A 49,562-nucleotide genomic window follows, 5' to 3' on the forward strand; every position below is an offset into this window, starting at 1 on the left:
CCTGCGGCCACGATGCGCACACCACCATCCTGCTCGGCACCGCGCTCGCGCTGGCCGAGTTGGACCTGCCCGTCGGTGTGCGGTTCGTCTTCCAGCCCGCCGAAGAAGTGATGCCGGGCGGCGCGATCGATATGGTCGCCGCGGGCGCCATGGAGGGTGTCGACCGGATCTTCGCCCTGCACTGTGATCCGCGACTCGAGGTCGGCCGGGTCGGTATCCGGGTCGGGGCGATCACCTCGGCCGCCGACACCGTCGAACTGGTACTGGACTCGCCGGGCGGGCATACCTCGCGCCCGCACCTGACCAGCGATCTGGTCTATGCCATCGGCACCGTGATCACCGGGCTGCCCGGACTGCTGAGCCGTCGCATCGATCCACGCACCAGCACGGTGATGGTGTGGGGTGCGGTCTCCGCGGGTAAAGCACCCAACGCGATTCCGCAGACCGGCATGCTCACCGGCACGGTCCGCACCGGCGACCACGCCACCTGGTCGCTGCTGGAGCCGATGGTGCACGAGATCGTCGACGGTCTGCTCGCCCCGACCGGGGTGCGCTACCAACTGAATTACCGCCGCGGCGTGCCGCCGGTGGTGAACGACGAACACTCCACCCGGATGTTCGAGGACGCCATCCGCGCACTGGGTCCGGACGCGCTCGCCGACACCATGCAGTCCGGCGGGGGCGAGGATTTCTCCTGGTACCTGGAGGAGGTGCCCGGCGCCATGGCGCGCCTCGGCGTCTGGTCCGGGCACGGCGAGCAGTTGGATCTGCACCAGCCCACCTTCGACATCGACGAGCGGGCGCTCGCGGTGGGCGTGCGGGTGCTGAGCAACATCATTCTGGGCACGCCCTGAGCCGGAGTTCTTCCGAAACCGCGTGGCCGACCTTCGGGTCGGCCACTGCGTTCGTTTGTCAGCCGAAGTTTCCGGGGCCTACGTTGCGACTGTTCCTGGTGCGCAGCGCGTGCACGTAGTCCTCCGGGGCGCCCGCCTTCTCGGCGGCGTCGGCCATGACGCCGATATAGCGCGCCGACGGCAGGCCACCCTCGTAGGCGTCCAGCACATACAGCCACGCCAGGCGTGGTTCGGTGCCGCTGCCGGGGCTCGGGGTGACGCGCAGCCGGATCTTCTTGTGGATGCCGAAGTCCGAGCCCTCCCAGCGGTCCAGGCGTTGCTCGTCCTCCGGGGAGACGTCGTAGAGCACGACGAAAACCCGGGAACCAGGCTCCTCCACGACCGTCGCCAGCGGTCCTTCCCACCCGATGTCGTCGCCGGCGAAGGTGAGTCGCCAGCCCTCCAACCAGCCCGTCCCGGACATGGGGGAGTGCGGACAGCGCTCGAGCATCTGGGACGAGTCCATGTTCGACCCGTAGGCGGCGTAGATCGGCACGAGGAAAGGGTAGCCAATAACCCGGCCGGATCCCCCATATCCCGGCAGTGTCGACCGGCCGCGCCTTCGGCGCGGCGTGTTCGCGGCCTGTATGTCTCGCGTCCGAGGGGACGAGATTCGCGACTTCGTCACATGTGCGGGTGGGACGGGGTGTTGCGTTCGCGTTAGCGGTATGTAGGCAATGGGGGTTGCCGGAGACTCGCCCGATAACGTTGTAGCCAGTGCCGGAGATCCCGGTCGACAGCTCGAGCGGAGGTATCCATGACCCGCATTGCCATCATCGGTGGCGGCCCGGCCGGTTACGAAGCGGCACTGGTGGGCGCCCAGCACGGCGCGGAAGTGACCCTGGTCGACCGCGACGGCATCGGCGGTGCGTGTGTGTTGTGGGACTGTGTGCCCTCGAAGACCTTTATCGCCTCGACCGGCGTGCGGACCGATCTGCGTCGCGCCAAGGATCTCGGGATCACGCTGGATCCGAGCCAGGCCGCCGTCGCGCTGCCCGAGGTGAACGCGCGCGTCAAGGCGCTGGCGCTGGCGCAGTCCTCCGATATCCGGTCGAAGTTGCAGTCCGCGGGGGTGACGGTGCTTTCCGGTTGTGCGGAACTGACCGAGCCCGCTGTCGGGTTGTCGACCACGCACCGGGTGCTGGTCAAGCTCGACGGTGGCGCCGAGCGCCGGAAGATCCTCGAGGCCGAGGTGGTGCTGATCGCCACCGGCGCCAGCCCGCGGGTGCTGCCCGGCGCCGAGCCGGACGGTGAGCGCATCCTGAACTGGCGTCAGCTCTACGACCTGCGCGAACTGCCGGAGACCCTGGTGGTGGTCGGCTCGGGTGTCACGGGCGCCGAATTCGTTTCCGCCTATACCGAATTGGGTGTGCGGGTGAAGCTGGTCTCCAGCCGCGACCGGGTGCTGCCCGGCGAGGACGCGGACGCGGCGCTCGTCCTGGAGGAGGCGCTGGCCGAGCGCGGGGTCGAACTGGTCAAGCACGCCAGAGCGGACGCGGTGGAGCGCACCGCCGAGGGCATCGTGGTGAAACTCTCCGACGGGCGCACCGTCGCGGGCACCCACGCGCTGATGACGGTGGGGTCCACGCCCAATACCGAGAGCCTGGGACTGGCACAGGTCGGCATCGAACTCGACCGTGGCGGCTACCTGCGGGTGGACCGGGTTTCGCGCACCTCGGTGCCCGGCATCTACGCCGCGGGCGACTGCACCGGCCTGCTGCCGCTGGCCTCGGTGGCCGCCATGCAGGGCCGCATCGCGATGTACCACGCGCTGGGCGAGGGTGTGAGTCCGATTCGCCTGAAGACGGTCGCCTCCGCGGTCTTCACCCGCCCCGAGATCGCCACCGTCGGCGTGAGTCAGACCGCGATCGACAATGGCGACATCCCGGCCCGCACGGTGATGCTGCCGCTGAACACCAATCCGCGCGCCAAGATGTCGGGGCTGCGCCGCGGTTTCGTCAAGATCTTCTGCCGTCCCGCCACCGGCGTGGTGATCGGCGGCGTGGTGGTGGCGCCGATCGCCTCCGAATTGATCCTGCCGATAGCCCTTGCGGTGCAGAACAATCTGACCGTCAACGACCTGGCCCAGACCTTCTCGGTCTACCCGTCGCTGACCGGTTCGGTGACCGAAGCGGCCCGTCTGCTGATGCGCCACGACGATCTGGACTGATTCACAAGATCGCCGCAGGTCGGCACCCCGACCCGGCTTTCGCGCGCTGTCACCCGAGTGTTCTTGCCACCGGGTGGAATTCACCGCATTGCCACTGCGCCGAACATGTGGTTGACTCCCCGCAGAGATGCGATCGGCGGGCGGTCGCTTGGTTCTGTTGTGGGGGGAAGAGTCCTTTCCAAACGGGAACGGCGAACGGCGCGCAGGTCGTTCGACGACCGAGCGTCTCACCAGGGACAAAACTGGGTGCGACCGCTTCGGTCACACCCGGGAAAGGGAATTGCGAAAAGTGAAACATCGTAAGCCGAGTCGGGCGCAGCGAGCGATGGCGAGCACATCGTTGCCGTTGGCCGCCGCGGCCGCCGTGGCAACTCTTCTCGCGGCGCCGGCGGGGGCTGTTCCGAACGATCCGACCACACCCTCCACCCCGGCCCCGGCACAGCCGGGCACCGAGGCGCCTGCCGAGAACACCCCGGAGACGACCAAGCCGGATCCGAACAAGCCGGAACCCGCGAAGCCGGAGAGCAAGCCGACGCCGAGCCAGCCGGGCGTCACCACTCCGGATCCGAATCAGGTCATGCCGGATCCCAACAAGGATCCGAAGTTGGCCGCGCCGATGCAGCCGGGTGTCACCACCCCGCGTGTCGCGCCGCTGCCGGTGCCGGGTCAGCCCGCGCCCGCGCAGCCCGCTACGGCGCCGGATCCGGCTGCGCCGGGCGATCCGAAGCCCGCCCAGCCGGGTGTCCAGCAGCCGGGCACGCCGGGTGCCGCGACCCCGGGTTCGGATGCGAACACTCGTGCCGCGCAACCGGAGTCGGAGACCCTGGTGCAGCAGCCGCCGCGCTGGGAGGCGCCGCGCCTGCAGGCCGCGCCCGCCGCGCCGGTCGTCGAGATGAACGGTCCGCGTACCGAAATCGGCGCGAACGTCGACGGTGGCGGGCTGCTCCCCGGTTTCGTGGCCAACACCCACCACTTCAGCAATGCGGCGGGTTACGTCGGCACCATCGGTTACCGCACCCCGACCGGTGCGGGCGAGGCCGGTGTGTCGGTCGAGTTCGTCGACATCAACACCGTCAAGGTCACCAGCTACACCGGTGGTGAAGGGCTGGCGGACAACAAGAACACCATGATCCTCGACACCACCCAGGTGAACCTGGCGAAGGCGTCCGTGGAGCAGTGGATCGCGGCGCAGCCGGGCGGCGCGGCTGCCCTCGAAGCGGCTGCGCAGGTTAAACTGCCGCCGATTGTTCCGCCGGGTGAAGTGATTCCGCAGACGGTCAACGTGGCTGGTATCACCACCCAGTGGGGTGGTTCGGTCCAGTACTGACACAAGCTGTTTCGACGGGTGGGGCGGTCGTACGCGACCGCCCCACACGTGTGTCCTGGGAAAGGATTGGGTGTGGGTTCCGAAGGTGATGCGAAGGACAACGAATCCGACCAGTCCGGGTCGGGATTCGGTCCGCCGCTGGGTGAATTCGGCCCACCGGTGGGCGACTTCGGTCCATCGGTAGGTGAGTTCGGCCCGCCGACGGGTGAATTCGGTCCGCCTGTCGGAGACTTCGGCGGTCCGCCGATGGCCGAGTCCGGCCCGCAGTGGACGGTGCCGGAGCCGCCCGGCGATCATCCGGAACTCGGGTGGCGTCCGGCGGACGAGCCCGCCGTGCCACCGCCTCCGCCGCAGTACCGGGCACCCGATACGACGGTCTTCCCCGACCCACCGCGCTCGCCGGTGCCGCCCTCGGACTTCGACGCCACCGTGCGGCATCACACGCCGCCCGCGGGCAGTGACCGCTGGTGGAGCCCGACCGATACCGGCGAGGTGCCGAAGCCGCCGCCGGAACCGCGCCGGTCCGAGCCCGGGCTGTCATGGGCGGATGATCCGATCGCCAAGCGGTTGGCGCCGAGCGCCCCGGTGGCGGCGCCCTCCGGTTCCCGATCCGGAACCGGCCGCCGCTGGATCGTGCTCGGTGTCGTCGCGGCGCTGGTGGTGGTCGCGGCGATCGGGCTGGTGATCGTGCTCGCCGCTCGGGACTCCGGTGGCGATACGGAGCAGGTGGCCTCCGCCGCCCCGACCTCCGCGGTCTCCAGTTGCCCGTCCAGCGTCGAGGGCAGCGTCACCACCGGCAATGGTCCGGGCGACACCTCCAGCGGCGAGAAGGCAATCCTCGGCTTCCAGCATGCGTACTACACCGATCGCAATGGCGCACTGGCGCGCAGCTTTGTGGCGCCGGATGCGAATGTCGAGCCATCCGAGGATCTGCAGCGGACGATCGACCAGCAGATCCCGAAGGGCACGACCTACTGTCTGCGGATCACGTTGCTGGCACCCGATCGCTTCAATGTCGTGGTCAACGAGCAGCGTCCCGGTGGCACCACGTTCACCTACTTCCAGCTGATCCAGACCGTGAACCTGGATGGGCGGTATCTGGTTCAGGTGATCGGGTCCTTCTGAATTCGCGACCTGCTGAAGCCGACCGCCCGCGGTGCCGTCCCCGGTGTCGCGGGCGGTCGGCGCGTTTGTTGACCGCTAGGCGTGCGCACTGGGTGAATGCCGAACTGTCGCACTGTTTTTCGATGAGCGATGGTTGGTTTTCGCCTTGATTACCGTGCGATTGCTCGGTAGTGTGCGTCATGTCAATCAAGGAGGGGAGATCCTTTATGTTCACGAAATTCCTTGCCAGCGCTGTGATTGCGGTCGGCTTGGTCGCGATCGTTCCGAGCGTCGCTACCGCGGGACCTTGTCAGCCGGGCGTATCGACCGATTGCACCAACACCCCGCCACCCCCGAAGTGCCAGCCGGGTGTGTCGACGAATTGCCCGAGGCGCTGACGGTCAGCTCCCGGTAGGTCATATCGGCCGATGCCAGCGGTGGTCTATTACGCCGCTGGCATCGGCCGTTCTGCTATCGGCGGACGAGTGTCGTCTGATCCGCCGGTTGCCGGTTGACCACCGCGATCGAGCTCATCGGCGCGTCTGCGACCGTGCGTGCGGCGTGCCGGGCACATCGCTCCTAACTGGGAGGAAGCCTGGCCTATCTCATAATTTGAGAATACAATTTCACATTCTGGTCAAATTTGTGGGACAGTGGGTATTCGCGCACCTGGCGTCTCCCGGAGGTTTCCATGTCGTCGACCAATCCGCCGTTGGCAAGCAAGCTGAGCGGGCTGCAGAGTTCGGCGATTCGTGACCTGCTCAAGCTGACCACGCGGGCGGAGATCATCAGCCTGGCGGGCGGCCTGCCCGATGCCGAGCTCATGCCGCGCGAGCGGATCGCGAAGGCGGCCGAGGGCGCCCTGAGCGGGACCGGTGCGCTCCAGTACACCGAATCGCCCGGTTGGGCGCCGTTACGCGCGGTGCTCGCCGAGCGCGAGTCGGCCCGGCTCGGCAGGGTCGTCCCGGTCGACGAGGTGTTCGTGACGCACGGTTCGCAGCAGGCGCTGTCGCTGTTGTCGGAGGTGCTGCTCGATCCCGGTGCGCTGGTGGTCGTCGAGGATCCCGCCTATGTCGGAGCGCTGCAGGTGTTCCGGGCCGCCGGGGCGCGAATCGTCGCGGTGCCGTTGGATGCCGAGGGTATGCGCATCGATGCGTTGCGGGAGTTGCTGGCCCGTGGCGAACGCCCGGCCGTGGTGCACACGGTGAGCAACTTCCACAATCCCGGCGGGGTCACCATGAGTCCGCGGCGTCGCGGCGAACTCGCGGAACTCGCCGAAGCGCACGGCTTCTGGGTGATCGAGGACGACCCGTACGGCGAGCTGTGGTTCGACAGCCCCGCGCCCGCGCCGGTGGCGACGTACTCCCGCAACGTGATTCGCCTATCGAGCGCCTCCAAGATCATCGCACCGACTCTTCGCGTCGGCTGGATGGTCGCCCCCGACCGTGTCTGCCGGGCCGTCGAACTCCTCAAACAGGGTGCGGACCTGTGTGGTTCGGCCCTCACCCAGCAGATCGCGGCCGATCTCCTCGCCGACGAAACCTGGCTCACCGCCCACGTCGATACCGTCCGCACCACCTACAGCACCCGTGCCAAGGCTCTCGTGCACGCCGTCCGCACCGCCTTCGGTGACCGCATCACCTGCACCGACGCCACCGGCGGCATGTTCGTCTGGGCGGACTTCGCCGACGGCACCGACACCGGAGCCCTGCTCCCGCACGCACTGAACGAGGGCGTCGCCTATGTCCCCGGCTCCGCCTTCGCCGTCGACGGCGCGTACCGCGAATCCATGCGCATGTGCTTCACCACATCCGATGCTTCCACCCTGGAGCAGGCCATCGACCGCCTCGCCCGGGCACACGCCCGGGCGGCCGGATAGGAGCGGCGGCAACGGCATTCGAGCCGATCGGCCGGGTTCGGGTCAGTCGACCCAGTTGTAGGTGCGCTCGACCGCCTTGTTCCAGGCGGCGAGGTGTTCCTCGCGGTCGGCGGCGGACATGGTGGGTTCCCAGGTTTTGTCGGCGGACCAGTTGGCGCGGATATCGTCGGTGTCGGGCCAGTAGCCGACGGCCAGACCAGCCGCGTACGCGGCGCCGAGTGCCGTTGTTTCATTGACGACGGGGCGGACCACGGGGGCGTCGAGGATGTCGGATTGGAATTGCATGAGCAGGTCGTTGCCGACCATGCCCCCGTCCACCTTGAGGGTGGTGAGTTCCAGATCCAGCTTCTGGGAGTCGGCGTCGGCGCGCATCGCGTCGACCACCTCGCGGGTTTGGAAGGCGGTGGATTCCAGGACGGCCCTGGCCAGATGGGCGCGGTTCACGAAGCGGGTCAGACCTGCGATGACGCCGCGGGCGTCGGGCCGCCACCGGGGCGCGAACAGGCCCGAGAAGGCGGGGACGATATAGGCGCCGCCGTTGTCCTCGACGCTGCGCGCGAGGGGTTCGATCTCGTCGGCGGAGGAGATGATGCCGAGGTTGTCCCGGAACCATTGCACCAGTGAGCCGGTCACCGCGATGGAGCCCTCCAGCGCGTATACGGCGGGCTGGTCGCCGAGGCGGTAGCACACCGTGGTCAGCAGGCCGTGCTTGCTGAACACCGGGGTGGTTCCGGTATTGAGCAGCATGAAATTGCCGGTGCCGTAGGTGTTTTTGGCCTCGCCGGGGGACAGGCACGCCTGGCCGAAGGTGGCGGCTTGCTGGTCGCCGAGGATGCCCGCGACCGGAATACCCGCCAGCGGTCCCGAGGTGATCTCGCCGTACACCTCCGAGGAACTGCGAATCTCGGGCAGCATTCCCTGCGGCACACCGAATTCCGCGCAGATCCGCGAATCCCATTGCAGCGTGCGCAGGTCCATCAGCATGGTGCGCGACGCATTGGTGACATCGGTGACGTGCAGACCCGTGAGGTTCCACAGCACCCAGCTGTCGATGGTGCCGAAACACAGTTCGCCCGCTTCGGCGCGCTCCCTGGCGCCCTCGACATGGTCCAGGATCCAGCGCAGCTTCGGCCCGGCGAAGTAGGTGGACAGCGGCAGCCCGGTGCGATCCTGGTAGCGGGTCGGCCCGGATTCGCCGCCCAGTTCGGTGACGAGCCGGTCGGTGCGGGTGTCCTGCCAGACGATGGCGTTGTGGATCGGCTCGCCGGTGGCGCGGTCCCACACCACGGTTGTCTCGCGCTGGTTGGTCACACCGACCGCGGCGATATCCTCGGTGCTCAGATCGAGCTGCTCCAGCACTTCGCCGAGCACGAGTTCGGTATTGCGCCAGATGCTGCGCGGATCGTGCTCGACCCAGCCCGGCCGCGGGAAGATCTGTTCGTGCTCTCGCTGGGCCACCCCGACGACGCGGCCCTGCCGGTCGAAGACGATGCACCTACTGGAGGTCGTGCCCTGATCGATGGCGGCCACATAGCGACGCATTGGTGCAGGTTACTAAACACGGTGAGTGCTGTGTCCGTTTGCGGCGCGTCGATTCGCATAGCCTGGTAGCTGAACAGCTCGATCTTGTGCCCGTGCCCAACATCGCCTACACCTGAGGCCGCCGTCGGCTGGAGGAGTCGAGCATGACCATGAAACAGGATTCGCAGTTCCTCGGCCCCGAGCAGCGCCGCACCGCGTGGGAGCGGTTCGGCAAGGACCATTTCGACGTGGTGGTGGTCGGGGGCGGCGTGGTGGGCGCCGGGATCGCGTTGGACGCGGCCACCCGGGGCTTGCGGGTCGCGCTGGTCGAGGCCCGCGATCTCGGGTCCGGCACCTCGAGCCGTTCGTCGAAAATGTTCCACGGCGGCCTTCGCTATCTGGAGCAGTTGGAGCTCGGCCTGGTGCGTGAGGCGCTGCGCGAGCGTGAACTCTCCCTCGCCACGCTGGCCCCGCACCTGGTGAAACCGTTGCGCTTCCTCTACCCGCTGACGCATCGGGTGTGGGAGCGGCCGTATGTGGCCTCCGGCCTGGTCCTCTACGACACCATGGGCGGCGCCAAATCCGTACCGGGGCAGCATCATCTGTCGCGCAACCGCGCACTCAGGCTGGCGCCCGGGCTCAAGCGCGACGCGCTGATCGGCGGTGTCACCTACTACGACACCGTCGTCGACGACGCCCGCCACACCATGACCGTGGCCCGCACCGCCGCACACTACGGCGCGGTGATCCGCACCTCCACCCAGGTGGTCGGCTTCCTGCGCGAGGCGGACCGGGTGGTCGGGGTGAAGGTGCGCGACAGCGAGGACGGCCGTAACGCCGAGGTCCGCGCGCACGTGGTGATCAATGCGACCGGTGTCTGGACCGACGAGGTGCAGGCGCTCTCGCGCAACCGCGGCCGCTTCCATGTGCGCGCGTCGAAGGGTGTGCACATCGTGGTGCCGCGTGACCGGATCGTCAGCGATGCCGCGATCATCCTGCGCACCTCCACCTCGGTGCTGTTCGTCATCCCGTGGGGTGCGCACTGGATCATCGGCACCACCGATACCGACTGGAATCTCGACCTGGCGCATCCGGCGGCGACCAAGGCCGATATCGACTATCTGCTCGCGCGGGTGAACGAGGTGCTGGTCACCCCGCTCACGCCCGCCGATATAGATGGCGTGTACGCCGGTCTGCGTCCCCTCCTAGCGGGCGAAAGCGATTCCACTTCCAAGCTTTCCCGCGAACACGCGGTCGCCCGCATCGCCCCGGGACTTGTCGCCATCGCGGGCGGCAAGTACACCACCTACCGGGTGATGGCCTACGACGCGGTAGACGAAGCGGCGCAGGATATTCCGGCCCGGGTATCGCCGTCCATCACCGAGAAGGTGCCGCTGCTGGGCGCCGACGGGTACTTCGCGCTGGTGAATCAGACGGTGCATTTGGCCGAGTCCTACGGCGTGCATCCGTATCGGGTCAAGCATCTGCTCGACCGCTACGGCTCGCTCGTCGACGAGGTGATGGCCATGGCCGAGGATAAACCCGAACTCCTGCAACCGATTACCGACGCACCCTCCTACCTCCAAGTGGAGATCGTCTACGCGGCGGCCGCGGAGGCTGCGCTGCATCTCGACGATATCCTGGCCCGCCGGACCCGGATCTCCATCGAATACTCGCACCGCGGCGCCAACTGCGCCGAGCAGGTGGCCCATCTGGTCGCGCCGGTGCTCGGCTGGGACGACGCCGAAATCGACCGGGAGATCACGACATACCGGGCCAGGGTCGACGCCGAGATCCGCTCGCAGACCCAGCCCGACGACGCTTCCGCCGATGCCCTGCGCATCGCCGCCCCCGAACCACGGCCCGAAATCCTGGAGCCGGTCCCGTTGGACAGCTGAATCACGACTGTCCGAGTACGGGCGGCGGCAGCGCGATCGTGGCGAGGGTGCCACCGCCCGCCGCGGGCTCCATTGTCGCGGTGCCGCCGTGCAATTCGGCGATCCACGCCACCAGAGCCAGCCCGATGCCGCTGCCGCGACCGCCGGTCACCCCGCGCTGGAACGGATTGCTCGCCACCTGCGGGTTCAGCCCGGGGCCGTGGTCGCGCACGCTGACCCGCCCCTCGGTCACATACACCTCGACGGGTGCGCCGCGATTCATCGCGCCGTGCGTGACGGCGTTCTCGAGCAGGTTGCGCACCGCGAGGCTCAGCAGGCCGGGATCCCCCACGACTACCGAGGGCTGGGTCCGCACGACGATGCCCGCATTCGGGAACTCCTCGATCACCGCCTCGGTGAGCTGGTCGAGCAGCAGTTGCACCCGCTCCATCTTGGTGACGCCCGCCTGCATCCGTGCCCGCGCGAGCAGTCCCGCCACAATCCGCTCCATCCGGGAACCGAGGGCCCGCGCATCGTCCAGCGCGCGCTCCACCTCGTGCGGGTTGCGCCTGCGCGGCGCGGTGACCAATCCGAGCGTGGTCAGTGGGGTGCGTAGTTCGTGGGCGGCGTCGCCGAGGAAGCGTTCCTGTTCCTCGAGCATGACCGTGACCTGGCGCATGCTGCGCCCGGAGAGCCAGTGCGCGGCCATACCCGACAGGATGACAAGGGTGAACCCGCCCACCACCAGTCCCCATAGCAGCAGCGCGCGTTCCCGGTCGAAGACACCCGGATTGGCGCCCGCGATGACGACCGCCTCGATCGGGGAGTCGTCCCAGATCATGTGCTGGGCGACCAATCGCACCGGCCTGCCCTGACTGTCGGTGCCGTCGCGAAAGATGGTGTCGGTGGCCACGGTGGCGTCGTCGACCACGCCCTGGACGATCTCCTCCTTCGGCAGCCAGGAGCGCAGGTGCGAATAGCGTTCCTGCCACTGGCCCGCGCCGTCGTTGGACAGCACCAGTACCGCGGTCTCGCCATTGGCGAGGTCGTAGTTCTCGACCTGGCTGATATCGAAGGTGTCGTCCTCGAGCAGGCCGATACTGCGATTGACGCCGGTGGCTACCCGGTCGATCGCGTCGTCCATGGCCTTATCCCGCGAGCGGGCGTCGATGGTGGTGGCCACCAACCCGAGGATGATCAGGCAGGTCGCGGTGACGGCGGTGATCAGCGTGGTCAGCTGCCACCGGGTGCGGCGCAGCCGCCGGACGGCGGGGCGCGCGTCGGAGGTGGCGATCACGGTACGAATGGTTCAGCTCCGATCATGAAGCCCGCGCCGCGCACCGTCTCGATCACCGGCGGTGCGCCGAGCTTGCGGCGCAATTGCGCGATCACCGCGTCGACCACGTTCGACGTGGGTTCGGCCATCTCGTCCCAGCAGCATTCGATCAGCTCCGAGCGGGTCACCACGCTGCCCGCGCGGGTGGCGAGCAGTTCGAGGACCGCGAACTCCTTGGGGGTCAGCGACCGCAGAATGCCGGCCCGCTGTACGCGGCGGCGGGGTAGATCGATATCGATATCGCCGAGTCGCAGGCGCGCCGGAGCGGGGTGCTCGCGGCGGCGGCACAGGGCACGCACCCTGGCCGTCAGTTCGGGCAGCGCGAACGGTTTGACCAGGTAGTCGTCGGCGCCGTTCTCGAAGCCGGCGATGCGGTCGGCCAGACCGTCGCGCGCGGTGAGCATCAGCACCGGGACCCGGTGGCCCGCGGCGCGGTGCGCGGCGACCAGTTGTAGGCCGTCGCCGTCGGGCAGGCCGCGGTCGATCACCAGGCAGTCATAGGTATTGACGGAGATCTTGAAATCGGCGTCGGCGAGGTGACCGGCGAGGTCGACCGCGAAGCCTGCGAAGCGCAGGCCCGCCGCCACTTCGACGCCGAGCCTCTCATCGTCCTCCACGACCAAAACCCGCACGAGATCAGACAATAGGGCACTTCACAAATCGTTCGCCGCGGGAGTTAGGGTGGCCCGACCCCTCCGGGCCACCCGCTCACCGAACCGGTCGGCTCAGTAGGTGTACAGGTCCCAGCCGTTGGCGACCTCGACGCACTCCCATTGGGTGCCACCGGTCTTCGGCGAATTGCCGTCCGCGGCACAGGCCTCGTAGGTGGCGTAGTTACCGATGAACGGGGTGTGCAGCGGGGCGGGCGCGGCGGCGGCGACACCGGCGCCGGCCGCCACGGCGCCGAGGGTGAGTGTGGCGGCCGCGATCGCGGACTTGATCTTCATGGGATGGATTCCTTTCCCGCGCGGCGTCTCCGCGCTGGGGACAGAAAACCAAGCCCTCCGTGAGATTTTCATGATGAGCGCGACGCCGCTGCTCAGGCTGGCGAATCCGGATTCTCGACGCCGATCACCCAGGCCACCAGCGAGCGCAGATAGCGCAGTACCAACTCATCCGGATAGGTCCGCGGGTCGGCGAGGTGCAGTCGGGCGAGCTCTTCGGTGGCCGCGAGCATGAGCCGTTCGGTGGCGCCGTCCGGATCGATGGTGACCCCGGCGTAGCGGGACAGGTGTCGCGCGCCGATCGCCCGAGCGTAGGCGCGCCCGAACTCCAGCCGTACCCGCAGATCCGGCGGCCCACCGTCGGGCGGGCTGAGCATGATCTGCCAGCTGGTCGGCGCGGCGTGCAGATATTCGAGGATGCCGCGGCCCACCCGATCGACATCGTCCGCGGTACCGGACCAGTCGACACTGCTGACCCCGGCCATCGCGATCTCGGTCTCGCGGTCCAGCAGTGCGGTCATCAGCCCGGACAGGTCGGTGAACTGCTGGTACACCAGCGCCCGCGCGACCTCGGCCTCGCGCGCGACCCGGTCGATGGTGACCGAGGCGAATCCCTCGGCCGCGACGATATCGCGCGCGACGTCGAGTAGTTGGGTGCGCCGGTCGGCGGCGGACATGCGGCGCTTGGGGGCGGAGCCAGCTCTGTCTGGGCCCGGCTCACCGTGCGGTGCTGAAGTGAGCGGCGGTGCTGCGGTGCGGCGCTCGGGCGTGATGCGCTCCGTGGTCACGGCACAGACGGTAGCGCAAGCAGCAGATCCACCGCGCGGGCCGCACTCTGTACCGCGCTCTCCATCGTGGCCGACCAATCGGTGGCGGTCCAATCGCCCGCGAGCACCAGTGTCGGCACCGAGGTGCGTTGGTCCGGGCGCAGTCCGTGGGTGCCGATCACCTGGGAAAAGGTTGCCTTCGGCATGCGAACCACCTGCGCCTGAACGACATTCGCGCTCGCCATGGCGGGGTAGTAGCGGCGCAGCAGTTCCACCTGCTCGGCGACGATCTCGTCGCTGGACTTGTGGATCTGCGCGTACGCGCCGCTGGTTGTCAGGCAGTACAACCAGGCGCGTTCGGTGCCGCGGCCGGTCATCCGCTGCCGGTCGAAGACCTCATCGATGACGCCGGTGCCGCCGATCAGCGCCTCGAACTCGGCTTCGGTGCCCAGCGGGCGGTCCAGGTACAGGTTGGTGCTGACGATCGGCGTGTAGCCGAGTTTGTCTGCGGCGGCGTAGATCTCGGCGTGTTCGGGCAGTTCGTCGAGCAGGCCGCCGACATTCGAATTGGGGACCGCGCACACCACCGCGTCCGCGGGCACGATCGAGCCGTCGGCCAACGCCACCCCGGTCACCCGCCCGTCGACGATGTGGATGCGCCGGGCCACCGCCCGATGCCGGACCTCGACGCCGTGGCGCTCGAAAACCCGCTGGGCGCCGGTGATGTACAGGGTGTCCAGGTCGGTGGTGGGGTATCCGATGGTGACCGGACGGCGATGCGTGAGTCCCAACCGGATTCCGGTCGCGAGCACATCGGCCAGTATCTTGGCCGATTCCTGCTGCACCGGTTCCGCGGCGACCCCGAGCGCGAGCCAATCCCACACGGCCTCACGGGCTTTGGCGGGCATGCCGACCCGGTCGAACCACTGTTCGGTGGTGAGGTCGGCGAGATCGGTGGGTTGGTTGAGGCACTGCCATCCCAGCCGGGTGGTGGCGATCGCAGCGCGGATCCGATCGAGCACGCCGGAGTCGGGATGGGCGCCGGTGAAGGTCCGCAGCGCGCGCCACCCCTTGGTGTGCATCGCGACCTTGCGTCCATCGGGCCAGCGCAGCGTGGCGCGGTGCGGGAAGGCGACGTATTGCCGGGTGCCGACACTGGTCAGGTACCGGAACAGGTGGTCGTAGCCGCTGGCGATCACATGCTGGCCGTTGTCCGGAAGGTCTTCGGCCGCATCGGCTTTCATGGCGTGGGTGCGCCCGCCGAGCCTGCCCCGGCGTTCCAGCAGGGTGACCTGCTTGCCCGCCTCGGCCAGCCACACCGCCGAGGCGAGCCCCGCCAAGCCGCCGCCGATGACTACATAACGCCGTGGATCGCTCATCGCCGCACTCCCTCGCTTAACTTACAATTTGCAAGTTAAGCGAGATTGTGTGCGCCGTCAAGGGTTTCAGGTCAGGCGGGTACCGATTGCAGGGCGCGCAACTCGGCGGCGTTGTGCGCGGAGAACACGGCGATTTCGGTGCCGTGGTCGCGGACCAGCTCGCGCAGCCGCCGCTGGTTCTCCCGGCGCGGACCTTCGAGGGTCTGCACATAGCGCTCGAACAGCGACACACCGAGGGGTTGGTGCGGGTGGGCCGGATCGAGTTGGCCCGGATGGAAGTAGGCGTCGCCTGCCGCGAGGAGCCAGCCCGCTCCGGTATCCACCGCAACGCCCGCGTGGCCACGGGTATGACCGGCCAGCGGAACGAGCAGGATTTCCGGTGGCAGACCGGTCAATTCGCGAACCGCGTCGAAGCCGAACCAGCTCTCGCCGAGATCGGCGTAGGAGGCCCACCGCGGGCCGTGCTCGAATTGCGCTGTGCGGTAACGAAACTTTTCCTGCGCCGTGTGCATCCCCTGGAACGCGCGCAATTCTTCGTCGTAGATGTGCACGGTGGCGTGCGGGAAGTCGGCGAGCCCGCCCGCGTGATCGAGGTCGAGGTGGGTGAGCACAATGTCGCGGACATCCTCGCGGCGGAAGCCGAGTGCCTCCACCTGGCGCACCGCGGTTCGCTCGGGGTCGAAGACGGGACGGGTGAGCCGGATGAAGCGGCGGCCCAGCCATTCTCGTGGCCGGAGCACACTCTGTTCGCCCATGCCGGTCTCGATCAGCACCAGGCGGTCGTCGAGTTCGATGAGTAAGCAGTGGCAGACCATTTCGGCGCGGCGCAGCAGACCGCCGGTGCCGTCGAGTAGACGCCCGCCGAATGGACGCATGGTGCCGCAGTCGAGGTGGTGGATGCGCATCAGGGCAACTCTCGTTCGAGGGTGGATCGGAAATGGTCGGCGACCGCCCGCAGCGGGGCCAGATCGCGTCGGGTGCGGGCGAGTAACAGTCCGCCCTCGATCATGGCGAGGGCGACGGTGGCGATTTCGGTAGCGCGGTCCTCGCCGATTCCCTTGTCGCGCAGGAATTCCTCGAGAGCGGCGCGCCAGGATTCGAAACCGTCGACACAAGCCTGCCGGATCTGCTCGCTACCACCCGCGGCGTCGAGGGCGACGGTGGCCAGTGGGCAGCCGCGCTGGAAATCGGAGTAGGTGAGGGTGGCGGCCAACGTGTCGAAGACAGTGTCGGTATCGCCCTCGGCGAGTAGGGCGCGCAGGGTGTCGCGCAGGTGCGCGCTCGATTGGGTGAGCGCCTCGGCGGCGAGTTGTTCCTTCCCGCCGGGGAAGTGGAAGTAGAGCGAACCCTTCGGGGCGCCGCCCGCGCTCACCAGTTGGTTCAGGCTGATGTCGGCACCGCCGGTCAGTCCGGTGCGGGCTGGCAGTGTGGGCAGAAGTAGATGCCGCGTTCACGTTGGGTAATGCGGTCCGAGGCGGCGGTGGTGTCGCCGAGCGGACGGACCACGATGAGAGTGCCGCAGCGTTGGCAGGGGCGGCGTTGCCTGCCGTAGGCCAGTGGGCGCCACGGGGGTTCGTGGGCGGCCTTGGTGAGGACGCGGTGCGCCTCGTTCACCAAGGCGAGTAGGTCCGGGACCGCGCCCACGGGTGTGGTGGGGTGGACTCGGCGCAGGAAGCAGACCTCGCTGCGATAGATGTTTCCGATGCCCGCCAGATTGCGCTGGTCCAGCAGGGCGAGGCCGATCGGCTGATCCGGATATCGTTCCAAGCGGCGAACCGCTTCGGCCGCATCCCAATTCGGACCGAGCAGGTCGGGGCCGAGATGGTCGATCGCGGTGTGCTCATCAGCGCGGCGCAATACCTCGACCGTCCCGAGGGAGAAGCCGACCGCCTCGGTGTCGTCGGTGGTCAGCACGACTCGGGCGGTCACCCGAGGGCGGGTCCAGCGTTCTCCGGTGCAGTAGGTGCGCCACTCACCCTCCATTTTCAGGTGGGTGTGGATGCTGACCTCCGGTGTGCGGATGAACAGGTGTTTGCCGTAGCTGCCGACCTCCACGATCCGATCACCGACCAGATCCACGGTCGCATACCGTGGTACCCGGAAATCACTGCGGACCAGTGTCTTCCCGGCCAGCGCCCGCCGCAGCCGGTCCGCGGTCAGAAAGACCGTATCGCCCTCAGGCATGGGCCGACCGTAACGGAATCGCGCGCCGGGCCCCGATTCCCGGCCGCGACCGGTATCCGTCGCCGATCATCGGGACGCATGCTGTGGCACCGGACGTTGTCCGGTGCGCACCGGGCGCGCGCCACGAACGGGTGCTCACGGCCGGCCTCGGAGGCGTAGACCACGCGGGGTAGCCGAGAAGCCCGCTTCGGTCAGGAAATCCGCGAAGGTATTGCCGTGCACCGACTCCCCGTCGACCCGGTCGATGACCAGGGAGTCGACGCGGCGATCGCGGACCAGTCCGGCCAGCGCGGATGCGGCGGACCGACGGGTATCCGGGTCCTCGGTGAAGGTGAGCAGGGTTTTGCCGCCGCGTTCCAGATAGAGCACCAGTTCGCCGTCCGAGAGCACCACCAGCGCGCCTGCCTTGCGGCCCGGCCGATGCCCGCCATCGCCGTCACCCTTGGGCCACGGCAGGGCCGCGCCGTAGGGATTGGCCGGATCGCAGGCGGCCAGCGCCAGCGTCCGCGTGGGCCGCCGGGTTCCGGCGGCGCCGGTGCGATCGGTGTCGAACGAACGCAGCCGGTCCACCACATCCGTGGTGGAGAACTGCGCGCCGCCCAGCGAATCGACGAAATAGCCGCGGCGGCAACGGCCCCGGTCCTCGAACTCGGTGAGCACCCGGTACATCAGCGCGAAGCCGCCGGGCACGCCCTCGTTCTGTACCGAACCCCTGGTCAGCACGCCATACCGCTCGAGCAGCGTATCCGCCGTCGCGTGCGCGCGAACGGTATTGTCCGACACCCGATCCGGTAGCAGTGACCAGCGGCCCGCGACCGCGGGCGGACCGGTGCGAGTCGGCATGCTCGGGCGCGGTAGGTAGGCGCGTCCGCGTGGGGCACGACGCGGTGTCCGATGCGCGGTGGTGGTGCGCGCGGTTCCGGAAAGGAGTGCGCGCACGGGGGCGAAGGTATCGCCGGAAACCACCCCGGCCCACACCAACTCCCAGAGCGCTGCCGCGACCACGCTGTCGTCCAGCAGGCCGGTGGCATCGGAGAGTTGCCGGAAGAAATATGCGCCGCCGCCCTGCGACACCGGCGGAAGTCGCGGCGGTTGCGCGTGACCGCCGTTGCCCGCCGCACCGGCCACGGAGGCGTTGCCTCGCGCTCCTTCGTCGTCCAACTCCACGATCGGCGTAGGGCCGGGCGCGAGATCGGGATCGGCGGGATGTGGTGTGGTCCACGGGGCTATCGCGGCCCCGAGGGTGTTGAGCAGCCGCAGGTGGAGTTCGGAGAGTTCGATCTCGTCCGGGGGCGCGAGCGTGCAGGGCGCCTGGTCGGCCAGGTGCAGGGCGATCCAGCCGTCCTTGGCGGTGATGGCGCCGTGGCCGGACCAGATCACCTCGCCGGTGGCCATGAGTTCGTCCAGCATGGCGGGGGAGTAGTCGCGCACCCTCGCGGGCAGGATCAGCGATTCCCACGCCGAAGCCGGGATCGGCACTCCCGCGAGCTGTTCCACCACCGTGGCGACGCCGTCCACGCCGCGAAGTTCGCCGGTCTCGACGTGCTGCCAGGACGGGAGGAATCGACCGAAGGCGGCGGTGGCGACCGGCTCGACCTCATGTCTCGCGGCGGCGAGCGAGCGGCGGCGCAACCGGCGCAGCACCTGGGCATCGCACCATTCCGAGCCGGTGGCGGTCGGTGTGAATTCGCCTTCCACCACTCGCTTTTCGGCGAGCAAGCGGTGCAGCGCGGTGGCGGCGACCGCGATGCCGAGGCCGAAGCGTTCGGCGACCGCCTCGGTGCCGAACGGCGCGTGGGTGCGGGCGTAGCGGCCGACCAGGTCGCCCAGCGGGTCGGCGACCGGCTCGATGAATGCCGCAGGGGTGCCGATCGGCAGCGGGACGCCGAGCGCATCCCGCAGCCGGGCCGCATCCTCGACCGCTGCCCACCAGGTGCGTCCCGCGAACGAAACCTCCAGTGCGCGCTTGGCCTTCCGCAGTTCGGCGAACCACTCGAGATGCTCGCCGGTGTGGGTCGTGCCGAGGTCGGCGCCTGCGTCGTCGGATGCGGCGGTGCCGGTTTCGCCGTCGTGGACAGCCGCTGCGCCGACGCAGCGTGCGCCCGCTTCCGCGGCGGTCAGCGGTCCCAGCAACCGCAGCAGATCGGCGAGACCCTCGGCGTCCCTGGCGCGGCGTTCGGGAGTCAGGCGTTGCAGCTCGCGTTCGGTCTGCTCGAGCACCGCCGCATCCAGCAGCTCCCGCAGTTCGACCCGGCCGAGCAGTTCGGCGAGCAGGCTGGAATCGAGCGAGAGTGCCGCGGCCCGGCGTTCGGCCAGCGGACTGTCGCCCTCGTACATGAACTGCCCGATGTAGTCGAAGAGCAGCGAGTTCGCGAACGGTGACGGGGTCGCGGTCTCCACCTCGATCAACCGCAGCTGACGGCGTGCCACCCGGCCGAGCAGATCGCGCAGCGCGGGCAGGTCGTAGACGTCGCGCAGGCATTCGCGCACCGTCTCCAGCAGGATCGGGAACTCCGGGAATTTGCGCGCCACATCGAGCAGCTGCGCCGAGCGCTGTCGCTGCTGCCACAGCGGTGCGCGCTTGCCAGGGTCACGCCGGGGCAGCAGCAGTGCGCGCGCGGCGCATTCGCGGAACCGGGATGCGAAAAGCGCCGAGCCGCCGACCTGTTCGGTGACGATATCGTCGATCTCATCCGGTTCGAAGACGAAAAGGTCGGCCCCCGGCGGATCGTCGGTGGTATCGGGTAACCGCACCACGATCCCGTCATCGGAGGCATTGGGCGCGACATCGACCCCGAATCGCTCGCGCAGCCGTGATCCGACGGCCAGCGCCCACGGCGCGTGCACCGGTAGCCCGTACGGCGAGTGCAATACCAGCCGCCAGTCCCCGAGTTCGTCCCGGAACCGTTCCACCACCAGCGACTTATCCGTCGGCAACTGCCCGGTCGCGGTGCGCTGTTCGTCCAGCAGCGCGATCAGATTCGTCGTCGCATTGAGATCGAGTCCCGCCGTCCGCGCGATCTCCAGCAGGTTGTCGGAGAGCAGTCCCGCCGCGTGTAGCGTCTCGAAATCGTTGTCCGGCGTGACGCCCGGCTGATCGACCGCGGGCGATGTCTTTCGGCCGCGCGCACCGTCGGTCCCCGCTCGGGTGGCGCTCTCCTGCCCCGCCTTGCGCACGAATTCGCCCAGTGCCGCACCGAGTTCGGCGGGACGGCCGAGTCCGTCGCCATGCCAGAACGGAAGTCGTCCCGGCTGTCCGAAAGCGGGTGTCACCAGTACCCGGTCGAAGGTGATCTCCTCGATTCGCCAGCTGGTGGCGCCGAGCGCGAACACATCCCCGACCCGGGATTCGTAGACCATCTCCTCGTCGAGTTCGCCCACGCGCGAACTCTTTTCGCCCACCATGTACACCGCGAACATGCCGCGGTCCGGGATGGCGCCGCCGGAGGTCACCGCCAGCCGTTGCGCACCGGGACGCCCGGTGAGGGTGCCCGCGTCCCGGTCCCAGACGAGGCGGGGGCGCAGTTCGGCGAACTCGTCGGAGGGATAGCGTCCGGCCAGCAGGTCCAGCACCGACTCGTAGGCGGAACGGGGGAGCATGCTGTAACTGCCGGTGCCGCGCACCGTGTCGAACCAGGCGTCGACATCGATCGGTTCCAACGCGCAGGCGGCCACGGTCTGCTGCGCCAGGATGTCCAGCGGATGCGCCGGTATCTGCAACGCCTCGATCTGCCCGGTCAGCATTCGTTGCGAGGCGACCGCGCAGTGGATGACATCGGTGCGGTGCTTGGGGAACAGCACACCCTTCGAGATCTCGCCGACCTGGTGGCCCGCCCGCCCGATCCGCTGGAGCCCGCTGGCCACCGAGGGCGGCGCCTCCACCTGCACGACCAGATCCACTGCGCCCATATCGATCCCGAGTTCCAGGCTGCTGGTGGCGACCACACAGCGCAGCCGTCCGCTCTTCAGATCGTCTTCGATCAGCGCGCGCTGCTCCTTGCTCACCGAGCCGTGGTGTGCCCGGGCAAGTAGCTGACCCGCGCCGTGCACCACCTCGGTGGACGCGCCGAGCAGCGCGGGCGGCGCGTGTTCGGTCTCGACCGGCTCGCCGAGCCGCTCGGCATAGGCCTCGTTGAGCCGGGCCGTGAGCCGCTCGGCCAGTCTGCGGGAATTCGCGAACACGATCGAGGAGTGGTGTTCCAGCACCAGATCCACGATGGCCTCGTCCACATGCGGCCAGATCGAGCTGGGCTGGTCGGCGTCGCCGATTTCGGTCATATCCGCCACCGGTACCCGCACCGACAGATCGAAGGTCTTGGGCGCGGGCGGTGAGACGATGGTGATCGGCGCGTTGCCGACCAGGAATCTGCCCACTTCCTCCGGCGGCCGGACGGTCGCGGACAGTCCGATCCGCTGGGCGGGCCGCTCGGTCAGCAGATCCAGCCGGGCCAGCGACAGCGCCAGATGCGATCCGCGCTTGGAACCCGCGATGGCGTGTACCTCGTCGATGATGACCGTGCCGACCTGCGCGAGTGTCTCCCTGGCCGCGGAGGTGAGCATGAGGAACAGCGATTCCGGTGTGGTGATCAGGATGTCCGGGGGTTTGCGCTGCATCGATCGACGATCGGCGGCGCTGGTATCGCCGGAGCGCACACCCACGGTGATATCCGGCGGATCGAGTCCCAGCCGTTTGGCGGTCTGGGTGACGCCGACCAGCGGGGCACGCAGATTCCGCTCCACGTCGACGGCCAGCGCCTTGAGCGGCGATACGTACAGCACCGCGGTGCCCGCAGCCCGGTGCTCCCGGTCTCGCCCCGCCAGCTGATCGATGGCCCAGAGGAAGGCCGACAAGGTCTTGCCCGACCCGGTCGGAGCGACGACCAGCGTATGCGCTCCGGCCGCGATGGACTGCCATGCGCCGAGCTGGGCGGAGGTCGGCGCGGGGAAGGCGCCGTCGAACCACTCTTGCGTCGCCTTGGAGAACATGGCGGTGGAGAACTTGGCCATGCCAACAGTCTGCACCCGGGTACCGACAACCACCCTGGTACCGACAATCACAAGACCGGGGGCCAATCAAACACGCCCGCGGACGCACCACCGTACGCTTCCATCCGTGCAAAAGGTGCTGAGACTCGACCTGGTCAGCCATGGTATGACCGAGGCGATGCGAAAGGCACGTTTTCCAGTCGACGAGTCACTGACCGAAGCCGGTCGCCGCGCGATCGCCGCATCCGGGCCCCTCACCGCCGCCCGGGTCCTCACCGGGCCGGAACGCCGGACCGTGGAGACCGCCGCCCTGATGGGGCTACCCGGCGAAGAGGACACCCGACTACGCGACTTGGACGCGGGGGCTTGGCGTGGCGGTGAGCTCATGTCGGTTCCGCAGGACGAGCTCTACGCGTGGCTCACCGACCCGCAATTTCGTGGGCACGGTGGCGAATCCGTGGTCGATGTGATCGAGCGGACCAGGTACTGGATGGCCGAGATCGCCTCCGAGGGCAGGTCCACCATCGCGGTCACCCATCCGGCGGTGGTCAGGGCCGCGCTGCTGATCACCCTGGACGCTCCGCCGAAATCCTTCTGGCGCATCGACATTCCACCGGGCAGCGTCACGCGGTTGCATTACCGCGGTGAGTGGAGTCTGCACTTCTCGGCTTGAGCCGAATTCAGGAGACCGCCCGCGGGGTCCGTTCGCCGAGCGTGATGAGCAGCCGGACGGCGTCGGTGATGAGCTGGGCGGAGACCGTGGGGTCGATGGCACGCTGGATGCCGAGTCCCAGTCCCAGACTGAGCACCGAGGTGGCGGCGTCTTCGGCGGGCATCGGTAGTTCGACGCCAAGGGAGTCGGCGAGGGTATGCAGCTGTGCGGCAATGGCGCCGCGCACCGCGCCCAGGCTGGAGACCAGCGCGGCACGCAGCTCCGGATCGTCGCGGGCCACCGTGGCGAACTCGAACTCCAGCATGGTCCAGCCGACATCCCCCAGGGTGCGCTCGGCCCACTCCTGTAGCCGCCCCAGCCGGTTCTCCAGGCTGTCGTCGACCGATACCAGCTCGGTCACCTCGCCGAATTTGGTGGCGTGGATCAGGTCGAGCACCTCGAGGCACAGCTCCTTCTTGGTGCGGAAGTTGGAATACACCGCGCCCTTCGAATAGCCGGCTTCCTCGGCGACCCGCTCCATGCTCGTCTTCGCATAGCCCTCGGCCAGGAAGAGGTCGCGCGCGGTCGCGATCAGGTCGGACCGGGTGCGCGCCTGGCTCTCGGAGCGGGTCAGTCGTGCCATGGGGGCGATTCTACGTACTCGAGGATTTGGGATACCACTGGTATTTGGATTCTGTTAGTGTTTGGAACCATGGGTAACAACAACGGGTCACAGCGACGTGGCCTGGCCATCGGATGCGGTGGCACCATCGGGGCCGCCTGGATCGTCGCGGCGCTGACCGCGGTGCGAGACGTGCTGGAGTGGGATCCACGCGAGGCCGACATCTTGATCGGCACCTCGGCGGGCGCGGAGTACGTCACCATGCTCGGCAGCGGCGTGCCGGTCGACGAACTGGTCGCCATGCAGGAGGGCCGCGGCACGAATCCGATCCTGCTGGAACATATGCGCTCCGGGCCCGGACGCTTCCCGCCGCTACCGAAGCCGCGGTTGGGCGCGCTCACCGCGAGTCTGCGCGGGCCGGATTCCGGCCAGCGACTGCTGACGGCGGGCAGTCGCCTGCTGCCGGTCGGCGGCGGCGACGCGAGTTGGTTGCAGCGGCTGGCCGAACGGCTGAATCCGGGCCGCGACTGGGTGCCGCATCCGGCGACCTGGCTGGTGAGCATGGATTACGCGACGGGCGAACGGGTTCCGTTCGGTGCGCCCGACGCACCGGCGGCCACCCTCGGTGCGGCGTTGCGCGCGTCCTGGGCGATCCCGGGCTGGTTCCCGCCGGTCCCGATCGCCGGTCGCCGCTTCGTCGACGGCGGCGCCGGATCCACCGCGTCGGTGGATCTGCTTGCGGGACAGGGACTCGACGAGGTCGTGGTGCTCGCGCCGATGGCCTCCGCGGGCCGGATCCCCGCGACCGGCCTCGGTCACCTCCTGGAACGGCAATTGCGTCATCGCATGAGCGCCCAGCTCGATGCCGAGATCGCGGAACTGCGCGCCGCGGGCACCAAGGTGCTGCTGCTCGCCGCGACGGCCGAGGACCTCGCGGTCATGGGCCCCAACTTCATGGACGGCCGTCGTCGCCTCGACACCCTCCGGCACAGTCTGCACAGCACCCGCCGGGCACTCGAACAAGGAGTCTTCGCATGAGAATTCTGGGTCACGGTTACCCCGATATCGACCTGAAGGACGCGCGGGTGCTGATCACCGGTGCGGGCCGCGGCATCGGCCGGTCCACCGCGGAACTGTTCGCGGCCAATGGCGCCGATATCGCGATCGCCGACGTGGATATCGACGCGGCCGAGGCATCCGCCGCCGCGATCGGCGGCCGCGCTTTCACACTCGATGTGCGCGCCCGCGACCAATGGGACAAGGTCGTCGCCGACCTGGGCCGCATCGACATCCTGGTCAACAATGCCGGTGTCATGCCCGCGGGTGCGTTCCTGGAGGAACCCGACGCGGTCGGGCACGCCACCATCGATATCAATGTCTGGGGCCTCATCCACGGCATGCGCGCGGTGGTGCCCGGCATGATCGAGCGGGGGCGCGGCCACGTCGTCAATGTCGCCTCGCTGGCGGGCAAAATTCCGATTCCCGGCCTCGCCGTCTACAACGCCAGCAAATTCGCGGCCGTCGGACTTTCGGCCGCGACCCGTTTGGAATTCGCCGAATACGGCGTCAGCGTCAGTGCGGTGCTGCCGTCGGCGGTGCGCACCCGGCTCTCCTCGGGTCTCGCGCTGGGCAAGGGGATGCCGACGGTGGACCCGGAGGATGTGGCCGCCGCCATCGTCCAGACGCTGCGCACCCGGAAAGCCGAAGTGGCCGTGCCGAATTACCTCGGTCCCATCGATGTCGCACTCGCCGCCGCTCCGGAGCGCGCGGTCCACCTGGTACGCAAGCTGTTCGACGGTGACCGGGCGCTGCACCCGGCCGACGCCGCGACCCGCGCCAGGTACGAGGCGCAGGTTCGCTCGATCACCGAGTAACAGGCTCGGCCCGGGATATCGAGCGCCCCGGAGGACGACTCCGGGGCGCTCGACGCCCGGTCTATCGGATCCGCCGCTCGGTCTCCTCGCGCAGCCGCGCGCGGATTTCGGCGAATCCCGTTCTACGGAGGAAGGTTCCGTCCCGCCAGACCTCCACCAGCGCACTGTCCGCCTCCTGTTCGGGAGTGGCCTGTTGATGCACGGCGAGTTCGCCCTCGGCATCGGGCAGAACCGCCAGACGTCCCTTGGCGGAGCGTTTGGTTCCCGAGTCGGTCACGGGGGCTTTGAAAATATCCCGGCCCGCCCCGTCGACCTCCACATACGTCGCCTTCATGGCCGAGGAGAAGGTGTCGCGGGTGACGTACTGGTAGGAGTAGGAACCCACGCCGAAGACCACGGTGGTCGAGACGAAACCCATGCGCGCCAGCCGGGCGGTGATCGCCTCGGCGCGGTCGTAGGTGATCGAATCACCGTAGATGACGCCGATGTGCGGATCCAGCACCCGGTAACCCGCGGCATTCACGGTGCCGCCGAATGCATCCCAGAGCAGTCGTACCACCCCGTGGCCCGCGGGGGTGTCGTCCGCATCGGTGCCGCACAGGATGGTCTCCGGATCGCCGGAGTCGGGGCGGATCACCAGGGTGCCCGCACGCGACAGGATCCGATCCCGCAGGGCGGGAAGGGTTTCGGTGAGTACCCGCCACAGGTCGAAGGTGTCGCTCACCACCGAGACGATCCCGCTCGGGTAGAGCTCGAGCAGCCGCCGGTACGTCTCGTCCTCGGACTCCCTGGTGCCCGCGCACATCACCGAATGTTCCGTCGCCGCAACCGAAGCCAGAATCTGCTCACCCGAATCGTCCGGGTAGAAGTAGTCGATCCAGTCGGCCGAGACCAGCGAATCCGAGCCGGTGAACGACAGCAGGTGCGCGGCGCCCGAGGCGGCCGCGGCCTCGATACCTGGCATACCGCGGAACGAGAAATCGTGACCCTGGAAGTCCACGGCACCGGGGTCCGCGCCGGTGGCCCGCGCCCGTTCGGTCAGGAGCCCGCGCAGCCGCCATGCGGTGGTGGCGGAGGTCGAAGGCTGCCAGATCGCCGCCGACAGCGCGGTTTCCAGATAGTTGGTCAGCCAGAAGAAATCGGGGTGGGTGTTCTCCACGGTCAGCACCGGCACGCGCAGCGGCGCCAGGGTGCCCTCGGGCAACGAGCGGATGGACAGCGGTAGGTAGCCGAGTTCGCGCAACGCTCGGATGTGGTCGCTGCCTATCCGATTCGGTCCGAGGATCGAGGTCACCCGGTGCTCGTATTCGGCGCAGACACGGTCCGCGTCGGCGGCGAAGAACCGCGCGAAGGCGTCCTCGAGTACGTCGCGGAGGAAGGCCTGCACCCCGAAGTGCACCACGTGCCGCACGCCGGGAATCCGCGACGCGCGGTGGGTGAGATTGGAATACACCCGCGTGGTCCCGGGCGGGTACTGCCGGCGGTGATCCAGTTTGTAGGCGTCGGTGAGGAACAGCGGGTCGGTGGCGTGGCGGAACATCACAGGATTCCTTCGGCGAGAACGTGAGCGACAATATCGACGAGATGGCGGCGATTCGCGGGTAGTGCGCGGGCTCCGGGATGTGAATCGGTCGAATAGATGTGGGCGTAGGGCGCGAGATTGGCGCTCAGCCGCGCGCCGCCGGAGAACACGCCGTGGGTGACCCACAGGTCGACGCGTGCGGCGGCGGCGAAGTCACCGGCGGCCGCCAGTCCGGCGAATGTGCCGCCGCCGTCGCAGATGTCGTCGACGACGAGCACCCGCCGGTCGACAACCCGGTCTCCGGGGAATTCGAATCCGTCCAGCCGCCCGGTCGCCGGGTCGCGGCGTTTGCGACCGTGGACGATCTCCAGTCCGCCGAGTGCGGCGGCCACCGATCCGGCTCGCTCGCGTGCCCCCGCATCCGGCGCGACGACCAGGTCGTAGTCGCGGGGCAGTGCGGCCGCGGCCAGTGGTCCCAGCGGGATCTCGGTCAGTGTCGGCCCGCGCAGCTTCGACTTCGCCAGCGGCGAGTGGATATCGGCGTAGATCACCTCGTCGGCGAAGGCGTCGATCACGCTCGCGTACACCGCCGCCCCGCACGGCACATCGCGGTCGGTGCGGGCCGCCGGGATGTAGGGCATGAGTACGCGGGCGGATTGTCCTTGCCGTCGAACGAGATCCGCCCACATGCCCAGCGCGAGTAGATCGTCGGGGAAGCCGCCGCGCACCACGGCGAAGCGCGGCGCCGCCGGGTCGAAGGCCGGACCGGTCTTCAGGAACCACTCGCCACCCGGAAACCGCAGGAATTCCAGGTCGTCCGGCTCGGCGCCGTCGGTGGTGCGGACCATCGTCTCGATCATGTATCCACCGTAGCATAGTTTTGGTTGTATTGACCAAAACATTCGACGCGAACTCACAGCGTCTTCGCAGGAATCTCGGAGAATGTTGCGAGCCCCGGCCCCTAGGTTCGAACGATCGGTGAATGGGAGGGCGGGATGAGGATGGCGAGCGCGTCGGTGCGTTGGCGACTACCGGATCGAATGGCCTTCGGGCCCGGCGACCGGTCACGATGGGCGAGCCCCGGCCTGCTGGTATTGCTCGCCGTCACCGCGCTGCTGTACCTGTGGAATCTCGCCGTATCCGGTTGGGGCAATGAGTATTACGCCGCCGCGGCCCAAGCTGGAACGCAGAGCTGGCGGGCGCTGCTGTTCGGCTCGCACGATGCGGGCAATGCGATCACCGTCGACAAGCCGCCCGCCTCGCTGTGGGTAATGGGTCTGTCCGGGAGACTGTTCGGATTCGGTCGGTGGTCGATACTGGTGCCGCAGGCACTGCTCGGGGTCGGTTCGGTGGCGCTGCTCTGCGCCGCAGTGCGGCGCTGGAGCGGGCCGGGCGCGGGCCTGCTGGCCGGTGCGGCTTTTGCCGCTACACCGGTGGCGGCCTTGATGTTTCGCTACGACAACCCGGACGCCCTGCTCACCTTCCTCTTGATCGCCGCCGCCTACTGCACCGTGCGGGCGGTCGAATCGACAGGCGCGCGGTGGCTTTCGCCGAGCACCGGCTGGCTCGCGATGGCGGGAGTGGCCATCGGATTCGCCTTCCTGACCAAGATGATGCAGGCGTTTCTGGTGCTGCCCGCGCTGGTCGTGGTGTTCCTGGTCGCGGCCGCGGGTGGATTCTGGTCCCGGATAAGAGGATTGGTGACCGCGGGCGTGGCAGTGGTCGTCTCCGGCGGCTGGTACGTACTTCTTGTCGCGCTGTGGCCGGCCGATGCTCGGCCCTATATCGGCGGCTCGACCACCAACAGCCTGTGGGAGCTGGCGGTCGGCTTCAACGGCGTCGGCCGACTGCTGGGTGGCCGCGGCAATCCGGGCGGCGAATCCGGCGGTCCCTCGGCGGGCGCGCAGATGGGCGGGGCATTCGGCGGCGAGACCGGGATCACCCGGCTGTTCCGCGACCTGATGGCGACCGAGGTGTCGTGGCTGCTTCCCGCCGCGCTGATCGGATTGTTCGCCGGACTATGGATCACCCGCCGCGCGCCGCGTACCGATCGCCTGCGCGCCGGGCTGATCCTCTGGGGAGGTTGGCTGTGGGGTACGGGCCTGGTCTTCAGCTATATGAGCGGCGTCATGCATCCGTACTACACGGTGGCGCTGGCACCCGGAATCGCGGCCCTCGCGGGCATTTCCGTGACGGAGTCGTGGCGGCGTCGCAGGGACCTCCCGGCGCGGATCATGCTCGCACTATTGGCCGCTGTGACCGGCGTGTGGGCCTTCGTCCTGCTCGGCCGCACCCCCGACTGGCTGCCGTGGTTACGCTGGGCGATTCTGATCGGGGTCCTGCTCGCGGCGGCAGTGCTGCTCGGGAATGCGGGCCGGTGGCGGCGGGTCGCGACAGCCGCCGCCGTCGTCGTCGGACTTCTCGCGGGGCTGGCCGGTACCGGTGTCTACACCGTGGCCACCGCATCCCAACCGCACAGCGGCGGCATCCCCACCTCCGGTCCGCACGGAGGTCGAATGGTCGGTCCACCCGGCGGCATCCCGCATTCCGGCGCGGTGCCGGGGCCGCCCCTGAGCGGGCAACCGACGACGCCGGGCGGGCGGATCGGACCGCCCGGCGACGGTCGGCCGATGCCGGGCGGGCATGCGGGACCGGCCGGAACTCGGCCGAGGACCCTCGGTGGGGTGCCGCCCGTCGGCGCGGCGAACGATATCCCCGATACCGAACTCGAGGCGTTGCTGCGGGATACCGATAGGCGCTGGTCGGCGGCGACGATCGGCTCGTTCATGGCCTCGCGGTTCGAATTGCGCACCGGCACTTCGATCATGGCGATCGGTGGTTTCGGCGGTCGCGACGACGCACCGTCGCTCGAACGGTTCGAGCGGTACGTCGCGGATAGCGAGATTCGCTATTTCCTCCTGGAGGATCGTTCCGCGTTCCGTCCGTCGAGACCGGGTGGTGGTGTCGAGAAGTCGGTGGGTGAACAGATCGCCGAATGGGTACAGACCCACTACACCCCACGGCGGGTCGGCGGTGTCATCGTCTATGACCTCGCCGAGCCGACCGGCTCCTGATCCACCTGGCGAGGGTGTCCGCATCGCAACGGCGCGGGCGGACACCCGTGATGCGGGCCGAGGCCCGGGCGCTATTTGAAACAACAGTGCTTTACGTCACTCATTGCCGGAGGTAGTGTTCCACCTCAGCAAGCTATGTGAATCACCATTCTGTTGATGCAGCTACATGTTCGGCCGGGGGAGATCCAGTCGCGACCGGGTGCTGGAATTCACCGGGAGCATCCGGTCCAGCGCGTCCGATGCCGACCGTCCGGGTCGAAGGGAGAGGAACGCATGGAACTCACGCCACGGCAGCGCGCGGCGCTCGAGTTGATCTGTGACACCTTCGCGCCCGGCGACGGGCTCGGGCTGCCGGGCGCGGGCGAACTGGATGTCGCGGATACGGTGGTCCGGCTGCTCGCGCGCAACCCCCGCGCCGCCGAGCAGAAGCAGGTGGCGACCCTCCTCGGGCTCTGGGATTCACCGCTCATGGGGCTGCTCGCGGGCGCGGGACCGCGCCGGTTCTCCGCGCGCACCGCGGCCGACCGGGAGCGCTTCCTGCTGAACCTGGGCGAATCCCGTTTCGCGGCCAAGCGCGCCATCTTCCAGGCGCTGAAATCGGCCGCGCTGCTTTCGTACTACACCACCCCGGGACCGGCGGGCAGCAACCCGCTGTGGAAGGAGATGGGCTATCCGGCCCCGCCCGGACCGCTGCCCACCGCACCGCAACCCGCGCTGAACCCGGTGCGTCCCACCGAATCCACCACCTTCGAGTGTGATGTCGTGGTCGTGGGTTCCGGCGCGGGCGGCGGCGCGGCCGCGGCGGTGCTGGCCGAGGCGGGTCTGTCGGTCGTGGTGCTCGAACGCGGCGGCTACTACGACGACTCCGATTTCGGCGCGGGCGAACTCGACGGCCTGCTGAAGCTGTACGCACCCGGTCCTTCGGCCACCGCCGAAGGGCAACTCACCCTGGTCGCGGGTGGTTGCCTGGGTGGCGGCACCGTCGTCAACTGGAGCACCTCGCTGCGCACCCCCGACGACGTGCGCGCCGAATGGGCGAGCCTGGGCGCCACCCAGTTCGCCGACGACGAATTCGGCGACGCCCTCGACACCGTGGAGCGCAGGCTCGGCGTCACCTACGACCGCTCGCCGATCTCGGCCCGCGACGGCGTACTGGAACGCGGGCTGGCCGCACTCGGCTGGGACGTCGGCCCGTTGCCCCGCAATGTCACCGATGCCTGCGACGCCGGAATCGACTGCGGGCGTTGCGGATACGGCTGCCGACTCGGCGCCAAACAGTCGGTGACCAAGACCTGGCTCGCCGACGCGGCGGCGCACGGCGCTCGCCTGGTCGTCGGCGCCGACGTCCGCGCGATCGAGGTGCGCAACGGCCGCGCCGAGGGTGTGCGCGCGGTGACCGCCGACGGCGCCGAGATCCGGGTCGAGGCCCGCGCGGTGGTGGTCGCGGCGGGCGCCATCCAGACCCCGGCGCTATTGCGCCGCTCCGGGCTGCGCAACAAGAACATCGGCAACTACCTGCGCCTGCATCCGGCCTCCGCGGTCTTCGGCACCTTCGACGAGGAGATCCGGCCCTGGGAGGGCGGGCTACAGACCCGGATCTCGCGGCAGCACCGCGACCTCGGCGACGGCTACGGCGTCATCTACGAGACCGGGCCGCTGCATCCGGGTCTGCTGGTCGGCTTCATGGGGTGGCGCGGCGGCGCGGAGCACCGGGCGGCGATGCTGAACCTGGCGCGCACCGCGGCGGTCGGCGTCATCACCCGCGATCGCGATCACGGCACCGTCACCGTGGACGGCAGCGGTGAGGCGGTCGTCAAGTACCGCATGTCGGCCCGCGACGCCGCCCATATGCACACCGGAATCGAGGGCGCGGCACAGATTCTGGAGGCCGCGGGGGCGAAGAAGATCTTCTCGGGCCATCAGGCGGGCGTGGATTACGAACCCGGCGTGCGCGGTTCGCATGCGGAGTTCGCCGCGGCCTGTCGCGCCGCGGGATACGCACCCGCGCGGTGCGGTATGGGCGCACTGCACATCATGGGTTCGGCGCGCATGGGCGGATCCCGCGATACCGCCGCGACCGATCCCGACGGTGCGACCTGGGAGGTGCCGAATATCGTCGTCGCCGACGCGTCCTGCTTCCCGACCGCATCCGGCGTCAACCCTATGGTCTCGATCGAGGCGATCGCTTATATGAACGCGAAACGCCTTGCCGCCCGGTTGAGCTGAGTATCGGCCGGTGCCGGGCTCAGATCGCCTGAATGCCCTTCAACACCGCGCGCAGCAATTCGGTATTGCCCGGACCCGCCGCCGGTGCCGGATCGGGGGAGCGGAATTTCAGCAGGCCGTCGTCGATGAGATCGCCGACCAGGATCTTGGTCGAGGTCAGCGGCAGATTCAGCTGGGCGGCCAACTCCGCCACCGAGAGCGAGGTGCGGCTCAGCCTCAGAATGTCGGCGTATTCCGGCTCCGGACGCCGGGGCTGCACGCCCACGCTCGCGTTCACCACCAGCGTGAGCATGTCCAGATCGGGCCGGGCGCTGCCGGATCGCCCGCGGGTGACGGCGTAGAGACGCACGAGAGGCCCCGCCTCCTCGTCGTACCAGGACTCACGCTCGTCGTTCATGACCGTCGGGAACCGACTTCATCGAGCGGATGGGGGCGTGGGTCGACGGACAGGTGGGCGCCGACCCGCTGCACGGTCTGGTTCATCTCGTAGGCCACCATGCCCATATTCGCGGTCTCCGCGGTCAGCAGGGCGAGGCAGGCGTTGTCGCCCGCGGCGGTGATGAACAGGACGGCGCGGTCCAGCTCCACCACCGTCTGACAGACCCCGCCGACATCGAAATGCGAACCCGCGCTGCGTGCGACACCGTGCAGGGTCGAGGCCATGGCGCCGAAACGCTCGGCGTCGGACCGGGACATCGCGGTGCCGTGTCCGAGCAGCAGGCCGTCGGTCGACAATACGACGGCATAGCGGACATCGGGCAGCCGCTCGATGAGGTCGTCGAGCAACCAATCGAGGCTACGGGGCTTGGGTTTCGTCACCGGCACCTTCTTGTCGATCGAATTGCTTTGCGGGTACGTCGATATCGACGCGGTTCAGGCGCCCCTGCCGGGTGCCGTTTTCGATGGCCGACATCAGGCTGCGCGCTTCCTCGGCGGAACGTGGCCGCGGCATCGTGACGGAGGTGGATCGCTCGGCCGTGATGGAGGTGGATCGCTCAGCCGTCACGGAAGTGGATCGCTCAGCTGCGGCCTCGGCTGCCGGGCGGCGGCGGCGCGGCAACGCGGGTTTGTCACTACCGTTGGCCGGTACCGCGACGGTCGGTTCCGCGGCGGCGACGGCCGTCGCGACGGCGACGGGCACGAATGCCGAGCCGGTCGCGGGTTCGGCGGGTTCGGTGCGCTTTTCCGTGGGCTCGGGATCGCCGCTCGTGGTGATGAGCGCGGCCGGTACCACCACGATCGCCTTGATGCCGCCGTAGTCGGATTCCGTCAGGCGCACCGAAACGCCGTGCCGTGCCGCCAACTTCCCGACCACGAAGAGGCCGAGCCGGGCGTCGCTGGAGAGCGCGGCGACGCTGAAGTCCGGCGGATCGGCCAGTAGTGTGTTGCGTTCCGCGAGCTCGGCCCCCGACATCCCGAGGCCCTGATCGGAGATTTCGATGGCCACGCCCTTGCCCACCACATTGCCGGAGATATCGACCCGCGATTCCGGGGGCGAGAAGGCGGTCGCATTGTCGGTCAGCTCGGCGACCAGGTGGATGAGGTCGGCCACGGCGCTGCCCGCAATGCGCAGGTCGGGCAGCCTTCCGGTCTGAATCCTGGTGTAGTCCAGGCTTTCCGCCACCGCGCTGCGCACCAGGTCCATCAGCGGCACCGGGTTGCGCCAGCGCCGCCCTGGCTTCTCACCGCCGAGAATGATCAGGTTCTCGGCGTTGCGGCGGGCCCGGGTGGCCAAATGGTCGAGCTGGAACAGCACGTCGAGCTTGCCGGGGTTTTCCTCCTCGCGCTCGGCCTTGTCCAGCAGCGCGAGCTGGCGGTGCACCATGACCTGGCTGCGGTGGGCGATATTCAGGAATACCGCGTTCACGCCCGCGCGGGTCTTCGATTCCGCAACGGCGGCGACCACCGCCGCGGTGTGGGCACGGTTGAATGCATCGGCGACCTGGCCGATTTCGTCGGCGCCGAAGTCGAGCGGCGCGAGCGCCACCTCCTGGTCGATCTCCTTGCCGTCGCTGAGCGTGCGAATGGTGTCGGGTAGCCGCTCGTCGGCCAGTTCGAGGGTGTCACGGCGTAGTCGTCGCATCCGGCCGATGAAGCGATTGGCCAGGTACAGCGCGGCCAGGAAGGCCAGCAGGGTCACCACGAGCACCGCGAGACCGCCGTACGCGGAGTTCGACGCGATCTCTTCGCTGGTGACCTTGGCGGTGTTGTGTGCGTCGCGGGTCTGGTCTTCCCACAGCTTCAGCAGGTCCGAGCGCACCTGGGCGGAGGCGGACTGCCACTCCGGGACGCCGATCGGAAGCGCCGCCGTGGTCGTCTGCGCACTGCGCCTACTCGCGCCGCCGCTCGTTGTCGACCGGCTGCTGGAGCTCGTGGAATCCTCCGACGAGGCGCTGTCTTCCGGCTGCACCACACCGCGGCGAATGAGGGCATCCTCCATCATGGTGAGCTGCTGCCAGCCGGTGCCTTCGGTGATCGTCTTCAGCTGCGCCAGCCGGGTGCCGGTCAATACCGAACCGACGTAGGTGATTTCGCCTCGCGCGTCCCCGACGTAGCGGCTGAACTCGATGAGCTGCTCGGCGGAGAACTGGTTCGTGAGCAGCGCCGTCGAGCCGATCGTGCCTGCCCGCGACACCGCCTCGGACGCTCGCAGCGCGTGTACCGCCTTGTACAGCTCCACCGCGATCTGGGCGTCCGGCGCGACCTCCGCACCCAGCAGCGACGCCAGCACAATGGTGTCGATGACCCCGGTGTAGGCCGCGAAGACCTGGGCGGCGGGCGCCGCACGCGCGTCGATCGCTTTCCGCAACACCGGAAGTTGCTGGTACAGCCTGTCGTAGCCGTCGATATCACCGTTGAGGTCGGGTCGCAGCGCGCGGGCCGCATCGCCCTGCAGCTGGAGGGCGGCCAGCGCGTTGTCGGAGTTCTTCCTGGTTGCGGCCAGGCTGTCGGTGGCGGTCGTGTCGCCCGCCAGGTGCAGCATCGAGGCTCCCCGCTCGGCCTGGAACGCCTCCACCATCAGCAGGGCGGGCGTGGTGATCGTGCTCCCCAGCTCGGCCCAATTCTTCGCGTGTTTGCCGTTGTTCACCAGGTAGCCGGCGGCGCCGATGCCGATACCGAGCAACGCGACACTGGGAATGAGAACGATGGCCAGCAGCCGCGTCCTGACTCCCATAGGTCCGCGCGAACGCCCGCGCCTCAACACACTGATCAATAACTTGCGGGGGAACCTGCTGCCAAGCACCGGTGATCTAGCCTACTTCTGGGCATTGCGGCCCCATTGCGCCCGGCCCGCGAAGACCGGTAACCGGCGCGGCACCGGTTCTATCCCGAGTTACCCTAGTCACTGAAATAACGGTTACGCAACAACTTCGACTCGGCGTATGCAACCTCGCCCTCGACCGCTCAGAGCCGTTGACTATCACCCGTGAAGGCTGTGAGTCGCGGATCGGACGTTTGCACCCTGGGCGATGTCGACGACAAGAGGATTGTCGGCGCGGTCGTGCGCGTGCTCGGGATTGCGCGCCACGCAAGGGATTGTGGCAGCTTCCCCACCGTGTTGAGCGCCGTCGAGTCCCGCGGAAGTGGTGTTTGGAGCGAAGAAATGACTCAGGCCAGTCGGATTGGATTCCAACTGGCCTGAGTCTTTTGTAGCGGGGACAGGATTTGAACCTAACCAAAATTGCCTGACGCAGCACTAGCCTGCACAGAACTCCACCGTCGACCGCAGCAGGTCCCCCTGACGCGGCACACGCCCCAAACTCACCCCAGCATTCTGCTCGAGCCCAGCCGGGACCGCACGAAAACACCAATCGCCTAGCCGGTCTTTGTCTTGCACTCCTCGGTGAGGGTTCTGGCGGAATGTTCTGGGGTCTTCGATGTGGCTGTTTGGCGCCACGGCAGTAGCAGTGTGCTGGACAGTAGCGCGATGGTGGCGAAGGTGATCGCGGTGTGGATGCTGGTTGTGGCGGCGATGAATCCCCCCAAGGCGATGAAGGCTGGCTGGAAGCATTTGGCGCTGATCGACCAGGCAGTGCCGACTCGTGCCATGTGGTAGTCGGCGGTGTGGTTCATCCGGTAGGTGGTGAAGACGGGGTTGAATACGCCCGCGCAGAACAGCAGTAGTGTCTCCGCGGCCATGATCGTGATCAGGCCGAGAACGCCTGGGCCCGCGGCGAGCAGCAACCCCATCCAGCATGTCCGTAGGGCGCCGAAACCGAGGAGGATTACGCGCTGTCCGAACCGGTCCACAAGTTTTGTCGTGCACAGCGAGCCGAGCAGACCTCCGAGACCTGGTATTCCGAGCGCCAGCGCGTATTGCCACGGCGCGAAGCCCAGTTCTCGCAGCATCAGTAGCGCGACCAATGGTGTGGTGAGCAGGAGCGAACCGCCGAAGATCATGGCGTTCCAGAACAACCGGTGCAGAACCGGTTGGCCGAAAATATAGGTCCAGCCGCTGCGAATATCAGTAACCCAGTGATGCTCCGGTTTCTGGTGGGCCGGTTCGGGTTCCGCGGTCTTGATGGTTCGGATGCCGAGTGCGGACAGTAGAAAGCTGATCGCGTTGATCGCCACGGTGACCGTACTGCCGAACAACGAGATGAGCGCCCCGCCAGCCGGAACACCGACTGTAGTGACGGTCCAGAACGTTGTCTCGAACCTGCTGTTGGCCCGGACCCGGCCCGATTCAGGCACCAGCGACTTAAGATACGCGCCGTTGGCGGCGCTGAACACGATGCTGCCGATGGTTTGAACCGCGACGACCACACACAGCTGCGCATAGGTCAGTAGATCCAGCCACGCCGCCACCGGGATGCTGGCCAACGCAGCGAACGCTGCAAGATCCGCCGCCACCATCGTCGGGCGCTTCCGCCGGAACTCGATGAACGAACCCAACGGCAGCGCGATGATGGCACTGGCCGTACCCGCCAGCGCCGCCATCAGCGACACCTGCAGATCCGTGGCATCCACGACCAGGATCGCGATCAACGGCAGCGCCCCCGTCCCGAGAGCGCTGCCTACCTGCCCGACAGTGAATGCGCCCCACAGACGATAGAAATCCGCTGGAAGTCGAACACCAGTCGTGACGGTTGACATCATCCTCCGAGTCGTCTCATGCCGGTCGGTGTCGCCGTATCCGGGTGGGCTGCTCGGCAATACATCTACGCCGGGCGGGCGAAAGCATCTCCTGCGCCGGCGCCCACCGCTGTCTTGGGTGGGTGCAGTAGGGTGAGCGCGAGTTTTGAGGGTGGTGGGAGGTTACCGCGGTGGGTCAGACGCTTGCGCCCGGGCAGACTTTCGCTGGCTACGGCATCGAGCGCCTGCTGGGGGTCGGGGGTATGGGCGAGGTGTATCTCGCCCAGGACCGGGATCTACCACGGATGGTTGCGCTGAAACTGCTCAGCCGCGCCATGACCGGGGACGCGGATATCCGGCGGCGGTTCCTGCACGAGGCCGAGATCGCAGCGCGACTTTCGCATCCCAATATCGTGACCGTCTACGCGCGCGGACAGGAAGATGATCAGCTGTGGATGGCCATGCAGTACATCGACGGCACCGATGTCGCCGAGGTGTTGCGCAATGGACCGCTCCACCCCGAACAAGCGGTCCGGGTCGTCAGCGAGACCGCTAAAGCCCTAGATCACGCCCATAATTCGGGAATCCTCCACCGAGACGTGAAGCCCGCCAACATCTTGCTTGGCCGCAGTGGGCTGGAGCAGGTGTTCCTGGCGGATTTCGGTATAGCGAAGGCGCTGGACCAGGTCACCAACCTGACCCGCACCGGCGAACTGCATGCCAGTTTCCAATACGCGGCACCCGAACAGATGGACGTGAACGTCGAAATCGACCGCCGTGCCGATGTTTACGCGCTGGGCTGCACCCTCTATCACATGCTGACCGGCGCCTACCCGTATCCAGGCAACACTGCAGCCCAGCTCATCCACGGTCATCTGAATCAGCCGGTTCCCTTGCCGAGCCACCAGATCCCCTCGGTACCAACCGCTTTCGACAATGTTATCGCGATTGCACTCGCCAAGGACAGGAACTACCGGTTCGCCAGCTGCGGGGAATTGGCCTCGGCGGCGGAGCAGGCGCTGGTCGGCCACAGGGTAGCGGCGCCGCCCACGGTGCGGTCCAAGGCCCCTCGGCGGCGCGGTCGCCAACTGCTCCTTGCCGCTGTGGGACTCGCCCTTGTCGTCGGCCTGGCCGGAGCTGGCGCGGTTGTGCTGACGATGCGCAATTCCGTTAGTAGCGCCCAGACCGCCGAACAACGCAGTGAAGCCGCCCGGTTGGCGGCGTGCAACTACATGCGCGTGATATCGACCTATGATTACCGCAATCTCGATCAGTACGAGCGTGATGTGTTCTCCGGCGCGACAGGGGATTTCAAGACCGATTTCCAGAGATCGTTCTCCGACCTGCGCACTGCCATGACCTCTGCGCAGGTTCGGTCCCGGGTGGGCGACCTCCAATGCTTCATGAAGACCGCCGACGCGGACCGCCCCGAGGTTGCGGTGCTGGGTACCCAGCTCCGTACCAACGCCAACTCCGCAGGCAAGGAGGAATCCATCGCGGTCTCGGTCATCATGACCATGGAAAAGGTCGGTGATCACTGGCTGTGCAGCAAGGTCCAATCACCCCAGACGAAGTAGCGTTGTAGCCGAGTCCATTTGGGCGCACGGGCCTCACCTCCCGCTCGGCATTGGACAACGCCACGGGCCCAGCCTTGGCGACGATCCTGCACAGTCGCTGCCGCGAGGCCAACGCCGCTCTGATTCTGTGATCTTCGAGGCCCCGTGCCGGTTCGCCCCCCCGTGCGGGGCCTCGTCGGATTACACTCTGCGCGAACAGCGTTGGAAGGGGGGCGCATGGCCAAGATCATTGCGTTGCTGGCCGAGGGTTTGTTCCGTCGCGAGCTGCTGGTGGGGGCAATCTTGCTCTCGACGTTCACGATCGTAGTCGCGCTGAACTCGGCGGAAGCCGGTTGGAGAATCGGCTACTCCGTGGCGGGGGCACTGGGGATTGTCGGGGCGTTCGCTGCCATGCGTGGCAATTGGCGAATCCAATGGCTGGGGTCGGTCGGAATTATCGTCGCCAACGTCGTCCTTCTGGTTGTTCACGGAAGAATTTCCGGATAGTTTTCCAAACCACTTTCACTGGGATCTATATGTCTGAGTTCACCGTCGAGATCGCCGACCTTCGTGGCTGGGCCGCGCAAACCGGACGTTCTGGCACACATCTCTTCGAAGCCCACAACTTCGCGGTTCGAAATATAAACGACGCGGACTTCGGCCGAATAATGAATCTCATCAAGGGCGACTACGAGAAGATCCTGCCCGCACTCCATGCCGTGCTGCTGGCAAGCAATGAGAACATGGACAAGGCCAAGCGGGCGTTGGAGATATCGGCTGATGAATACGTAAACGCCGACAGAAACTTCGCTAAGTCATTCGCCGATCTCGACGCCGGAATCAATGTGACCGTCACCGACGACGGTGTAGCGAACGGATTCGACGATTTGTCGGGGCCTACGGCCTATCTGAAGGATCCGAGTAGTCGCGCCAAGGAAATTCCAACGGTGTCCTTCGGTATTCTGTGGGACCGAGTCTGCGATCTCCTTGTGCTCCTGGGTGCCTCTGATCCGCGCGAGGAGGTCGCGAAACTCCTTGCCGGGGACACCATGAAAGCCTCGCGGCAAGCTGACGCGTGGCGCATGCTGGCCGAGTTGATCGATGACGTGGACGCTAACCTGGCCAGCGGCCAGACTTCGATCTCGAAGACATGGAAAGGCAACGCCGCGAACTCCGCTAGCGCTCATTTCGGCGCTTGGAAGACAAAATTCGAGAACCTCGAGTCAGTCATGCGGAAAGTGGCGCAGGCCCTCGACGATGCGGCCGAGCAGGCGGTGAACCTGGCGCAGAACATCACCGACGCTTTCGTATTGATTGTCAGCGTCATTGCCGCCGGATTCACGAAGGCTTCGATCCCGCTGTACGGCCAGGCGTATCTGGCCAAAAAGGGCTGGGAAGCCATCCAACTGTACAAGGGCGTGATAACTGTGTTGAATGTTTTCTTCACCTTGCTGCGCTCGATTGTCAACCTTTTCATCTCGGGGGTTTCGGAATTCAGTCGAGAATCGTTGCCCAACCCGCCGCAGGTTTAGTTCGAAAGTGAGGTTCAACCATGGCAGCCGTTGATAAAAGTGGTCAGTACGAGTCCATCCTTGCGGACCTGAAATCGGAGATCAGCAAGTTACGCGAGGAAACGCAACGGGTCGCCCAAGCGAACGTGACATCGGCCGAAGAGGCACAGCAGCTGAGCCAGCTGGCCACGTCGGGCGAGCTGGGCGCGGAGATGCAGCAGGCGGCCAGCCTGGTGGCTGGTGGCAGTGAAAACTGGGATTCCCTGTTCTCCGGCAAGTCGGCGAACTCCGCTCTTCTCGAACCAATTATGCAGGCCAACGCCGGTAAGTACGGCGGGGAATTGTCCGCCAAGATCAAGGCCGATCCTGTCCCCGGCGTCGTCGAGTAGCGCTGCCCTACACAGCCACTGCTACCGCGCGGCAGACGGGCGAGTTGCCCACCTGCCCGATTACGAACGTGGCTTGGGCCGGGGCGGGCGGGCCCACCCCGCCCGGTGAGGCGGGGTGGGTGGGGCTATACGTTGCGTACGGCGGAGGTGACGGCGCGGGCGATGGTGGCGGCGGTGTCGGTGGGGTCTGTCAGCGTGTGAACGGTCGCGCCGGTCAGCGGATCGGACCACTCGGAGTCCGGGGCCAGCCACAACACCGCGCATCGGCTGGCGCGTAACCGGTCGAGGCGTTTTTGGGCGGTGGTGCGGGGACCGGTCCGCTCAATACGCGAACCTTTCCCGATGAGTTGGTTCGACAGCCTCGCAGGAGGTTTCGGCGCCGGGGCTGATGAAGTTCTACGGTGATCTGCTCGTCTGCGGCCGCGTCAAGAAGGACACCAACACCATCATGTACCAGTACTGGTCGCGGCAGAAAAGAAGGCGGTGACACCCCGACACCCCGGGACCTGGGCACGGCATGTGATGTGTCAATCCACGCTGCTCGGGCCGCGATCTGCCGCTACAAGATCGGCCGGTTTCCGGTGCCACAACCGGAAGGGTTGGCGCCCAAAACGGTTCGCAACATCCACACCATGGTTCACCGGGCGCTCGCGGATGCGGTGGCGTGGAGGTACGTCGTCGACAATCCCGCCACGTCGGCCGAGCCGCCCAGGGTGATCCGCAAGACGAGGCCGGTGTGGAATCCCGAACAGGCCTCCGAGTTCATGGCCTACATCCGCAAGGACCAGTTCTACGCGCTGTTCCGGCTCGAGCTCACCACCGGACAGCGGCGCGGCGAAATATGTGGAGTCCGCTGGTGATCTCTCGATCTCGACAGAGCCATGCAGTCGACCCACGAAAGCCGCGTGGTCGTCGCCGGTCACGCAGCGGACGGTCAGATGAAATCCGATGACTCCGCACGCCAAAACGCACTCGACCCCGACACTGTCCAAGCGCTACGAGACTGGAAGACCATCCAGGACGCCGAGCGGAAGTTCTTTGGTGCGGACTACCAGGACACCGACCGAGTGTTCGCCTGGGAGGGCGGGCGGGCCGGTCCACCCTGATTCGATCCGAGAACGGTTCAAACGCCTCGCTGTCGAGGCTGGGTTGCCGGAGATCCGCTTCTACGATCTGCGGCACTCCTACGTCACCGGAGCCTTGGCGGCCGGTATCAGCCCCAAGGTGGTCACCGAACGGGTCGGGTACGCCGATGCGGCATTCACCCTGAAGACCTACTCGCATGTGCCGCCCGGCATGAACGAACAGGCAGCGGTCCGCGGTGCCACTTACCTACTGGGTGACACGAACACCGACGGGGCTGCCAGTCCTGAGCCTGGCTAAGATTCCCGAACCCGCTCCCATCCACCTATGAAAATGGCCCGGAATCTGTTGATTCCGGGCCATTTTCATAGTAGCGGGGACAGGATTTGAACCTGCGACCTCTGGGTTATGAGCCCAGCGAGCTACCGAGCTGCTCCACCCCGCGTTGGGTGGTTACAACCTTACACGCGCGGCGGGGATGGGGCCTAATCGCCTGGTCAGGCGGCCATCAGCCGAATTTTATGCCCTGGGCGAGTGGGAGTTCGGCGGAGTAATTGACGGTGTTGGTGGCGCGGCGCATATAGGCCTTCCAGGAGTCCGAACCGGATTCGCGTCCGCCGCCGGTCTGCTTCTCGCCGCCGAAGGCGCCGCCGATCTCGGCCCCGGAGGTTCCGATATTGACATTGGCGATGCCGCAGTCCGAGCCGTCGGCGGCCAGGAAACGTTCGGCCTCGCGCTGGTCGGAGGTGAAGACCGAGGACGAAAGCCCTTGGGGTACCGCATTGTGCAGCGCGATGGCGTGGTCGAAATGGTGGTAGCCGAGGACGTAGAGGATGGGGGCGAAGGTCTCCTCGCGGACCACCGCGGTCTGCGCGGGCATCCGGACGATGGCCGGGCGCACGTAGTACGCGTCGTCACCGCAGACCTCGACACGATCACCGCCGCAGACCAATTCGCCTCCGTCGGCGAGCGCTCGGTCCAGCGCCTCGCGCATGCCGTGATACGCCCGCTCATTGATCAGCGGCCCGACCAGCACCCCGTCCTCGAGCGGATTACCCACCCGCAGTTGCCGATACGCGCTCGCGACCCGATCCAGCAGCGGTCCGACCACGTCGACGTGCACGATCAGCCGCCGCAGTGTGGTGCAGCGTTGCCCGGCGGTGCCCGCGGCGGCGAAGACGATGCCACGGGCGGCCAACTCGAGATCGGCCGACGGGGTGACGATGGCCGCGTTATTGCCGCCGAGCTCCAGCAGGCACCGCCCGAAACGCGCGGCCACCCGCGGCGCCACGATCCGGCCCATCCGCACCGAACCGGTCGCGCTGACCAGCGCCACCCGTTCGTCGTCGACCAGTCGCGCGCCGACCTCGGCCCCGCCCTGGATCAACTGGTGCACTTGCGGATCCACGCCGACGTCGGCGGCCGCACGCCGCAACAGGGTGTGGCAGGCGAGCGCGGTGAGCGGGGTCGTCTCCGACGGCTTCCACACCACGGTGTCCCCGCAGACCAGCGCGAGCGCGGTATTCCAGGCCCACACCGCGACGGGGAAGTTGAACGCCGAGATCACCCCGACCACGCCGACCGGATGCCAGGTCTCCATCAGCCGATGCCCCGGCCGCTCCGAAGGCATGGTCCGGCCGTACAGCTGGCGTGACAGCCCGATGGCGAATTCGCAGATGTCGATCATCTCCTGGACCTCGCCGACGGCCTCGGCGCCGATCTTGCCCGCCTCCAGGGTGACCAGCTCACCGAGCTCGGTCTTGTGCGCGGTCAGCAGCTCGGCCAACCTGCGTACCACCGCGGCGCGGCCCGGCGCGGGCACCGTGCGCCACGCCTGGAAGGCTGTGGCGGCGCGGGCGATCGCGGCGTCGACCTCGTCCAGGGTGTCGGCCCGCAGCGTCAGTAGCTCCCCGCCGGTGATCGGAGTGCGGGCGGGCAGATCGCCGGGCTCGGGGATTTCGGCGCCGAGCCCGAGCAGCAATGCCGCGCTGCGCTCGGAGAGTTCATGGGTGAGGTGATCGCTGAGGATATCTGTCATCGCTTGCTCCGCTGTGCCTTTGATGCTGAGATGTTGCCGGATGTGAACGAGTCGTAGTTTTCGCCACGAGTCGCGCCCGCTGGGTTAGCCTTCGCTGATGGCGGATACACCGGCAAGACCCGTACTCGATGACATCGATCGCCTGCTGATTCGTGAACTGATGGCCGATGGTCGCGCCACCCTGTCGAACCTGGCCGAAAAGGCGAGCCTATCGGTGTCGGCGGTGCAATCGCGAGTGCGCAGGCTAGAGGCGCGCGGGGTGATACGCGGCTATACAGCGCACGTCGACCCCGAGGCATTGGGACAGCTGCTGTCGGCATTCGTCGCCATCACTCCTCTCGACCCGTCACAACCCGATGACGCCCCAGCCGTGCTGCAACATATCCCGGGAATCGAGGCATGCCACTCGGTGGCGGGTGACGAGAGCTACGTGTTGCTGGTGCGGGTGGCCTCGCCGCGGCACCTCGAACAGCTGCTGCAGGAGATCAGGGCGACCGCCAACGTCAGGACTCGAAGCACCATCATTCTGCAGACATTCTACGACAGGTAGCCGACGGCCGGAATTTATGCCGAGTTCGTGTAGAGATTCCGTAAATTATTACGTAACCTACGGGTGTGACCCTCGAACTGGAACACACCCGCTCGGGCGGTGACAGCGCACACGTCACCCCCGCGACCCGGGTACACGAGATTCTGTCCGCGCACATCCTCGCCGACGGTTTCGATCTGGTACTGGACCTACGGCAATCCCGTGGCTGCCGGCTCGTCGATGAACGAGACGGCAGTTCCTACCTCGACATGTTCGGCTTCTTCGCGTCCAACGCGCTGGGCATGAACCATCCGGCACTCGCGGACGACCAGCAGTTCCGTGCCGAGCTGGCCATCGCCGCACTCAACAAGCCGAGCAACTCCGACATGTATACGGTCGAGATGGCCCGATTCGTGGAAACTTTCGTGCGGGTGGTCGGCGATCCGCGGTTGCCGCACCTGTTCTTCATCGACGGCGGCGGGCTCGCGGTGGAGAATGCCCTCAAGGTCGCCTTCGACTGGAAGAGCAGGCATAACGAATCCCACGGCAGGCCAGCGGGACTCGGCACCAAGGTGCTCCACCTGACCGGCGCCTTCCATGGCCGCACCGGATATACGCTATCGCTGACCAACACCGATCCGGTGAAGACCGCGCGTTTCCCGAAGTTCGGCTGGCCGCGCATCGACGCGCCCTACCTGGCCGATGGCTGCGATATCGAAGCGGCGGAAGCCCGCGCACTCGACCAGGCGCGCCGAGCATTCGACGAAAACCCGCACGACATCGCCTGTTTCATCGCCGAACCGATCCAGGGCGAGGGCGGCGACCGGCACCTGCGACCGGAATTCCTCGCTGCGATGCAGCGGCTGTGCCACGAATACGACGCGCTGTTCGTCCTGGACGAGGTACAGACCGGTGTCGGTATGACCGGAACCACCTGGGCCTACCAGCAACTCGGACTCGAACCCGATGTGGTGGCCTTCGGCAAGAAGACCCAGGTGTGCGGTGTGATGGCGGGCGGGCGCGTCGACGACGTGCCCGACAATGTGTTCGCCGTCAGCTCCCGGCTCAACTCCACGTGGGGCGGCAACCTCACCGATATGGTGCGCACCCGGCGCATCCTCGAGGTGCTGGAGCGCGACGAACTCATCGACAAGTCCCGTGCGCTCGGCGCGCACCTGCTGCAGCGCCTGGAGGAGTTGGCGGCGGCGCATCCGCGGGTCACCGAACCGCGCGGACGCGGGCTCATGTGCGCGATCACGCTCTCCACGGCGCAGTTGCGCGATCAAGTGCTCACCGCGCTATGGGAACGCGAGCATGTGCTGATCCTCGGCACCGGCGAACGCGGCATCCGATTCCGGCCGCCGCTGACCGTGACCGTCGAGGAACTGAATGTTGCTGTCGATGCGCTGGACCGGGTGCTTTTGTCGGTGGAATGATTCCGGGGTGGGTCGCCGCTGGCGTGGATTACCGAGGAATTCGCCAGTTACCCCCTAGGCTTCGCACCCATGTCATCCCCGTCTTCACCACCATCCGGCACGGTGCGGCGCGTGAAACGACTGTGCCGGCACCGCGCGGCCGCCCCCCGGTCGGGCCATCGCCCGGCTACCGCACCCCATACCCTCATAGCCTCGGTCGTCATGCTGGCGGCGGCGGGTTGCTCCGCGGGCGAAGCCGGCTCGGTCGGCACCGCGAGCACATCGAACAGCCCGACGATCGCCACACCGAGCAGCTCCGTGACGCCGCCACCGCAGATCGCGAATCTGCTGCCCGGTATGCCGCCGCCGCTGTCGCCGACCGATGTATACGCCGCGAACCGTGAGCTGAGTCCGGAGGTCGCCGACCATCGGCCGCTGGTCTATGTGCCCAATAGCGAGTCCAATACCGTTTCGGTGATCGACCCCAATACCTTTCAGGTCATCGACACCTTTCCCGCGGGCGGTCTGGAACCGCAGCACGTGGTGCCCTCCTATGACATGCAGACGCTGTACGTCACCAATGATCTGCCCATCGGCGGCGGCAGCCTGCGGCCGATCGATCCCCGCACCGGGATACCGGGCGAGCCGTTCCCGGTGCGTGACCCATACAACATGTACTACACACCGGACGGCCGGTACGCCGTCGTCGTCGCCGAGGCGGACCGATCCCTCGACTTCTACGACCCGAGGACCTGGAACAAGGAATTCGCCATGCCGGTACCCGACTGCGCGGGCGTGGACCATATGGACTTCACCGCCGACGGCCGCTTCGCCCTGGCCAGCTGTGAATTTATCGGCCGGATGCTGGTTTTCGACGTCGCGGAGCGCAAGCCGATCAAGACCATCGACCTGGCCGGCGGGCGCGCGGGCAAACCGCAGGACGTGAAGCTCTCACCGGACGGGCTGACCTTCTACGTGGCCGATATGGTCGCCGACGGCATGTACGCCTTCGATGCGCTCACCTTCGAGAGCAAGGGCTTCGTGCCCACCGGGAAGGGGGCGCACGGACTGTATGTCACCCGCGACTCCCGGCAGATGCTCATCACCAACCGCCACGAGGGGAGCATCTCGGTCTGGGATTTCGCCGAGAACCGGCTGGTGTACAAGTGGTTCGTACCCGGCGGAGGTAGCCCGGACATGGGCAATATCTCCGCCGACGGGCGGATCTTCTGGGTGTCCGGCCGGCACCACGGCGAGGTGTACGCCATCGACATAGTCAACTGGACGTTGCTGGCGCGGATCCCGGTGGGGCGTGGGGCGCACGGGCTGACCGTATGGCCGCAGCCCGGGCGGTATTCGACCGGGCATACGGGGGTGATGCGGTAGGACTCGCTGAGCGCGGTCTCACCCGATCCGCAGCCCCAACGCACCCTCGGCGAACCGGCGTACCGTCGTCAGCCCCGCGTCCAGCGCCGGTTCGAAACCCTCGCGAGCCCAGCCGGTGAGCGCGGCGGTGCCGTCGGGAGCCGGGGTGACGCCGATCTCCGCCACCATCTCCGCGGTGGTCGGCTCGCATACCGCCCACGAGTAGTGGGTTTCGTTGTCCCACTCGGCGGCTCGCCTGGCGACGTATCCGGGGTCGGTGATTCCGCCCGCGGCGAGCGCCGGCCGGTCATCGATGCGGTCGTCGGCGCGTAAGGCACGCAGGTACCAGCTGCCCGCGTTGATCTCGATCGGTTCCATCAGGCCCGGCCCTCCCCGCGGTCGCGGCGATGGTGTCTCCCGCCGAAGACCAGCGTGCCCACCAGCGGAACCGCCAGGAACCACAACCAGCTGCCGGTGACGAAGAACAGGATCAGCGCGACGATCGGGACCACCGCCGCGATCCGCTCCGGCCACTCCGCCAGGAATCCGTGCTCGCGTTTCGCGGGCACGTCCGCGGCGGCCAACGGCTCGGGTGGAAGATCATTGAAGACCTTGTCCAACTCGCCACGGGTCATCGCGGCCGCGACAATCGCGCTGCGCTCGTCGAACTCCGCGACACTGAGCCGTCCGGCCGCGAAATTATCCGATAGCCGCCGCAAAGCGTCCTCACGCTCGGCGGTGCCGATCCGGATATCCGGTAGTTCCTCCACGAGGAAAGGCTAGCGCGGGCCACGGGTCCGGCGGCGCGGGCGGTAGCGGGTTCGGTTGGGTGTGAATTCGGTTGGGCAGGGGCGTGGGCGGACGTCGGGGAGGTCACACTGTTCGCGCTGTTCGCGGCGGCGGGGCGGGGCTAGGCTCCAAGTGAGGCTGGGCGCTCCGGCATTCATGCCGTGAACTGGTCTTTCGTTGGCGTGCCCGGTCATTCGAGCGCCCGGCAGGCCACAGCGGCGTACGTCAACGGTGACTGGGAGGTTCGCGATGGGCGACGCTCGGTTCGGTCGCTATCGGCTGGAACGGCTGCTCGGCAAGGGTGGGATGGGGCAGGTCTGGCTCGCGCACGATACCGACGCCGAGCGGCGGGTTGCGCTGAAGCTGTTACCCGCCGAGCTGGCCGCGGACGCCGGTTACCGCACGCGGTTCGAGCGGGAGGCGGAGCTCGCTGCGGCACTGCGCGATCCGCATATCGTGCCGATCCACCGGCACGGCGAGATCGATGGACGACTGTTCATCGAGATGGAGTTCATCGAGGGCACCGAACTGGCGGCGCGACTGGCCGCGGGTGGCCCGATGGACGCGCACGCCGCCGTGGAGATCCTCGGCCAGATCGCGTCCGCCCTCGACACCGCGCATCGAGCGGGCCTGGTGCACCGCGATGTGAAGCCGTCCAACATCCTGGTGCGGCCCAGCGGATTCGCCTATCTGATCGATTTCGGCATTGCCCGCAGCGCGGGCCAGACCGCCGTCACCGCCACCGGACTGGCCATCGGCACCTGGGCGTATATGGCGCCGGAACGTTTCAGCGGTAAGTCCGATGCCCGCTCCGACGTGTACTCGCTGGCCTGCGTCCTCTACGAATGCCTGACCGGACGCCGCCCCCACGGCGATACCGATCCGGCCCAGCAGATGCACGGTCACCTGATGATCGACCCGCCCCGCGCGGTCACCCTGAACCCGGCCATCCCCGCGGAGCTGGACCAGGTCATCGCCCGCGGCATGGCGAAGAACCCCGCCGACCGCCATCCCAGCGCGGGCGCGTTCGCCCGCGCCGCGGCCACCGCGCTCCCGCCGACCCCCAACCATGGCGCCCCGCGACAGCGCCCACGGAGGATCGCGTCGAGCGACCGGACCCCCGCACCGAACCCGAGGCCGCCGATCGATACGCCCGGCGCATCGCACGATCACGTTGCCGCACCGCCTGTTCCGGCAGCGACGAAGATGCTGACGGACCCGGGTCCGACGCCGACCCGGGTGGAAACCTCGGCGTCGGCCGGGCGGGTACCCGGGCCGGATCAGCAGGTGTCGAGTGGTGATCCCGCGGGGTCGATCGGCCGGGTGCCGGATGCCGTGGCGGGTCGCCCGCCGGTGCCGACGAAGATGCTGACGGAGCCGGGTCCGACGCCGACCCGGGTGGAAACCTCGGCGTCGGCCGGGCGGGTACCCGGGCCGGATCAGCAGGTGTCGAGTGGTGATCCCGCGGGGTCGA

Annotated in this window: 44 protein-coding genes and 1 tRNA gene (1 of these 45 running past the window's edge); 22 read left to right on the plus strand and 23 right to left on the minus strand. The window is 67.6% G+C overall.

Annotation, left to right across the window (positions count from 1 at the left end; all coding sequences use genetic code 11):
• Positions 1-854, plus strand: partial view of a M20 family metallopeptidase gene (locus AB0H61_RS07570; protein WP_357300595.1) — the 3' portion only. Its footprint begins 256 nt before the window's first position; 854 of the gene's 1,110 nt are visible here — the last part of the coding sequence; its start codon lies beyond the left edge, outside the window; it ends in the stop codon at positions 852-854.
• 58 nt (positions 855-912) lie between these two features.
• Here the strand turns inward: AB0H61_RS07570 and AB0H61_RS07575 are convergent, their stop codons facing one another.
• Positions 913-1,389 carry a gamma-glutamylcyclotransferase gene (locus AB0H61_RS07575; RefSeq protein ID WP_357300486.1) on the minus strand — a complete coding sequence of 159 codons (477 nt, stop codon included), beginning with the start codon at positions 1,387-1,389 and terminating at the stop codon, positions 913-915.
• Between the two features lie 261 nt (positions 1,390-1,650).
• Here AB0H61_RS07575 and AB0H61_RS07580 point away from each other — a divergent pair, with 261 nt between their 5' ends.
• The 4 genes from AB0H61_RS07580 (at position 1,651) to AB0H61_RS07595 (ending at position 7,373) form a co-directional block, all read left to right on the plus strand.
• Entirely contained in the window at positions 1,651-3,063 is a 1,413-nt protein-coding gene (locus AB0H61_RS07580; RefSeq protein ID WP_357300487.1) for an NAD(P)H-quinone dehydrogenase, read from the plus strand.
• A gap of 325 nt (positions 3,064-3,388) precedes the next feature.
• Entirely contained in the window at positions 3,389-4,390 is a 1,002-nt protein-coding gene (locus tag AB0H61_RS07585; protein WP_357300488.1) for a hypothetical protein, read from the plus strand.
• A gap of 72 nt (positions 4,391-4,462) precedes the next feature.
• A complete protein-coding gene (locus AB0H61_RS07590; RefSeq protein WP_357300490.1) occupies positions 4,463-5,515 on the plus strand; it encodes a hypothetical protein in 1,053 nt (350 codons plus the stop codon).
• A 670-nt stretch (positions 5,516-6,185) separates the two neighbouring features.
• Positions 6,186-7,373 (plus strand): PLP-dependent aminotransferase family protein, encoded by a 1,188-nt coding sequence (locus AB0H61_RS07595; RefSeq protein ID WP_357300492.1) that lies wholly within the window; start codon positions 6,186-6,188, stop codon positions 7,371-7,373.
• Positions 7,374-7,415: 42 nt separating this feature from the next.
• On the opposite strand, the gene glpK is transcribed toward AB0H61_RS07595, so the two are convergent.
• Positions 7,416-8,915, minus strand: coding sequence for a glycerol kinase GlpK (gene glpK / locus AB0H61_RS07600; RefSeq protein ID WP_357300494.1), 1,500 nt, complete (start codon positions 8,913-8,915; stop codon positions 7,416-7,418).
• A 143-nt stretch (positions 8,916-9,058) separates the two neighbouring features.
• On the opposite strand from glpK, the gene glpD reads away from it, so the two are divergent.
• Complete coding sequence (gene glpD, locus AB0H61_RS07605) at positions 9,059-10,792, plus strand: glycerol-3-phosphate dehydrogenase (RefSeq protein ID WP_357300495.1); 1,734 nt, start codon at positions 9,059-9,061, stop codon at positions 10,790-10,792.
• Position 10,793: 1 nt separating this feature from the next.
• On the opposite strand, the gene AB0H61_RS07610 is transcribed toward glpD, so the two are convergent.
• The 9 genes from AB0H61_RS07610 to AB0H61_RS07650 all read right to left on the minus strand — a co-directional run bounded on the left by AB0H61_RS07610 (position 10,794) and on the right by AB0H61_RS07650 (position 22,388).
• Entirely contained in the window at positions 10,794-12,068 is a 1,275-nt protein-coding gene (locus AB0H61_RS07610) for a HAMP domain-containing sensor histidine kinase (protein ID WP_357300496.1), read from the minus strand.
• Entirely contained in the window at positions 12,065-12,739 is a 675-nt protein-coding gene (locus tag AB0H61_RS07615) for a response regulator transcription factor (protein WP_357300498.1), read from the minus strand. The genes AB0H61_RS07610 and AB0H61_RS07615 overlap by 4 nt, the downstream gene beginning before the upstream one ends.
• A gap of 93 nt (positions 12,740-12,832) precedes the next feature.
• On the minus strand, positions 12,833-13,054 hold the full coding sequence (locus AB0H61_RS07620) for a hypothetical protein (protein WP_067833685.1): 222 nt from the start codon (positions 13,052-13,054) through the stop codon (positions 12,833-12,835).
• Positions 13,055-13,146: 92 nt separating this feature from the next.
• The gene (locus tag AB0H61_RS07625) at positions 13,147-13,728 is read right to left on the minus strand and encodes a helix-turn-helix domain-containing protein (protein WP_357300596.1); all 582 of its coding nucleotides are present in this window, start codon (positions 13,726-13,728) and stop codon (positions 13,147-13,149) included.
• Positions 13,729-13,835: 107 nt separating this feature from the next.
• On the minus strand, positions 13,836-15,197 hold the full coding sequence (gene hpnE, locus AB0H61_RS07630) for a hydroxysqualene dehydroxylase HpnE (RefSeq protein WP_357300499.1): 1,362 nt from the start codon (positions 15,195-15,197) through the stop codon (positions 13,836-13,838).
• A 71-nt stretch (positions 15,198-15,268) separates the two neighbouring features.
• Entirely contained in the window at positions 15,269-16,102 is an 834-nt protein-coding gene (locus AB0H61_RS07635; protein ID WP_357300501.1) for an MBL fold metallo-hydrolase, read from the minus strand.
• Positions 16,102-16,569, minus strand: a complete 468-nt coding sequence (locus AB0H61_RS07640; protein WP_357300503.1) for a TetR/AcrR family transcriptional regulator — start codon at positions 16,567-16,569, stop codon at positions 16,102-16,104. The genes AB0H61_RS07635 and AB0H61_RS07640 overlap by 1 nt, the downstream gene beginning before the upstream one ends.
• Before the next feature lie 32 nt (positions 16,570-16,601).
• Positions 16,602-17,381 (minus strand): DNA-formamidopyrimidine glycosylase family protein, encoded by a 780-nt coding sequence (locus tag AB0H61_RS07645; RefSeq protein WP_357300504.1) that lies wholly within the window; start codon positions 17,379-17,381, stop codon positions 16,602-16,604.
• 135 nt (positions 17,382-17,516) lie between these two features.
• Complete coding sequence (locus AB0H61_RS07650; protein WP_357300506.1) at positions 17,517-22,388, minus strand: ATP-dependent helicase; 4,872 nt, start codon at positions 22,386-22,388, stop codon at positions 17,517-17,519.
• A 106-nt stretch (positions 22,389-22,494) separates the two neighbouring features.
• Between AB0H61_RS07650 and AB0H61_RS07655 the strand changes: the two genes are divergently transcribed.
• Positions 22,495-23,040 carry a histidine phosphatase family protein gene (locus AB0H61_RS07655; RefSeq protein WP_357300507.1) on the plus strand — a complete coding sequence of 182 codons (546 nt, stop codon included), beginning with the start codon at positions 22,495-22,497 and terminating at the stop codon, positions 23,038-23,040.
• A gap of 7 nt (positions 23,041-23,047) precedes the next feature.
• Here AB0H61_RS07655 and AB0H61_RS07660 read toward each other — a convergent pair whose 3' ends face one another.
• On the minus strand, positions 23,048-23,662 hold the full coding sequence (locus AB0H61_RS07660) for a TetR/AcrR family transcriptional regulator (RefSeq protein ID WP_357300509.1): 615 nt from the start codon (positions 23,660-23,662) through the stop codon (positions 23,048-23,050).
• Positions 23,663-23,731: 69 nt separating this feature from the next.
• Here AB0H61_RS07660 and AB0H61_RS07665 point away from each other — a divergent pair, with 69 nt between their 5' ends.
• Entirely contained in the window at positions 23,732-24,679 is a 948-nt protein-coding gene (locus tag AB0H61_RS07665) for a patatin-like phospholipase family protein (RefSeq protein WP_357300510.1), read from the plus strand.
• Entirely contained in the window at positions 24,676-25,515 is an 840-nt protein-coding gene (locus AB0H61_RS07670) for an SDR family oxidoreductase (protein WP_357300511.1), read from the plus strand. The genes AB0H61_RS07665 and AB0H61_RS07670 overlap by 4 nt, the downstream gene beginning before the upstream one ends.
• A 61-nt stretch (positions 25,516-25,576) precedes the next feature.
• Here the strand turns inward: AB0H61_RS07670 and AB0H61_RS07675 are convergent, their stop codons facing one another.
• Both AB0H61_RS07675 and AB0H61_RS07680 read right to left on the minus strand, forming a co-directional pair.
• Positions 25,577-27,055: a nicotinate phosphoribosyltransferase gene (locus AB0H61_RS07675; protein WP_357300513.1), complete on the minus strand. Its 1,479-nt coding sequence runs from the start codon at positions 27,053-27,055 to the stop codon at positions 25,577-25,579.
• Entirely contained in the window at positions 27,055-27,897 is an 843-nt protein-coding gene (locus AB0H61_RS07680; protein ID WP_357300514.1) for a phosphoribosyltransferase family protein, read from the minus strand. The genes AB0H61_RS07675 and AB0H61_RS07680 overlap by 1 nt, the downstream gene beginning before the upstream one ends.
• 141 nt (positions 27,898-28,038) lie before the next feature.
• Here AB0H61_RS07680 and AB0H61_RS07685 point away from each other — a divergent pair, with 141 nt between their 5' ends.
• Positions 28,039-30,111: a glycosyltransferase family 39 protein gene (locus AB0H61_RS07685; protein WP_357300598.1), complete on the plus strand. Its 2,073-nt coding sequence runs from the start codon at positions 28,039-28,041 to the stop codon at positions 30,109-30,111.
• 273 nt (positions 30,112-30,384) lie between these two features.
• Positions 30,385-32,337 carry an FAD-dependent oxidoreductase gene (locus AB0H61_RS07690; RefSeq protein WP_357300515.1) on the plus strand — a complete coding sequence of 651 codons (1,953 nt, stop codon included), beginning with the start codon at positions 30,385-30,387 and terminating at the stop codon, positions 32,335-32,337.
• Between the two features lie 19 nt (positions 32,338-32,356).
• On the opposite strand, the gene AB0H61_RS07695 is transcribed toward AB0H61_RS07690, so the two are convergent.
• The 4 genes from AB0H61_RS07695 to AB0H61_RS07710 all read right to left on the minus strand — a co-directional run bounded on the left by AB0H61_RS07695 (position 32,357) and on the right by AB0H61_RS07710 (position 37,437).
• Positions 32,357-32,734: a DUF742 domain-containing protein gene (locus tag AB0H61_RS07695; RefSeq protein WP_357300517.1), complete on the minus strand. Its 378-nt coding sequence runs from the start codon at positions 32,732-32,734 to the stop codon at positions 32,357-32,359.
• Positions 32,731-33,156, minus strand: coding sequence for a roadblock/LC7 domain-containing protein (locus tag AB0H61_RS07700; protein WP_357300519.1), 426 nt, complete (start codon positions 33,154-33,156; stop codon positions 32,731-32,733). The genes AB0H61_RS07695 and AB0H61_RS07700 overlap by 4 nt, the downstream gene beginning before the upstream one ends.
• Positions 33,134-35,512, minus strand: a complete 2,379-nt coding sequence (locus AB0H61_RS07705) for a nitrate- and nitrite sensing domain-containing protein (RefSeq protein WP_357300521.1) — start codon at positions 35,510-35,512, stop codon at positions 33,134-33,136. Before AB0H61_RS07705 ends, AB0H61_RS07700 begins: the two co-directional genes overlap by 23 nt.
• A gap of 641 nt (positions 35,513-36,153) precedes the next feature.
• On the minus strand, positions 36,154-37,437 hold the full coding sequence (locus tag AB0H61_RS07710) for an MFS transporter (RefSeq protein WP_357300523.1): 1,284 nt from the start codon (positions 37,435-37,437) through the stop codon (positions 36,154-36,156).
• A gap of 167 nt (positions 37,438-37,604) precedes the next feature.
• Between AB0H61_RS07710 and AB0H61_RS07715 the strand changes: the two genes are divergently transcribed.
• The 4 genes from AB0H61_RS07715 (at position 37,605) to AB0H61_RS07730 (ending at position 40,869) form a co-directional block, all read left to right on the plus strand.
• Positions 37,605-38,990, plus strand: coding sequence for a serine/threonine-protein kinase (locus AB0H61_RS07715; RefSeq protein ID WP_357300525.1), 1,386 nt, complete (start codon positions 37,605-37,607; stop codon positions 38,988-38,990).
• A 216-nt stretch (positions 38,991-39,206) separates the two neighbouring features.
• Complete coding sequence (locus tag AB0H61_RS07720; protein WP_357300527.1) at positions 39,207-39,476, plus strand: hypothetical protein; 270 nt, start codon at positions 39,207-39,209, stop codon at positions 39,474-39,476.
• A 29-nt stretch (positions 39,477-39,505) separates the two neighbouring features.
• Positions 39,506-40,501 (plus strand): hypothetical protein, encoded by a 996-nt coding sequence (locus AB0H61_RS07725; protein WP_357300529.1) that lies wholly within the window; start codon positions 39,506-39,508, stop codon positions 40,499-40,501.
• A gap of 20 nt (positions 40,502-40,521) precedes the next feature.
• Positions 40,522-40,869 carry a hypothetical protein gene (locus AB0H61_RS07730; RefSeq protein ID WP_357300530.1) on the plus strand — a complete coding sequence of 116 codons (348 nt, stop codon included), beginning with the start codon at positions 40,522-40,524 and terminating at the stop codon, positions 40,867-40,869.
• Positions 40,870-40,994: 125 nt separating this feature from the next.
• Here AB0H61_RS07730 and AB0H61_RS07735 read toward each other — a convergent pair whose 3' ends face one another.
• Positions 40,995-41,126: a hypothetical protein gene (locus AB0H61_RS07735; protein ID WP_357300532.1), complete on the minus strand. Its 132-nt coding sequence runs from the start codon at positions 41,124-41,126 to the stop codon at positions 40,995-40,997.
• 375 nt (positions 41,127-41,501) lie between these two features.
• Between AB0H61_RS07735 and AB0H61_RS07740 the strand changes: the two genes are divergently transcribed.
• From AB0H61_RS07740 to AB0H61_RS07750, 3 genes are all read left to right on the plus strand, one after another.
• Positions 41,502-41,729, plus strand: coding sequence for a hypothetical protein (locus tag AB0H61_RS07740; protein ID WP_357300533.1), 228 nt, complete (start codon positions 41,502-41,504; stop codon positions 41,727-41,729).
• A gap of 78 nt (positions 41,730-41,807) precedes the next feature.
• Positions 41,808-41,975 carry a hypothetical protein gene (locus tag AB0H61_RS07745; protein ID WP_357300605.1) on the plus strand — a complete coding sequence of 56 codons (168 nt, stop codon included), beginning with the start codon at positions 41,808-41,810 and terminating at the stop codon, positions 41,973-41,975.
• Positions 41,911-42,252 (plus strand): tyrosine-type recombinase/integrase, encoded by a 342-nt coding sequence (locus tag AB0H61_RS07750; protein WP_357300535.1) that lies wholly within the window; start codon positions 41,911-41,913, stop codon positions 42,250-42,252. Before AB0H61_RS07745 ends, AB0H61_RS07750 begins: the two co-directional genes overlap by 65 nt.
• A 71-nt stretch (positions 42,253-42,323) precedes the next feature.
• On the opposite strand, the gene AB0H61_RS07755 is transcribed toward AB0H61_RS07750, so the two are convergent.
• Positions 42,324-42,397: transfer RNA gene (locus AB0H61_RS07755), tRNA-Met, on the minus strand.
• Between the two features lie 63 nt (positions 42,398-42,460).
• Complete coding sequence (locus AB0H61_RS07760) at positions 42,461-43,990, minus strand: aldehyde dehydrogenase family protein (protein ID WP_357300537.1); 1,530 nt, start codon at positions 43,988-43,990, stop codon at positions 42,461-42,463.
• A gap of 97 nt (positions 43,991-44,087) precedes the next feature.
• On the opposite strand from AB0H61_RS07760, the gene AB0H61_RS07765 reads away from it, so the two are divergent.
• The 3 genes from AB0H61_RS07765 to AB0H61_RS07775 all read left to right on the plus strand — a co-directional run bounded on the left by AB0H61_RS07765 (position 44,088) and on the right by AB0H61_RS07775 (position 47,320).
• Positions 44,088-44,540 (plus strand): Lrp/AsnC family transcriptional regulator, encoded by a 453-nt coding sequence (locus AB0H61_RS07765; RefSeq protein WP_040686931.1) that lies wholly within the window; start codon positions 44,088-44,090, stop codon positions 44,538-44,540.
• 65 nt (positions 44,541-44,605) lie between these two features.
• Positions 44,606-45,955, plus strand: a complete 1,350-nt coding sequence (gene lat, locus AB0H61_RS07770; RefSeq protein ID WP_357300539.1) for an L-lysine 6-transaminase — start codon at positions 44,606-44,608, stop codon at positions 45,953-45,955.
• A 201-nt stretch (positions 45,956-46,156) separates the two neighbouring features.
• The gene (locus AB0H61_RS07775) at positions 46,157-47,320 is read left to right on the plus strand and encodes a hypothetical protein (protein ID WP_357300540.1); all 1,164 of its coding nucleotides are present in this window, start codon (positions 46,157-46,159) and stop codon (positions 47,318-47,320) included.
• Positions 47,321-47,338: 18 nt separating this feature from the next.
• Here AB0H61_RS07775 and AB0H61_RS07780 read toward each other — a convergent pair whose 3' ends face one another.
• Together AB0H61_RS07780 and AB0H61_RS07785 are read right to left on the minus strand one after the other, a co-directional pair.
• Positions 47,339-47,677 carry a hypothetical protein gene (locus AB0H61_RS07780; RefSeq protein ID WP_357300542.1) on the minus strand — a complete coding sequence of 113 codons (339 nt, stop codon included), beginning with the start codon at positions 47,675-47,677 and terminating at the stop codon, positions 47,339-47,341.
• The gene (locus AB0H61_RS07785) at positions 47,677-48,069 is read right to left on the minus strand and encodes a DUF1707 domain-containing protein (RefSeq protein ID WP_357300543.1); all 393 of its coding nucleotides are present in this window, start codon (positions 48,067-48,069) and stop codon (positions 47,677-47,679) included. The genes AB0H61_RS07780 and AB0H61_RS07785 overlap by 1 nt, the downstream gene beginning before the upstream one ends.
• A 268-nt stretch (positions 48,070-48,337) precedes the next feature.
• Between AB0H61_RS07785 and AB0H61_RS07790 the strand changes: the two genes are divergently transcribed.
• Positions 48,338-49,562, plus strand: a 1,225-nt coding sequence (locus AB0H61_RS07790) for a protein kinase (RefSeq protein ID WP_357300545.1), incomplete at its 3' end; no start/stop codon positions are given.

This window comes from Nocardia sp. NPDC050710 (genome assembly GCF_040654375.1).
Lineage (GTDB): Bacteria > Actinomycetota > Actinomycetes > Mycobacteriales > Mycobacteriaceae > Nocardia.

Coding starts and splice junctions, on each gene's coding strand:
- AB0H61_RS07580 (WP_357300487.1), top strand. CDS start 1,651: ATGACCCGCATTGCCATCATCGGTGGCGGCCCGGCCGGTTACGAAGCG.
- AB0H61_RS07585 (WP_357300488.1), top strand. CDS start 3,389: ATGGCGAGCACATCGTTGCCGTTGGCCGCCGCGGCCGCCGTGGCAACT.
- AB0H61_RS07595 (WP_357300492.1), top strand. CDS start 6,186: ATGTCGTCGACCAATCCGCCGTTGGCAAGCAAGCTGAGCGGGCTGCAG.
- glpK (WP_357300494.1), bottom strand. CDS start 8,915: ATGCGTCGCTATGTGGCCGCCATCGATCAGGGCACGACCTCCAGTAGG.
- glpD (WP_357300495.1), top strand. CDS start 9,059: ATGACCATGAAACAGGATTCGCAGTTCCTCGGCCCCGAGCAGCGCCGC.
- AB0H61_RS07620 (WP_067833685.1), bottom strand. CDS start 13,054: ATGAAGATCAAGTCCGCGATCGCGGCCGCCACACTCACCCTCGGCGCC.
- AB0H61_RS07625 (WP_357300596.1), bottom strand. CDS start 13,728: ATGTCCGCCGCCGACCGGCGCACCCAACTACTCGACGTCGCGCGCGAT.
- hpnE (WP_357300499.1), bottom strand. CDS start 15,197: ATGAGCGATCCACGGCGTTATGTAGTCATCGGCGGCGGCTTGGCGGGG.
- AB0H61_RS07635 (WP_357300501.1), bottom strand. CDS start 16,102: ATGCGCATCCACCACCTCGACTGCGGCACCATGCGTCCATTCGGCGGG.
- AB0H61_RS07645 (WP_357300504.1), bottom strand. CDS start 17,381: ATGCCTGAGGGCGATACGGTCTTTCTGACCGCGGACCGGCTGCGGCGG.
- AB0H61_RS07650 (WP_357300506.1), bottom strand. CDS start 22,388: ATGGCCAAGTTCTCCACCGCCATGTTCTCCAAGGCGACGCAAGAGTGG.
- AB0H61_RS07660 (WP_357300509.1), bottom strand. CDS start 23,662: ATGGCACGACTGACCCGCTCCGAGAGCCAGGCGCGCACCCGGTCCGAC.
- AB0H61_RS07665 (WP_357300510.1), top strand. CDS start 23,732: ATGGGTAACAACAACGGGTCACAGCGACGTGGCCTGGCCATCGGATGC.
- AB0H61_RS07670 (WP_357300511.1), top strand. CDS start 24,676: ATGAGAATTCTGGGTCACGGTTACCCCGATATCGACCTGAAGGACGCG.
- AB0H61_RS07675 (WP_357300513.1), bottom strand. CDS start 27,055: ATGTTCCGCCACGCCACCGACCCGCTGTTCCTCACCGACGCCTACAAA.
- AB0H61_RS07680 (WP_357300514.1), bottom strand. CDS start 27,897: ATGATCGAGACGATGGTCCGCACCACCGACGGCGCCGAGCCGGACGAC.
- AB0H61_RS07685 (WP_357300598.1), top strand. CDS start 28,039: ATGGCGAGCGCGTCGGTGCGTTGGCGACTACCGGATCGAATGGCCTTC.
- AB0H61_RS07690 (WP_357300515.1), top strand. CDS start 30,385: ATGGAACTCACGCCACGGCAGCGCGCGGCGCTCGAGTTGATCTGTGAC.
- AB0H61_RS07695 (WP_357300517.1), bottom strand. CDS start 32,734: ATGAACGACGAGCGTGAGTCCTGGTACGACGAGGAGGCGGGGCCTCTC.
- AB0H61_RS07705 (WP_357300521.1), bottom strand. CDS start 35,512: ATGGGAGTCAGGACGCGGCTGCTGGCCATCGTTCTCATTCCCAGTGTC.
- AB0H61_RS07710 (WP_357300523.1), bottom strand. CDS start 37,437: ATGATGTCAACCGTCACGACTGGTGTTCGACTTCCAGCGGATTTCTAT.
- AB0H61_RS07720 (WP_357300527.1), top strand. CDS start 39,207: ATGGCCAAGATCATTGCGTTGCTGGCCGAGGGTTTGTTCCGTCGCGAG.
- AB0H61_RS07725 (WP_357300529.1), top strand. CDS start 39,506: ATGTCTGAGTTCACCGTCGAGATCGCCGACCTTCGTGGCTGGGCCGCG.
- AB0H61_RS07730 (WP_357300530.1), top strand. CDS start 40,522: ATGGCAGCCGTTGATAAAAGTGGTCAGTACGAGTCCATCCTTGCGGAC.
- AB0H61_RS07740 (WP_357300533.1), top strand. CDS start 41,502: ATGGTTCACCGGGCGCTCGCGGATGCGGTGGCGTGGAGGTACGTCGTC.
- AB0H61_RS07745 (WP_357300605.1), top strand. CDS start 41,808: ATGAAATCCGATGACTCCGCACGCCAAAACGCACTCGACCCCGACACT.
- AB0H61_RS07760 (WP_357300537.1), bottom strand. CDS start 43,990: ATGACAGATATCCTCAGCGATCACCTCACCCATGAACTCTCCGAGCGC.
- AB0H61_RS07765 (WP_040686931.1), top strand. CDS start 44,088: ATGGCGGATACACCGGCAAGACCCGTACTCGATGACATCGATCGCCTG.
- AB0H61_RS07775 (WP_357300540.1), top strand. CDS start 46,157: ATGCTGGCGGCGGCGGGTTGCTCCGCGGGCGAAGCCGGCTCGGTCGGC.
- AB0H61_RS07780 (WP_357300542.1), bottom strand. CDS start 47,677: ATGGAACCGATCGAGATCAACGCGGGCAGCTGGTACCTGCGTGCCTTA.